Annotated in this window: 29 protein-coding genes and 1 pseudogene; 23 read left to right on the top strand and 7 right to left on the bottom strand. The window is 71.0% G+C overall.

The annotated features are described in order from the left end of the window. Window positions 1-120 precede the first annotated feature (120 nt). The 5 genes from ureA (at window position 121) to cimA (ending at window position 6,058) form a co-directional block, all read left to right on the top strand. Window positions 121-810, top strand: a complete 690-nt coding sequence (gene ureA, locus ACFWFI_RS10985) for an urease subunit gamma (protein WP_387387875.1) — start codon at window positions 121-123, stop codon at window positions 808-810. Beyond that, entirely contained in the window at window positions 810-2,492 is a 1,683-nt protein-coding gene (locus tag ACFWFI_RS10990) for an urease subunit alpha (RefSeq protein WP_387387876.1), read from the top strand. The genes ureA and ACFWFI_RS10990 overlap by 1 nt, the downstream gene beginning before the upstream one ends. Before the next feature lie 8 nt (window positions 2,493-2,500). Continuing rightward, window positions 2,501-3,523 (top strand): agmatine deiminase family protein, encoded by a 1,023-nt coding sequence (locus ACFWFI_RS10995; RefSeq protein ID WP_387387877.1) that lies wholly within the window; start codon window positions 2,501-2,503, stop codon window positions 3,521-3,523. Between the two features lie 4 nt (window positions 3,524-3,527). Further along, complete coding sequence (locus ACFWFI_RS11000; RefSeq protein WP_387387879.1) at window positions 3,528-4,172, top strand: TetR family transcriptional regulator C-terminal domain-containing protein; 645 nt, start codon at window positions 3,528-3,530, stop codon at window positions 4,170-4,172. Window positions 4,173-4,450: 278 nt separating this feature from the next. Continuing rightward, window positions 4,451-6,058, top strand: coding sequence for a citramalate synthase (gene cimA, locus ACFWFI_RS11005; protein WP_387387880.1), 1,608 nt, complete (start codon window positions 4,451-4,453; stop codon window positions 6,056-6,058). Window positions 6,059-6,067: 9 nt separating this feature from the next. On the opposite strand, the gene ACFWFI_RS11010 is transcribed toward cimA, so the two are convergent. Further along, window positions 6,068-7,936 (bottom strand): ricin-type beta-trefoil lectin domain protein, encoded by a 1,869-nt coding sequence (locus ACFWFI_RS11010; RefSeq protein WP_387387881.1) that lies wholly within the window; start codon window positions 7,934-7,936, stop codon window positions 6,068-6,070. A gap of 278 nt (window positions 7,937-8,214) precedes the next feature. On the opposite strand from ACFWFI_RS11010, the gene ACFWFI_RS11015 reads away from it, so the two are divergent. The 10 genes and pseudogenes from ACFWFI_RS11015 to ACFWFI_RS11060 all read left to right on the top strand — a co-directional run bounded on the left by ACFWFI_RS11015 (window position 8,215) and on the right by ACFWFI_RS11060 (window position 23,086). Further along, window positions 8,215-9,189 (top strand): LacI family DNA-binding transcriptional regulator, encoded by a 975-nt coding sequence (locus ACFWFI_RS11015; protein WP_387387883.1) that lies wholly within the window; start codon window positions 8,215-8,217, stop codon window positions 9,187-9,189. Window positions 9,190-9,323: 134 nt separating this feature from the next. Next, entirely contained in the window at window positions 9,324-11,003 is a 1,680-nt protein-coding gene (locus tag ACFWFI_RS11020; RefSeq protein ID WP_387387885.1) for an ABC transporter substrate-binding protein, read from the top strand. An 18-nt stretch (window positions 11,004-11,021) separates the two neighbouring features. Next, complete coding sequence (locus tag ACFWFI_RS11025) at window positions 11,022-12,077, top strand: ABC transporter ATP-binding protein (RefSeq protein WP_387387887.1); 1,056 nt, start codon at window positions 11,022-11,024, stop codon at window positions 12,075-12,077. Continuing rightward, window positions 12,074-13,054, top strand: coding sequence for an ABC transporter permease (locus tag ACFWFI_RS11030; RefSeq protein ID WP_387387888.1), 981 nt, complete (start codon window positions 12,074-12,076; stop codon window positions 13,052-13,054). Before ACFWFI_RS11025 ends, ACFWFI_RS11030 begins: the two co-directional genes overlap by 4 nt. 5 nt (window positions 13,055-13,059) lie before the next feature. Then, the gene (locus ACFWFI_RS11035) at window positions 13,060-14,154 is read left to right on the top strand and encodes an ABC transporter permease (protein WP_387387912.1); all 1,095 of its coding nucleotides are present in this window, start codon (window positions 13,060-13,062) and stop codon (window positions 14,152-14,154) included. After that, complete coding sequence (locus tag ACFWFI_RS11040) at window positions 14,151-15,137, top strand: ABC transporter ATP-binding protein (protein ID WP_387387889.1); 987 nt, start codon at window positions 14,151-14,153, stop codon at window positions 15,135-15,137. The genes ACFWFI_RS11035 and ACFWFI_RS11040 overlap by 4 nt, the downstream gene beginning before the upstream one ends. Before the next feature lie 52 nt (window positions 15,138-15,189). Then, window positions 15,190-16,602: a GH1 family beta-glucosidase gene (locus tag ACFWFI_RS11045; RefSeq protein ID WP_387387891.1), complete on the top strand. Its 1,413-nt coding sequence runs from the start codon at window positions 15,190-15,192 to the stop codon at window positions 16,600-16,602. A gap of 21 nt (window positions 16,603-16,623) precedes the next feature. Next, a pseudogene (locus tag ACFWFI_RS11050) lies at window positions 16,624-18,499 on the top strand (discoidin domain-containing protein). A 38-nt stretch (window positions 18,500-18,537) separates the two neighbouring features. After that, window positions 18,538-21,624 (top strand): glycoside hydrolase family 3 N-terminal domain-containing protein, encoded by a 3,087-nt coding sequence (locus ACFWFI_RS11055; RefSeq protein WP_387387892.1) that lies wholly within the window; start codon window positions 18,538-18,540, stop codon window positions 21,622-21,624. Window positions 21,625-21,685: 61 nt separating this feature from the next. Next, window positions 21,686-23,086 (top strand): hypothetical protein, encoded by a 1,401-nt coding sequence (locus ACFWFI_RS11060; protein ID WP_387387894.1) that lies wholly within the window; start codon window positions 21,686-21,688, stop codon window positions 23,084-23,086. 44 nt (window positions 23,087-23,130) lie between these two features. Here ACFWFI_RS11060 and ACFWFI_RS11065 read toward each other — a convergent pair whose 3' ends face one another. Then, window positions 23,131-23,718, bottom strand: coding sequence for an MSMEG_1061 family FMN-dependent PPOX-type flavoprotein (locus tag ACFWFI_RS11065; RefSeq protein ID WP_387387895.1), 588 nt, complete (start codon window positions 23,716-23,718; stop codon window positions 23,131-23,133). Window positions 23,719-24,002: 284 nt separating this feature from the next. Between ACFWFI_RS11065 and ppk2 the strand changes: the two genes are divergently transcribed. Next, window positions 24,003-24,953, top strand: a complete 951-nt coding sequence (ppk2, locus tag ACFWFI_RS11070) for a polyphosphate kinase 2 (protein ID WP_387387897.1) — start codon at window positions 24,003-24,005, stop codon at window positions 24,951-24,953. A 6-nt stretch (window positions 24,954-24,959) separates the two neighbouring features. On the opposite strand, the gene ACFWFI_RS11075 is transcribed toward ppk2, so the two are convergent. The 3 genes from ACFWFI_RS11075 to ACFWFI_RS11085 all read right to left on the bottom strand — a co-directional run bounded on the left by ACFWFI_RS11075 (window position 24,960) and on the right by ACFWFI_RS11085 (window position 31,242). Further along, window positions 24,960-25,724, bottom strand: coding sequence for a DUF4097 family beta strand repeat-containing protein (locus tag ACFWFI_RS11075; RefSeq protein ID WP_387387899.1), 765 nt, complete (start codon window positions 25,722-25,724; stop codon window positions 24,960-24,962). Between the two features lie 101 nt (window positions 25,725-25,825). Continuing rightward, window positions 25,826-28,066, bottom strand: a complete 2,241-nt coding sequence (locus ACFWFI_RS11080; protein WP_387387900.1) for an eCIS core domain-containing protein — start codon at window positions 28,064-28,066, stop codon at window positions 25,826-25,828. 200 nt (window positions 28,067-28,266) lie between these two features. Then, a complete protein-coding gene (locus ACFWFI_RS11085; RefSeq protein WP_387387902.1) occupies window positions 28,267-31,242 on the bottom strand; it encodes a helix-turn-helix transcriptional regulator in 2,976 nt (991 codons plus the stop codon). 129 nt (window positions 31,243-31,371) lie between these two features. Here ACFWFI_RS11085 and ACFWFI_RS11090 point away from each other — a divergent pair, with 129 nt between their 5' ends. The 3 genes from ACFWFI_RS11090 (at window position 31,372) to ACFWFI_RS11100 (ending at window position 35,105) form a co-directional block, all read left to right on the top strand. Beyond that, window positions 31,372-32,010, top strand: coding sequence for a helix-turn-helix transcriptional regulator (locus ACFWFI_RS11090; RefSeq protein ID WP_387387903.1), 639 nt, complete (start codon window positions 31,372-31,374; stop codon window positions 32,008-32,010). 279 nt (window positions 32,011-32,289) lie between these two features. Next, window positions 32,290-32,979 carry a Pvc16 family protein gene (locus ACFWFI_RS11095; RefSeq protein WP_387387904.1) on the top strand — a complete coding sequence of 230 codons (690 nt, stop codon included), beginning with the start codon at window positions 32,290-32,292 and terminating at the stop codon, window positions 32,977-32,979. Beyond that, window positions 32,976-35,105, top strand: a complete 2,130-nt coding sequence (locus tag ACFWFI_RS11100) for an ATP-binding protein (RefSeq protein WP_387387906.1) — start codon at window positions 32,976-32,978, stop codon at window positions 35,103-35,105. The genes ACFWFI_RS11095 and ACFWFI_RS11100 overlap by 4 nt, the downstream gene beginning before the upstream one ends. 77 nt (window positions 35,106-35,182) lie before the next feature. Here the strand turns inward: ACFWFI_RS11100 and ACFWFI_RS11105 are convergent, their stop codons facing one another. Continuing rightward, window positions 35,183-36,712, bottom strand: coding sequence for a COG1470 family protein (locus ACFWFI_RS11105; RefSeq protein WP_387387907.1), 1,530 nt, complete (start codon window positions 36,710-36,712; stop codon window positions 35,183-35,185). A 345-nt stretch (window positions 36,713-37,057) separates the two neighbouring features. Here ACFWFI_RS11105 and ACFWFI_RS11110 point away from each other — a divergent pair, with 345 nt between their 5' ends. The 4 genes from ACFWFI_RS11110 (at window position 37,058) to ACFWFI_RS11125 (ending at window position 39,843) form a co-directional block, all read left to right on the top strand. Continuing rightward, window positions 37,058-38,686 carry a phage tail sheath subtilisin-like domain-containing protein gene (locus tag ACFWFI_RS11110; protein ID WP_387387909.1) on the top strand — a complete coding sequence of 543 codons (1,629 nt, stop codon included), beginning with the start codon at window positions 37,058-37,060 and terminating at the stop codon, window positions 38,684-38,686. A 76-nt stretch (window positions 38,687-38,762) separates the two neighbouring features. Continuing rightward, a complete protein-coding gene (locus tag ACFWFI_RS11115) occupies window positions 38,763-39,206 on the top strand; it encodes a phage tail protein (protein WP_014153883.1) in 444 nt (147 codons plus the stop codon). Continuing rightward, complete coding sequence (locus ACFWFI_RS11120) at window positions 39,206-39,688, top strand: hypothetical protein (protein WP_387387910.1); 483 nt, start codon at window positions 39,206-39,208, stop codon at window positions 39,686-39,688. Before ACFWFI_RS11115 ends, ACFWFI_RS11120 begins: the two co-directional genes overlap by 1 nt. Further along, the gene (locus ACFWFI_RS11125) at window positions 39,685-39,843 is read left to right on the top strand and encodes a DUF6760 family protein (RefSeq protein WP_014153881.1); all 159 of its coding nucleotides are present in this window, start codon (window positions 39,685-39,687) and stop codon (window positions 39,841-39,843) included. Before ACFWFI_RS11120 ends, ACFWFI_RS11125 begins: the two co-directional genes overlap by 4 nt. 43 nt (window positions 39,844-39,886) lie before the next feature. On the opposite strand, the gene ACFWFI_RS11130 is transcribed toward ACFWFI_RS11125, so the two are convergent. Continuing rightward, window positions 39,887-40,159 carry a hypothetical protein gene (locus ACFWFI_RS11130; protein ID WP_387387911.1) on the bottom strand — a complete coding sequence of 91 codons (273 nt, stop codon included), beginning with the start codon at window positions 40,157-40,159 and terminating at the stop codon, window positions 39,887-39,889. Window positions 40,160-41,722 lie beyond the last annotated feature (1,563 nt).

Genomic DNA, 41,722 nt, shown 5'->3' on the forward strand with positions numbered 1-41,722 from the left:
CCCCTCACCGGGGGCGCGGCCTTCGTCGTTCCCGCGCGGCCTCCGTCGTGCGCGCGCCCCGAGTTTTGAGCGTCGCTCAAAACCTGGTTAGAGTGCTGCTCCAACCAGGAGGTGCGTGACGTGCGACTGACTCCGACCGAACGCGACCGGCTGCTGCTCTTCGGCGCCGCCGAGCTGGCCAGGGCCCGGCGCGCCCGTGGCCTGCGGCTCAACGTCCCCGAGGCGACCGCCCTGATCGCGGACACCGTCTGCGAGGCGGCCAGGGACGGACGCAGGCTGGCCGAGGCGATCGAGGCCGCCCGCGCCGTGCTGGGACCCGACGACGTGCTGCCGGGTGTGGCCGACGTGGTCACCGAGGTCCATGTGGAGGCCGTCTTCGACGACGGCTCCCGGCTCGCGGTCGTCAGCGGCCCCCTCGAAGGCGGCACGCTCGGAGCCGATGCCCCCGGCGCGATCCTCCCCGGCCCCGCGACGCCCGAGCCGGAGCCCGCCCTGCGGCTCACCGTCCGTAACACCGCGACGGTCCCGGTCAGCGTGACGTCCCACTTCCACTTCTTCGAGGCCAATCCCCGGCTCGACTTCGACCGCGCGGCGGCGTACGGGATGCGGCTGGGCGTGCCGGCCGGTTCCTCCGTCCGGTTCGGTCCGGGCGAGAGGGCCGAAGCGGCCCTCGTCCCCATCGGCGGAGACCGGATCGCGATCGGCTTCGCCGGGCTCGTCGACGGACCGCTGGACGCGCCGGGAGCGAAGGAGGAGGCGCTGCGCAGGGCGACGGCCTGCGGCTACCTCGGAGCGGGGGAGGGGAACTGATGGATCCGTACGAGTACGCGTCCGTGCACGGGCCGCGCGCCGGGGACAGGGTCAGGCTCGGCGACTCCGGGCTGACCGTCCGGGTGGAGTCCGACGCGCAGAAGCAGGGGGACGAGTTCCTCGCAGGCTTCGGCAAGACGGCCCGTGACGGCCTGCACCTCAAGGCCGCCGCCGTCCGGGAGACCTGCGACGTCGTCATCAGCAACGTCCTGGTCATCGATGCGGTGCTGGGCATCCGGAAGGTCTCGGTCGGCATCCGCGAGGGCCGCATCGCCTCGATCGGACGGGCCGGCAACCCGGATACCCTCGACGGTGTCGACGTGGTCGTCGGCACGGGCACGACCATCGTCTCCGGTGAGGGCCTGATCGCGACGGCGGGCGCCGTGGACCCCCATGTCCACCTGCTCTCCCCACGCATCATGGAGGCGTCCCTGGCCTCCGGCGTCACCACGATCATCGGCCAGGAGTTCGGCCCGGTCTGGGGCGTAGGCGTCAACTCCCCGTGGGCCCTGCGCCACGCCTTCAACGCCTTCGACGCCTGGCCCGTCAACATCGGCTTCCTGGGCCGCGGTTCGTCCTCGCACCAGGCGCCGCTGGTGGAGGCCCTCGCCGAGGGCGGCGCCTGCGGCTTCAAGGTCCACGAGGACATGGGCGCCCACACCCGCGCCCTGGACACCGCACTGCGGGTCGCCGAGGAACACGACGTGCAGGTCGCGCTGCACAGCGACGGGCTGAACGAGTGCCTGTCCGTCGAGGACACCTTGAGCGTCCTCGAAGGCCGTACGATCCACGCCTTCCACATAGAGGGGTGCGGCGGCGGACACGTGCCCAACGTGCTGAAGATGGCGGGAGTCCCCAACGTCATCGGATCATCCACCAACCCGACGCTCCCCTTCGGTCGCGACGCGGTAGCCGAGCACTACGGGATGATCGTCTCCGTCCACGACCTCAAGACGGACCTCCCCGGCGACGCCGCCATGGCGCGTGACCGGATCAGGGCCGGGACCATGGGCGCCGAGGACGTGCTGCACGACCTGGGCGCCATCGGCATCACCTCGTCCGACGCACAGGGCATGGGACGGGCCGGTGAGACCGTACGCCGCACCTTCGCCATGGCCGCGAAGATGAAGGCCGAGCTCGGCCCCATGGAGGGGGACGGCCCCGGGGACGACAACGCCCGAGTGCTGCGCTACATCGCGAAGCTCACCGTCAACCCCGCCATCGCCCACGGACTTGCCCACGAGATCGGCTCCATCGAGACCGGGAAGCTCGCCGACATCGTCCTCTGGCGCCCCGAGTTCTTCGGCGCGAAGCCCCAGCTGGTCCTGAAGTCCGGCTTTCCCGCCTACGGGGTCACGGGCGACCCCAACGCCGCCACGGACACCTGTGAACCCCTCGTCCTGGGGCCGCAGTTCGGTGCCTACGGGGCCACGGCCGCCGATCTCTCCGTCGCCTTCGTCGCGGAGGCCGCCACCCAGCTGGGGTCCGACCTCATGCCCACCCGCCGCCGCAGGGTCGCGGTCCGGGGAACGCGCGGTATCGGACCCGCCGACCTGCGCCTCAACTCCCGCACCGGGAAGGTCGGCGTCGACGGCGACACAGGCCTCGTCACCCTCGACGGCGACCCGCTGCGCTCACCCGCAGCCGAATCCGTCTCCCTCAACCGCCTCTACTTCCTCTAGGACCCGCCATGACCTTCCGCATGCCGCCCGAGTGGGCACCGCACGAGCGCACCTGGATGGCCTGGCCCGGCCCCAACCCCACCTTCGCCACGGACGCCGAACTCGACGAGGCCCGCACGGCCTGGGCCGCCGTCGCCCGCGCCGTACGGCACTTCGAGCCCGTCACCGTGATCGTCGGCCCCGGCCAGGAGGGCAGCGCCCGCGCGCTCCTCGGCCCGGACATCGAGACGGCCGTACGGCCCCTCGACGACGCCTGGATGCGGGACATCGGACCGACCTTCGTCGTCGACGACGAAGGCGGGCAACTCGCCGCCGTCGACTGGACGTTCAACGGCTGGGGCGCTCAGGGCTGGGCGCGCTGGGAGCACGACCGGCACATCGCGCGCGGTGTCGCCGAGCTGGCCGGAGTGCCCGTGCACAGCTCGCCGCTGGTCAACGAGGGCGGCGCGGTGCACGTGGACGGCGAGGGCACCGTGCTGCTCACCGAGACCGTCCAGCTGGGCAAGGAGCGCAACCCCGGCTGGACCCGGCAGGCCGTGGAGGACGAGGTCCACGCCCGCCTCGGTACCGAGAAGGCCGTGTGGCTGCCGCGCGGTCTGGCCGGCGACTACGGCACGTACGGCACCCTCGGCCACGTCGACATCGTCGCCGCCTTCGCCCGCCCCGGTGTCGTCGTCGCACACGTCCAGCCCGACGCCTCCCACCCGGACCACGAGATCACCCGTGAGACGGTCCGGATCCTGCGGGCCGCCACCGACGCCCGGGGCCGCCCGCTGGAGGTGGTGGAGATCCCGGCGCCCACGGTGCTGCGCGACGCCGACGGCGCATGGGCCGACTACTCCTACATCAACCACTACCTCTGCAACGACGGAGTGATCCTGTGCGCCTTCGACGACCCGAGGGACGAGGAGGCGGCGGCGGTGTTCGGTGACCTGTTCCCCGACCGTACGGTGACCCCCGTCGACGCCCGTACGATCTTTGCCGGTGGTGGAGGCATCCACTGCATCACGCAGCAACAGCCCAGGATCTGAAACCGTGCCCCGTAGCCCGCGCCGCCGCAACATCGCCCCGCCCAGGGAGGACGTGCTCGCCGCCGTCATGGCCACCGTCGCCGAGCGCGGACTCGAAGGGCTCACCATGGCGGGGCTCGGCCGTGAGGTCGGGATGAGCAGCGGGCACCTCCTCTACTACTTCCGCACCAAGGACGAGCTGCTGCTGCAGACCCTGGAGTGGAGCGAGGCACGGCTCGGCGCCGAACGCCGGGCCCTGCTCACCGGGCCCGGCAGCGCACGCGAGCGGCTCGACGCCTACATCGGGCTGTATGTCCCCGACGGCCACCGCGACCCGCACTGGACGCTCTGGCTGGAGGTGTGGAACCGCTCGCAGGACGCCGACGACGACGCCCGCGCCCGCCAGGCGGCCATCGAGGACGCCTGGCACCTCGACCTCGTGGAGCTGCTCGCCGACGGCATCGCGCGCGGCGAGTTCCGTGCCGTCGACACCGCCCGGGCCGCTACCCGCCTGCGGGCCCTGATGGACGGGTTCAGCGTCCATGTCACCGTGGGCATCCCCGGAACGGGACGGGAGCAGGTCCTGGACCAGATGCACAGGTATGCGGACGAGGCGCTCATGCCTCCCGGGTCCGACACCCGTGCGACGGAGGTCACGCCCGCATCCTGAGACGGGCCGAGACCCGGGCGTGCCGTTGTGCCAGACTGCGAGCGTGTCCTCGTTCGCCATGATTATCGGCAGCAGGCGCGCCGGTCCGCAGTGACCGTCCCGTATCACCATGTACGTGACGGACATCGTGCCCCAGACCCGCGCGCAGACCTCTCGCACCCGCGAGGGGTTTTTTCGTTTTCCGGCCCACACCACGGCCGGAGCGAGGCACGCGAGATGATGGGGGCAAGTGGAGCCGATTCGTCCGGATCCGCTCACCCGACAGGAGTCAGATCAGCATGACCACCAAGGCCACGGCCCCCGACGACACCTTCCATGTCTTCGACACCACCCTGCGCGACGGTGCGCAGCGTGAAGGCATCAACCTGACGGTCGCGGACAAGCTGACCATTGCCCGGCATCTGGACGACTTCGGCGTGGGCTTCATCGAGGGGGGCTGGCCCGGTGCCAACCCCCGCGACACCGAGTTCTTCGCCCGTGCCCAGCAGGAGATCGACTTCGAGCACGCCCAGCTCGTCGCGTTCGGCGCCACCCGCAGGGCCGGAGGCAAGGCCGCCGAGGACCCGCAGGTGCAGGCGCTCCTGGACTCGGGCGCCCCGGTGGTCACACTGGTCGCCAAGTCCCACGACCGCCACGTGGAACTGGCCCTGCGCACCACCCTGGACGAGAACCTGGAGATGGTCCGCGACACCGTCGCCCACCTCCGGGAGCAGGGCCGCCGGGTCTTCGTCGACTGCGAGCACTTCTTCGACGGCTACCGCGCCAACCCGGAGTACGCCAAGTCGGTCGTGCGCACCGCCCACGAGGCCGGGGCCGATGTCGTCATCCTCTGCGACACCAACGGCGGGATGCTTCCCGCCCAGGTCCAGGCCGTCGTCTCCACCGTCCTCGCCGACACCGGCGCCCGGATCGGCATCCACGCCCAGGACGACACGGGTTGCGCCGTCGCCAACACCCTTGCCGCCGTGGACGCCGGCGCCACGCATGTGCAGTGCACCGCCAACGGCTACGGAGAGCGGGTCGGCAACGCCAACCTCTTCCCCGTCGTCGCCGCGCTGGAACTCAAGTACGGCAAGACCGTCCTGCACGAGGGCGCGCTCGCCGACATGACCCGCATCTCCCACGCCATCGCCGAGGTCGTGAACCTCACGCCCTCCACCCACCAGCCGTACGTGGGCGTCTCCGCCTTCGCCCACAAGGCCGGACTGCACGCCTCGGCGATCAAGGTCGACCCGGACCTCTACCAGCACATCGACCCGGAGCGTGTCGGCAACACCATGCGGATGCTCGTGTCCGACATGGCGGGCCGAGCCTCCATCGAGCTCAAGGGCAAAGAGCTCGGCATCGACCTGGGAGACGACCGCGCGCTCGTCGGGAGGGTCGTCGAGCGGGTCAAGGAGCGTGAGCTCAAGGGCTACACCTACGAGGCGGCCGACGCCTCCTTCGAGCTACTGCTGCGCGCCGAGGTCGAGGGCAGGCCCCGCCGCTACTTCCGCGTCGAGTCCTGGCGGGCCATCGTCGAGGACCGCCCCGACGGCACCCACGCCAACGAGGCGACCGTGAAGCTCTGGGCCAAGGGGGAGCGGATCGTCGCCACCGCCGAGGGCAACGGCCCGGTCAACGCCCTGGACCGGGCGCTGCGCGTCGGCCTGGAGCGGATCTACCCGCAGCTCGCCAAGCTGGAGCTGATCGACTACAAGGTCCGCATCCTGGAAGGCCGCACCGGCACCGAATCCACCACCCGGGTACTGATCACCACGGGTGACGGATCCGGTGACTGGGCGACGGTCGGCGTGGCCGAGAACGTCATCGCGGCGTCCTGGCAGGCCCTGGAGGACGCGTACACCTACGGCCTGCTGCGTGCGGGCATCGAGCCCACCGACTGACGGTGCCCGCTACTGGAGCCGCCACTTCTGGTTGGCGGCTCCGGTGCAGGTCCAGATCTGGACGCGGGCGCCGTTCGCCGTGGACCTGTCGGCCACGTCCAGGCACTTGTCCGCCGCCGTGTTGACCACGTCCCCCGTCGCGGAGTTGTACGTCCAGCGTTGCGCGCCCGACCCGTTGCAGGTGTACAGCTGGACCTTTGCTCCGTCGGCCGTGGAGCCCGACGTGACGTCCAGGCAGGCGCCGAGCACCTTCACGGAGCCGTCGCCGGAGACCGTCCACTTCTGGTTGGCCGCGCCGGTGCAGTCCCAGATCTGGACCGGGGTCCCGTCCGAGCCGCTGTTGCCCGTGGCGTCCAGGCACTTGCCGTCGGCGCCGGCGAGGGCGCCACTGCTGCCCGAGGAACCCGACTGGGTGCCCGACCAGGTGAACGTCGCCGAGGTGCGGCCCGGCAGGGAGTAGGCGAACTTCTGCCCGCCCCAGTTGACGGTGACCTGCTGGGCGGACGCCGAACCGTTGTAGGCGATCAGGGCCTTCGAGCCGTCCGGGTTGCGCCACGCCACGTTGGGCACGGTGGAGCTGCCAGTGGAGGCGATGCGGGCGGCGCCGGGCCGGACGTACTTCGTCAGGTGGCCCATCGTGTAGTACTCGATCGTGTAGTCGACCTGGCCGTGCCTGCTGTCCCCGTTGTGCACGGTGACCAGCCCGTCGCAGGTGCCGCAACCGCCGTTGTGGGGGCCGCGGTTCTGGTCGACGGCGAGCGACCACTTGGTCACCGACTTCGCCCAGTTGCGGGTGTAGTCGATGATGTTGAGCATGTCCTCGCGCTGCTGGTCGGCGATCCAGGTGCCGCCCGAGTGCTCGGTCTGGAATGCGTCCATCTGCGGGTACCGGTCGTGCACGGCCGTCTGCTTCGCGATGTCACCGCCGTAGCCGTGCCAGGCGACCCCGCCGAAGTTCGGGTGGCTGCGCACCGCGGCGTCGTCGACCGTGGGGGCCGCGTACGCGTCGTAGCTGTCCCAGTTCCAGTCGTGCGCCAGCACCTTGGTGGCCAGGCCCGCGGACTGGAGCTTCGGCAGCAGCTCGCTCTTGGTGAAGTAGGCAAGCCCCGAGCCGTTCCAGCTCATCGACGGGTAGCCGGAGCAGCAGGTCGGCTCGTTCTGCGCGGTGACGTAGTCGACCGGGACGCCCTGGGCCTTCCACGCCTGGAGGTACTTCACGAAGTAGTCCGCGTAGGCGCCGTAGTTCTCGGCCTTCAGCCAGCCGCCGTTGAGCTGCCCGTTGTCCTTCATCCACGCCGGGGCCGTCCACGGGGAGGCGACCGTCGTGAGCGCCGGGTTGAGCTGCTCGGCCTGCTTGGTGAGCGGCAGCACGTCCTGCAGATCGTGTGCGATCGAGAAGTTGGCGAGATTCGGGTCCGTCTGGCCGGCCGGCATGTCGTCGTAGGTGTACCCGAATCGGGCCAGGTCGGATCCGCCCATCGGATTGCGTACGAATGACAGCCCGATGCCCTCCGTGGGGGAGAAGAGCTTCTTCATCGTCGCGTCGCGGGTCGCCTGACTCAGTGCCCCGCTGCCCTTCATCAGCCAGGCCGCCGTGTCCGTGAACGAGGCACCGCCGCCGGTGAAGGTCTGGTAGCGGGTGTTCTCGTCGACGGTGATGTTCGTGCCGGAACCGCCGTTGCCGGCGCCGAAGGCGATCGGTGTCTGTGCCTGGAGGCCGCGGGTGACATGACGGCCACCGGAGTCGTCCGTGGTGGTCAGCGCGATGTTCACGGTCTCGCCGGCGGCCTGCGCGGTGCCGGAGGAGAGCCCGGCCAGGCCCGCGGTCGCGAGCGCTGTCGCGACGAGGACTCTCGCCGTTCTGCTTGTCCGAATCATGGCTGCTGCCTTTCTCGGCAGGGGTGTGGGGGAAGTGCCGTCGAACGAGCCGTGAGTGAACTGCTCTTACGTGCCCACGTCAAGAGGTCCGTTCGTTCAATAAATGAACGGAAGCCTCACCGGAGCTGCTTCGATCATCGGTCCGGACCAATCTCGGTGTGAAGTATTGACGCCTCTGTTCCGGCGCGGTTAACTCCAGCCGCAACGCCGGTACCGGTTCCGGAACCGGTACCGAAGCCCGTCCGACCCTCTGTCCCGCCTTGTCCCTGGAGGCCCCGTTGCGTGTCACCATCGCCGATGTCGCCCGCGAGGCCGGCGTCAGCAAGACGACCGTGTCCCGGGTCATCAACCTCAAGGGCGAAGTGGACGGTTCGACGGCCGCCCGTGTTCGTGAAGTGATCGCAGGCCTCGGCTACGTACCCAGCTCCGGCGCCGTCGGGCTGGCGCGTGGCCGCAGTCGTACGGTGGGCCTGCTGGTGCCGTCGTTCACCTGGCCGTGGATGGGTGAGGTGCTCCAGGGGATCGTCGACACGGTCGAGGCCGCCGACTACGGGCTGCTGCTCTTCACCTGCACCCGGGGGGCGGAGTCCGTCAAGCGCTTCACCACCCAGGTGTCGGCGCGCGCCTTCGACGGGCTCGTCGTCGTCGAACCGGAGAACACGCTCGACCAGCTCACCGAACTGCACCGCTCCGGGCTGCCGATCGTCCTGATCGACGACCGGGGCCACCACCCCGAATTCCCCTCCGTCGTGACCACCAATCACGAGGGAGGTGCGTCCGCCGCCCGTCATCTGCGAGCGGCGGGGCGCACCAGGCCGCTGGTCGTCACCGGCCCGCAGCATTTCGGCTGCGTACGCGACCGGCTCGCGGGCTTCCGCTCGGTCCTGCCCACCGAGCTGGTCGTGGACGGGGACTTCACGGAACGCCGAGGGCGTCTCGTCGTGGAGGAACTCCTGGCCGCCGGGACGGAGTTCGACTCCGTCTTCGCCCTCAACGACATCAGCGCTGCCGGGGTCCTGCGGGCCCTGAGAGCCGCCGGCCGCCGCGTTCCCGACGACATCGCGGTGGTCGGCTTCGACGACATCCCGATGGCCGAACACACCGAACCGCCGCTGACCACCGTGCACCAGCCCACCCGGCAGATGGGTGTGGCGGCGGCCCGCCTGCTGCTCTCCCACCTCGGCGGCACCGCCGTACCGGACGGACCGGTCGTGCTGCCCACCGAACTGGTCGTGCGCCACTCGGCGCCGTAACGGACCCGGCCCCGCCGGTCATCCGTCCGCATCCCCGAACCAGCCGCACCCGGCACCCGCACCACCCGCCCCGGCGCGTCGAGCGCTGTCCACACCACCGGATCTCCCAGACCCGCAGTCCTCCTGGAGTCGCCATGTCCGTACGCCGTCGTCACACTCTGAGAGCGCTCTCAGTCGCCACCGCCGTGGTCGCGCTCGCCGCGGGCTGCTCGTCCGCCAACTCGGGCGCCAACAAGGGGGGCGGAGCCGGCGCCTCCGGCGTACTGAACCTCGGGAAGCCCGACGGGCCGCAGACGAACAACAGCAACCCGTTCCTCGCCACCTCCGCGAGCGCCACGCTCGGCTACCGGTACATGATCTACGAGCCGCTGGCGATGACCAACCAGATCCGCCCCACCGACAAGGCGGACCCCTGGCTCGCGACCGCGTGGGACTGGGAGTCCAACTTCACCAAGCTCACCTTCACCCTCGACGAGCGGGCCAAGTGGGCCGACGGGAAGCCGCTGACCGCCGAGGACGTCGCCTTCACCTTCGAACTGCTGAAGAAGCACCCGGCGCTCAACGGCAACGGCATCCCGTACGACGGCGTCGCGGTCGAGGGCAAGAAGGTCGTCCTGACCTTCAAGGACTCCCAGTTCGTCAACCAGAACAAGATCATCACGACCTACGTCGTGCCCAAGCACATCTGGGAGAAGGTCGAGAACCCGGAGACCTGGCCCAACCGCACCCCGGTCGGATCCGGCCCGTACAAGCTGAAGACCTTCACCCCGCAGACCACCACCCTGACCGCCACGCCCACCTACTGGAAGGGCAAGACCAAGGTCAAGGAGCTGCGCTACAGCACGTACAACGACAACAGCGCCGCGACCACGGCCCTGGCCAACGGCAAGCTCGAGTGGTCGTTCGTCTTCATGCCGAACTACAAGCAGCTGTACGTCGCCAAGGACACGAAGAACCACAAGCTCTGGTTCCCCTCGGGGCTCGGCATCCACGGCCTCTGGTTCAACACCGCCCGCAAGCCGTTCGACAACCCGGCGCTGCGCAAGGCGATGGCCATGGTCGTCGACCGCAACGCGATCCACGTGCAGGCACAGGCCACGCTCTACCCGGAGATCAGCAACCCGACCGGCATCCCCCTGCCCGCCGGTGACCCGTTCCTCGCCCCGGAGTACAAGAGCGCCACCACGAAGCCCGACGTGGACGGCGCCAAGGCGCTGCTCAAGGACGCCGGCTTCAAGCTCAGCGGTGGCGTCCTCAAGGACCCGAGCGGCAAGCCCGTCGAGCTGACCTTCACCGACCCGGCCGGCTGGAACGACTACATCACCGGGCTCTCGATCATCAAGGACAACATCAAGCAGCTGGGCATCGAGGCCAAGGTCAAGACCCAGACCGCCGAGGCCTGGACCAACGACGTCGCCGCCGGCAACTTCGACGCCACCCTGCACTGGACCAACAGTGGCGCCACGCCCTACGACATGTACCAGAACATCATGGACGGGGCGATCCTCCAGCCCATCGGCAAGCCCTCCCAGCTCGGCAACTTCGGCCGCTTCAAGAGCCCCGAGGCCACCGCCGCGCTGAAGGAGTACGCCAACGCCACGGACGACGCGACGCGCACCAAGGCCATGAACTCCCTCCAGAAGATCATGGTCGAGCAGGCGCCGGTCATCCCGACGGCCGCGGCCCCCATCGGTGCCGAGTACTCCACGAAGAACTGGGTGGGCTGGCCGACCGAGGAGGACCCCTACGCAGCCCCGCAGCACACCCAGCCGGACGCGCTGGAAGTCGTGCTGAACCTGAAGCCCGCCAAGTAAGCACGGGAAGAACCGGCCATGACCACCGAACAGTCCGAAGACGTGCGCACCACGACGGATGTGGTGCTCGAAGCACGCGGAGTCACCAAGCACTTCCCCGTACGGCGCACCGGCAAGGACCTCCTCGCCCGCAGCCGCCGTACCGTCCACGCCGTCGACGACGTCTCGCTGAAGCTCCGGCGCGGCACCGTCACGGCTCTGGTGGGGGAGTCCGGCTCGGGCAAATCCACCGTCGCACGGCTGCTCGCCCAGCTGTACCCGCTCACCGCGGGGGAGATCGAGCTGGGCGGCACGGCGGTGAAGGCCGGGCGTGGCCGGTCCTTCCGTAGATACGTCAAGCAGGTCCAGCTGATCTTCCAGGACCCCTTCGCCTCGCTCAACCCGGTGCACACCGTGCGCTACCACTTGACCCGCGCCCTGAAGATCCACGGCCGGGCGGGGAGCGGGGACGCGGAACTGGAGACCAACCTGGCGGCTCTGCTGGAACGCGTCCAGTTGACTCCTCCTCATCAGTACCTGGAGAAGTTCCCGCACGAGCTGTCGGGAGGGCAGCGCCAGCGCGTCGCGATCGCGCGCGCGCTCGGCGCCGACCCCCAGGTGCTGCTCGCCGACGAGCCGGTGTCGATGCTGGACGTGTCGATCCGGCTCGGGGTCCTCAACCTGCTCCGCGACCTCAAGGAGCGCCTGCACCTGGCGATCCTCTACATCACCCACGACATCGCGTCCGCCCGCTACTTCGCGGACACGACCCTGGTGATGTACGCCGGCCGGATCGTCGAGGGCGGTGACAGCGAGACCGTCACCCAGCACCCCGCGCACCCCTACACCCAGCTGCTCATCGCCTCCGCGCCGGACCCCGACCGGGTGGCGGACACCGAGGCGCAGGAGGAGACCGGGAGCGGCGAGCCGCCCTCCCTGATCGCCCCGCCGGCCGGCTGCCGCTTCCACCCCCGCTGCCCGAAGGCCATGGAGCGCTGCCGCACCGAGCTGCCGCCGCGCTTCGACCTGGCCGACGGCCAGTGGGCCGCCTGCTGGCTGTACGACGGCACCACCGCCGAGGGAGCAGCGAAGTGAAGTACATCCTCCAGCGGTTCGCCTTCTACGCGGTCACGGCGTGGGCCGCCATCACCATCAACTTCCTGATCCCGCGCATGATGCCGGGCGACCCCGTCGACGCCCTGATGAGCCGCTACCAGGGGCAGCTCGACACCACCGCCATCGCCTCGCTGAAGGCGCTGTTCGGACTCGACGAGAACCAGTCCATCTGGTCGCAGTACACCGACTACTGGTCGCACCTGCTCGACGGCGACCTCGGGCTCTCCTTCACCTTCTTCCCGACCCCGGTCGGCGAGGTGATCTCCCAGTCGCTGCCCTGGACGCTCGCCCTGGTCGGGATCACCACCATGATCAGCTTCCTGCTCGGCACCGGCATCGGCGTCTACAGCGGCTGGCGGCGCGGCTCCTGGCTGGACGGGCTGCTGCCCGTGACCACCTTCATCTCGGCCATCCCGTACTTCTGGCTGGGCCTCATCGCCATCGCGGTGTTCGCGGTGAAGTGGCAGATCTTCCCGGCCGCCGGAGGGTACGACAACTCCCTGGTCCCGGCCTTCGACTGGCCGTTCATCTCCAGCGCGCTCTACCACGGGGTGCTCCCCGGCGTGACGATCGTCCTGAGCGCAATCGCCGGGTGGATCCTCGGCATGCGCAACATGATGGTGACGGTCTCCTCGGAGGACTACGTCATGGTCGCGCAGGCCAAGGGGCTCTCCGAGCGGCGGGTGATGTTCTCCTACGCCGCACGCAACGCCGTCCTGCCGAACATCTCGGGCTTCGCCCTCTCGCTGGGCTTCATCGTCGGCGGCACCCTGCTGGTCGAGATGGTCTTCTCCTACCCGGGCATCGGCTACCAGCTCTTCCAGGCCGTCGGAGCCAAGGACTACCCGCTCATGCAGGGCGTCTTCCTGATCATCACGCTCTCCGTGCTCGCCGCGAACCTGCTGGCCGACATGGCCTACGCCCTCCTCGACCCCCGCACTCGTAAGGAGGCATGACGACTGTGTCCGTCACCGCCACCGACGTCGCCGTACTGGACGACCCGCCCACCCCCGCCGCGGCCGGCCGGGTCAGGTTCCGCTTCCTGCGCGGAGGGAAGACCCGCACCGGGCTGCTGATCCTCGCGTTCTTCTTGATCCTCGCCGTGGCCGGCCCCTGGCTCGCCCCGTACGACCCGGACGCGATGAGCGACCAGCTGCTGCAACCGCCGTCCTCCGACCACTGGTTCGGGACGACCCAGACCGGGCAGGACGTCCTCTCCCAGATCCTGGTCGGAACCCGCGGCGTGCTGCTCGTCGGATTCCTCGCCGGCATCCTGGCGACCGTGCTGTCCGTGCTCATCGGGGTCAGCGCGGGGTTCCTCGGCGGAGCCGCCGACGAGATCCTCTCGATGCTCTCCAACATCTTCCTCGTCATCCCGGGCCTGCCGCTGATCATCATCATCGCGAGCTTCGTCGAGGACACCGGGGACATGCTGATAGCCGTCGTCATCGCCCTCACCTCATGGGCCTGGGGGGCACGCGTGCTGCGCGCCCAGACCCTGTCGCTCCGGCGCCGCGACTACGTGGAGGCCGCCCGCGCCACCGGTGAGTCGACCTGGCGGATCATCCTGTTCGAGGTGATGCCGAACCTCACCGCCGTCATCGCGTCCGGATTCGTCGGCACCGTCATCTTCGCGGTCCTCTCGGAGATCACCCTCGCCTTCATCGGCGTGGCCGACATCTCCCACTGGAACTGGGGGACGGTGCTCTTCTGGGCACAGTCCAACCAGGCCCTGGCCCAGGGCGCCTGGTGGTGGTTCGTCCCGGCCGGCCTGTGCATCGCGCTGCTGGGCACGGCGCTCGCCCTCATCAACTTCGGCATCGACGAGTTCGTCAACCCGCGCCTGCGCACCGCGACGGGCTCCTCCCGGAAGGTCCGGATGCGGGTCGGCTTCACCCCCGTGGTCCGCACCGCCGGGACCCGGTCGCCCGGCGCGTCCGAGCCGCCCGCGTTCACCCCGGTGGTCCGCGACGGCGTGACCCGGCCGTCCGGTGTGCCGACACCGTCCGGCGCCCCCGAATCGCCCGGCAAGTCCAGCAAGGAGCACAGCGCATGACCGCCGAGCCGATCCTCACCATCAGCGGCCTGAACGTCGACTACGGCACCGGCGCGACCGGCGTCCGCGCGCTGCGGGACATCGACCTCACCCTGCACCGCGGTGAAGTCCTCGGTCTGGCGGGCGAGTCGGGCTCGGGCAAGTCCACGCTGGCGTACGCCGTCACCCGGCTGCTCTCCCCGCCCGGGGTGATCACCGGGGGCGACGTGCACTACCACCGGCCGGGCGGTGAGGCCGTCGACATCCTCGCCCTGAGCCCGGACGAGCTGCGAGCCTTCCGCTGGCAGGAGCTGTCGATCGTGTTCCAGGGAGCGATGAACTCGCTGAACCCGGTGCACACCGTCCACAGCCAGCTCACCGACGTGCTCACCGCGCACCGCCCCGGCATGCGGGCCGCCGAGCGGACCGCGCGGGCCGAGGAGCTGCTGAACCTCGTCGGCATCTCCGCCGACCGGCTCGTCGCCTACCCGCACCAGCTCTCGGGCGGCATGCGCCAGCGCGTGATGATCGCGATGGCGCTCGCCCTGGAACCCGAGATCGTCATCATGGACGAGCCCACCACCGCGCTGGACGTCGTCATGCAGCGGCAGATCCTGCGCAAGCTGGTGGAGCTGCGCGAGCGTCTCTCCTTCTCCGTCGTGTTCATCACCCACGACATCTCGCTGCTCATCGAGTTCTCCGACCGGATCGCCATCATGTACGGCGGGCGGATCGTGGAGCAGGCGGGAGCCGCCGAGATCTACCGCGACCCCCGCCACCCCTACAGCGAGGGCCTGCTGCACTCCTTCCCCGCGCTGCACGGCCCCCGGCGCGAGCTCACCGGCATCCCCGGCTCACCCCCGCACCTGTCCGCGATGCCCTCGGGCTGCGCCTTCCACCCCCGGTGCGGCAAGGCCTTCGAACCGTGCGCGCAGCGGGTCCCGGTCCTCGCCCCGCCGGACGCCGGCCAGGACCGCGAAGCCGCCTGCTGGCTGCACCACTGACCGACGCACCACCGCTCACCACCCCACAGCACACCCGGAGTTACGGAGACCCATGAATCTCGTCACGCCCCGCAGCAGCCTGCAGCCCGCCGCCGTCCAGGGACTCCCCGCGGACTTCCGCTGGGGCGTGGCCACCTCCTCGTACCAGATCGAGGGCGCCGCCTCCGAGGACGGCCGCACCCCCTCCATCTGGGACACCTTCTGCCGGGTCCCGGGCGCCGTGCACCACGCGGAGCACGGCGACGTGGCCTGCGACCACTACCACCGGATGCCGGAGGACGTGGAGCTGATCGCCGGCCTCGGTGTCGACACCTACCGCTTCTCGCTCGCCTGGCCGCGCATCCAGCCGGGCGGCCGGGGCCCCGCCAACGCCAAGGGCCTCGACTTCTACAAGCGGCTCGTCGACGAGCTCCAGGGCAGGGGCATCACCCCCTGGATCACGCTCTACCACTGGGACCTGCCGCAGGAGCTGGAGGACGCGGGCGGCTGGCCCGTCCGGGACACCGCCCTGCGGTTCGCCGAGTACGCCATGCTCGCCTACGAGGCGCTCGGCGACCGGGTCGAACACTGGACGACGCTGAACGAGCCGTGGTGCTCGGCGATGCTCGGATACGCCTACGGGGCGCACGCCCCGGGCCGCAGCGACATGGGCGACGCCATGGGCGCCGTCCACCACCTGCTCCTGGGCCACGGCCTCGCCGCCCGGCAGATGCGCGAGGCGGCGGGGACCCGCCCGCTCGAACTCGGCATCACCCTCAACCTCGGCACCGCCACCCCGGAGACCGGCAGCGAGGCCGACCGGGAGGCCTGCCGCCGCGCCGACGGCATGGGCACCCGCCTCTACCTCGACCCGATCGTCCACGGGAGCTACCCGCAGGACGTCGTCGACGACCTCGCGGCCCAGGGCATCGAGCTGCGCGTGCGGGACGGCGACCTGGAAGCCATCGCCACCCCCCTCGACGTCCTCGGCGTCAACTTCTACCGGGGCGCCCTGTTCTCCGGAGTCACCGAGGACGGATCGCCGACCGACGCCGACGGCCTCCCCGTCGTCCGCGGGGTCGAGCGCGACCTGCCGCGCACCGCCATGGACTGGGAGATCACCCCCACCGAGCTCACCCACCTGCTGACGCGTCTCCAGCGCGACTACGCGCTGCCGACCGTCATCACGGAGAACGGCGCCGCCTTCGACGACACCGTCGCCGCGGACGGCTCCGTGCCCGACACCGACCGCACCGCCTATCTCGCCGACCACATCGAGGCCGTGGCCGAGGCACGCCGGCAGGGCGCCGACGTCCGGGGCTACTTCGCCTGGTCCCTCATGGACAACTTCGAGTGGGCCTACGGCTACGACAAGCGGTTCGGCATCGTCCGCGTCGACTACGACACGCAGGTGCGGACGCTCAAGGACAGCGCCAAGTGGTACCGCGACACGATCCGCCTCACCCGTGAATCCCGCACCGACTGACCCGTATCGGAGCACCCCCACATGCCCTCTCGTACGACGTTGTTCGCCACGACCGCCGCCCTGATCGCCCTCGCCACGCCCATGGCCCTCGCGGCCCCCGCCCCCGACCCCGCGGTGAGAGCCGCCGCGGCGGCCTGGGACACCGACAGAGCGGCGTCCGCCTACACCGCGGACCCCGGCGCGGTCACCGCGTCCGGCAGCGAGAACGCCGGAGTCGCCCCGGGGGCCGCGGCCGACGGCGACGCCGCCACCCGCTGGTCCAGCGACTTCGCCGACGACGCCTGGATACGGATCGACCTGGGCGCCACGATCCGCATCAACCAGGTGAAGCTGGAGTGGGAGGCCGCCTACGGCAAGCAATACGTCCTGGAGGTCTCCGAGGAACGGCACGAACTGGACGCCCTTCTACACCGAGACGGAGGGCACCGGCGGCACCGTCACCGCCCACACCTACCCGCAGGAGGTCACCGGCCGCTACGTCCGGATGCGCGGGGTGGAGCGAGCCACCGCCTGGGGCTACTCCCTCTTCTCCTTCCAGGTGTACGGCGGCGAGCCGGCGCCCGCGTCGACGACCCGCGCCAACCTCGCCCTGAACCACCCCGCCCTCGGCAACCTCTACCAGCACGCGGGCAACTCACCCGCCTACATCACCGACGGCGGCTGGCCCGCCGACCTCAAGGCCGACCGGTCCCGCTGGTCCTCCGACTGGAACGCGAGCCGCTGGGTCGGCGTCGACCTCGGCGCCACCTCCACCATCAGCAGCCTCGACCTGTACTGGGAGGCCGCCTACGCCGTCGACTACGAGATCCAGGTCTCCGACGACAACAGGACCTGGCGCACGGTGCACCGCCCGTCCGCCTCCGAGGTCGCCGCCAGACGCGCCGACGTGAAGTCGCCGGGCGACGCCGTGGGCCGCCACGACACGATCACCCTGTCCGCACCCGCCACCGGCCGCTACGTCCGGATGCTCGGCAAGGAGCGCCGCTCCTTCTACAACCCGGCGCCCTCCACCGCCCAGTTCGGCTACTCCCTCTACGAGTTCCAGGTGTGGGGCACCGGCGGCAGCGCGAACGCCGCCTACCCGGCCCTGCCCAAGAACCCCGGCGGCGCGTACACCACGAAGTTCTTCGACGACTTCACCGGATCGGGCCTCGACCGCTCCAAGTGGCGTGTCGTGCGCACCGGTACGGAGATGGGCCCGGTCAACGGCGAGTCCCAGGCGTACGTCGACTCGCCCGCCAACATCCGGACCGAGAACGGCGCCCTGGTCCTGGAGTCGAAGTACTGCAAGGGCTGCACCTCCACGCCCAACGGCACGTTCGACTTCACCTCGGGCCGCGTCGACACCAACACGAAGTTCGACTTCACCTACGGCAAGGTCAGCGCCCGTATGAAGCTGCCCGTCGGCGACGGGTACTGGCCGGCCTTCTGGATGCTGGGCAGCGACGTCGACGACCCGGCGGTCTCCTGGCCCGGCTCCGGCGAGACGGACATCATGGAGAACATCGGCTACGGCGACTGGACCAGCTCCGCCCTGCACGGCCCCGGGTACTCCGCCGACGGCAACATCGGCAGGCAGCAGACGTACCCGAACGGCGGCCGTGCCGACCAGTGGCACACCTACGGCGTCGAGTGGACGCCCGAGGGCATGACCTTCACCGTCGACGACCGCGTCGTCCAGCAGACCTCCCGCCAGAAGCTGGAGTCGACCCGCGGCAAGTGGGTCTTCGACCACAACCAGTACGTGATCCTCAACCTTGCCCTCGGCGGCGCCTATCCCGCCGGCTGGAACAAGGTCACCCAGCCCTACTGGGGTCTCCCGCAGTCCAGCGTCGACCGCGTCGCCCAGGGCGGCATCAAGGCGGAGATCGACTGGGTGCGGGTCGAGCAGAAGTAACCCCGACCACCGGCCACCGGAGCAGAGAAGAGCCGCACATGCCCCGTACACCGCACGCCCGCGCACGCCACCGCGCGAGACCGGCGACCGCCGCGCTCGCCGCAGCCACCGTCCTCGCCTCACTCCTCGCCGGGGCCGTCCCCAGCGCGGCGGCCGACGCCGAGGACCCCGCACCCGTCCTCGTCGACCGCTTCGAGGGCGAGGTCCCCTTCGGCAACCCGCCCGCCGACTCCCTGTTCACCTGGGGCGGCGACGCGGACGACCACCCCGCCCTGAAGTTCGAGGAGCGCGCGGACGCCCCCGAAGGCGACAAGGTGCTCCAGGGCACCTACGACATCAGCGCCTGGGGCGGACTCAGCCATGAGTTCGCCGTCGACCAGCCCCCGAAGGACTGGACGGCCCACAAGGGCATCCGCTTCTGGTGGTATGGCCAGAACACCGCGCCCCTGCCGCCCGGTTCGGGCAAGCGGATCAACTTCGAGATCAAGGACGGCGGAGCCAACGGCGGCGCCTCCGAGCTGTGGACCACCTCCTTCACCGACGACTGGGAGGGCTGGCACCAGGTCGAGATCCCCTTCGCGGACTTCGTCTACCGGGCCGACTACCAGCCCGTCGGCGGCATCGACCAGGTCCTCGGCCTGAACGAGATGTGGGGCTACGCGCTGACCCTCCCGACCGGCGCCCCCGGCTCCTTCGCCATGGACGCCGTCGAGCTGTACGGCAAGGCCGACCCGGCCCTGAAGTCGAGTGTCGTCGTCGACTCCGCCGTGCACCCGGTCAAGGAGGGCGGCACGGCGGACATCAAGATCTCCGTCGCCACCACCGGCTCCGTCCCCATCGAGGAGCCCGTCACGGTCGCGTACACGACCAAGGGCGGCAGCGCCGACTCCGGCAAGGACTACACACCGGTCACCGGCACCCACACCTTCCCCGCGGGCACCGCCTCCGGGACCACGCACACCGTCTCCGTGGCCACAGCCAAGGACAAGGGGGCGGAGTCGGCGGAGACGATCCCGCTGGAGCTCACCGTCACCGGTGCCAAGGCGCCCAAGGAGAACCCCCAGGTCGTCATCGACGCCCACGGGCTGCCCTACCAGAACGCGAAGCTCCCGGTGAAGAAGCGCGTCGCCGACCTGCTGGCGCGCATGTCCCCGGCCGAGAAGGCCGGCCAGATGACGCAGGCCGAGCGCAACGCGCTGAAGTCGCAGGGCGACATCGCCACGTACGACCTCGGCTCACTGCTCTCCGGCGGGGGTTCCGTACCCACGCCGAACACGCCCGAGGCGTGGGCGAAGATGGTGGACGCCTACCAGCTGCGCGCACAGGCCACCCGCTTCCAGATCCCGCTGATCTACGGCGTGGACGCGGTGCACGGCCACAACAATGTGATCGGTTCGACGATCCTGCCGCACAACATCGGCATCGGCGCGGGCCGTGACCCGAAGCTGGCCGAGAAGACGGGCGCCGTCACCGCGAACGAGGTCCGCGCCACGGGCATCCCGTGGGACTTCGCCCCCTGTGTCTGTGTCACCCGTGACGAGCGCTGGGGCCGTTCCTACGAGGCGTACGGCGAGGACCCCGCCCTGGTCGAGGCCATGGAGACGGTCATCACCGGCATGCAGGGCAGTCCGTCGGGCAAGGACCTAGACCGCAACGACAAGGTGCTGGCCAGCGCCAAGCACTTCGTCGGCGACGGCGGCACGGAGTTCGGCTCCTCCACCACGGGCTCGTACACCATCGACCAGGGCGTCACGAAGGTCACGCGCCAGGAGCTCGAAGCCGTCCACCTCGCACCGTTCGCCGAGTCCGTGAAGCGGGGCGTCGGCACGGTCATGCCGTCGTACTCCTCGCTGGACATCCTCGGCGACGACGCCGGTCCGGTGAAGATGCACGCCAACGCTGAAATGATCAACGGTGTGCTCAAGGACCGGATGGGCTTCGAGGGCTTCGTCATCAGCGACTGGCAGGCCATCGACCAGATCCCCGGTGACTACGCCAGCGACGTCCGTACGTCGGTCAACGCCGGGCTCGACATGATCATGGTCCCGACCGCGTACCAGGACTTCACGAAGACGCTCCAGGACGAGGTCACCGCGGGCCGGATCAGCCAGGCCCGGACAGACGACGCGGTGTCCCGGATCCTCACCCAGAAGTTCCGCCTCGGCCTCTTCGAGAAGCCGTACGCCGACACGTCGAACCTGGACGACGTCGGCTCGGCGCAGCACCGCGCGGTCGCCCGTGAGGCAGCCGCCAAGTCCCAGGTGCTGCTGAAGAACGACGGCTCGGTGCTTCCGCTCAAGGCGTCGCAGAAGGTCTACGTCGCCGGCTCCAACGCGGACGACCTCGGCAACCAGGCCGGCGGCTGGACCGTCAGCTGGCAGGGTGCCTCCGGTGCCACCACCACGGGTACGACGATCCTGAAGGGCATCGAGAAGAACACCTCCTCGGCCACCTTCTCCAAGGACGCCTCCGCCCCGACCGAGGGGTACGACGTCGGAGTCGTGGTCGTCGGCGAGAAGCCGTACGCCGAGGGCATCGGAGACGTCGGCAACGGCCACGACCTGGAGCTCACCGACGCCGACAAGGCGGCCGTCGACACGGTCTGCGCCGCCATGAAGTGCGCGGTCCTCGTCGTCTCCGGCCGCCCCCAGCTCATCGGGGACCGCCTCGGCGACATCGACGCCCTGGTCGCCTCCTGGCTGCCGGGCACCGAGGGCGACGGCGTCGCCGACGTCCTCTACGGGAAGCGGGCCTTCACCGGACAGCTCCCGGTGACCTGGCCGAAGTCCGAGTCGCAGCTGCCGATCAACGTCGGCGACGCGACGTACGACCCGCAGTTCCCGTACGGCTGGGGACTGACCACCCTGAAGAAGGCCCCGTCGGGCGGCGAAGCCGCTCTCACCGGTCTGGCCGTCGCCGCGCAGCTCGCCGAGCGGGCGGGCCTCGGGAAGACCGCGGCGGGCAAGGAGATCGTGGACCGGGCGAGGCTCCTGGTCCAGCAGAGGACCGGCGGAAAGCTGACCGCGGCGGTGTCCAAGCCGTTCGCCGAGGCCGACCATCTGTTGCTCACCGGTGATCTGACCGGTGCGGTGGCGAAGCTGCGCACGGCGTACCGCGCCGCGTAACAACAGAAACGGAACCCGGGCGGGCGACGCATTTGTCGCCCGTTCGGGTTACTTTCGGAGTATGCGGAAGAGGCTGTTCGCTCCCCTGTGGGCCTGCCTGCTGCTGATACTTTCGGCGGCTGTGCTGGCGATGACCCCCGCTGCCCAGGCCGCCCCCTCCACGATCGACGACGCGGCGAGCGCCCTGCGCCAGGGCCCCGTGTACGTCGACCCGGCGGCGTCCGGTCAGCTCTCGGCGTCCCAGGAGGCCGCCCTGGAGAAGAAGATCAAGGACGCCGACAAGCCGGTCTTCGTGGCCGTGCTGCCCGCGACGTCCCAGTACCCGCCCGAGAACCTCCTGCAGAATCTGCGCACCGACACCGGAGTCACCGGTGTCTACGCGGTCCGCCTCGGCGACGGCTTCGACGCGGGCGCCGACCCGCAGGTGATGCCGACCCGGGCCGTCGAGAACCTCACCACCGCCGTGAAGGCACCCGGCACGGACACCGATGCCGCTACCCAGCTCAACGCCTTCGTCGACCGGGCCGTCGACCAGGCCAAGGGAAGCGCCCCGGCATCCTGGTCCGGCGGCGGCGGCGCCGACGACGGCGCCGTGAACGGCGCACCGGTAACCGGCCTGGTCGTCCTCGGAGGGCTGGTCCTTGTGGGCGGAGGCACCGCGTTCGCGGTCGCCCGCCGCAACAGGAAGCGCAAGGAGGAGGAAGAGCAGGCGGCTCTGGAGAAGCTCCGGGTCGTCGTCGACGAGGACATCACCGCCTACGGCGAAACCCTGGACCGGCTGGACTTCCATCCCGGCGAGAAGGGAGCCGACGACGCGATGCGCATCGACTACGAGCGCGCGCTCGACTCCTACGAGGACGCCAAATCCCGCATGGGCAACGCCCACCACCCCTCCGACGTACGCGGGGTCACCAAGGCCCTGGAGGACGGCCGCTTCTCCCTCGCCGTCCTGGAGGCCCGCCGCAAGCGCCGCGCACTTCCGGCGCGCCGCCCACCCTGCTTCTTCGACCCGCGCCACGGGCCCTCGGTCGCGGACGTCCGGTGGACGCCGTCCGGCGGCGCGGCCCGCGAGGTCCCGGTCTGCGGCGCCGACGAGGTCCGGCTGCGCGAGGGCGAGGACCCCATGAGCCGCACGGTCGACGTCGGCGACGGGCGACGCCGCCCCTACTGGGAGGCGGGCCCGGCCTACGGCCCCTGGGCCGGCGGCTACTTCGGCGGCGGCCTGCTCCCGGGCCTGCTGGTCGGCACCGTGCTGGGCTCGATGCTCTCCACCCCGGCCTACGCGGCGGAGTACGGCGGCGGTGACTTCGGCGGAGGCGGGGGAGGCGACTGGGGCGGCGGCGACGTCTCCGGCTCCGACTTCGACTCCTCCGGCTTCGGAGGCGGCGGCTTCGGCGACGGCGGTGGCTTCGGAGGCGGCGGCTTCGGGGGCGGCGGAGGCTTCGACGGCGGCGGGTTCTAGATCCTCCGTTCTCCGGCCGGGACGGGTTCTCCGGCCGGGAAGGGCTAGGCCTTCCCGGCCGCGCCCTCCCAGGTCTGCGGCGCCCACACGCCCGAGCGCTTGAGCGAGGCCGGGCAGTGCAGATAGATCTCGTCGATCTCCACGACCAGGGCCAGGTCCGGGCGCCGTCCCTTCACCGTCATCTCTTCGAAGAAGGGCGCGTCCGTGAGGATGCGGGCGCGGCCGTTGATCCGCAGGACGGTCATCACGCCGGGTATCAGGTAGAGCAGGCCGACGTGCGGGTTGGACAGGATGTTGTGGAAGCTGTCGCCGCGGCGGTTGCCCGGCAGGTCGGGCAGGGCGAGCGTGCGCGAGTCCAGGACCCGCGTGAAGCCCGGCTCGCCGCCGCGAGGAGAGGTGTCGCAGTTGCCGTCGGCGTCGGAGGTCGACACCGCGCAGAACGGCGCACGGGCCAGGAGGCCCAGGTCGTCCTCGGTGAGCTCGTCGTGGACCTTGTCGATGACGAGCGGCCACGGCGTACCGAGGATCTCGCGCAGCTGCTCCGCCGACCGCAGGGGTACCGCCCCGGCCAGGGGGTCGCCGCCGGAAACGGGCGCGTCGGCGGTGGCTGCCACGGGCGCGGCGTTCGACAAGGGATTCTCCGTACCTCGCGGGGGCACAGCAGCGGACCGCTGACCTGGCACTGTTAGGCTCACCTTACTTATGCTCGCCGGCGCGTCCCGTCCCGGGGGCGACAAGCAGGGGCCCGGCACCGGGCGGGTCGACTTCGTCGAGCGCCTCGGCTTCAAGAACATCAGGTCGAGGCCAAGGCCGGCGAGGGCCGGCCACCGACATCAGCGACGACCCGCTGTACAAGGCGGCCCCGCCCTGCGCCACCTGTTGGCGCGGGGCGCGAGCTGGTGACAGGCTTGGTTCCGTGGACCGTGACCGGCTGGAGAAGCAGCTGCTGCACGGCCTGACCGTCGACACCAGCAGGCCGGAGCAGCCGATCCTGCTGGACGAAGCGGGCAGGCCGATCAAGACTTGGCGCGAGAACTACCCGTACGACCGCAAGATCCGGCGCAAGGAGTACGAACGGATCAAGCGCATCCTGCAGATCGAGATGCTCAAGCTGCAGCGGTGGACGAAGGACACCGGCGCGCGGGTCGTCGTGGTCTGCGAGGGTCGGGACGCGGCCGGCAAGGGCGGCACCATCCAGCGCTTCACCGAGCGCCTCAACCCCCGTGGCGCGCGCATCGTGGCCCTGGACAAGCCCACGGACCGCGAGCGGGGCCAGTGGTACTTCCAGCGCTATGTGGCCCACCTGCCGGCGCCCGGCGAGCTCGTCTTCTTCGACCGTTCCTGGTACAACCGGGCCGGAGTCGAACGAGTCATGGGCTTCTGCACCCAGTCCGAGTACGAACTCTTCCTCAGGCAGTGCCCGGACTTCGAGCGGATGCTCGTCGACGACGGGATCATCGTGGTGAAGTTCTGGTTCTCCGTATCCCGCGCCGAACAGCGCACGCGCTTCGCCATCCGCCAGGTGGACCCGGTGCGCCAGTGGAAGCTCTCGCCCACGGACATCGACTCGCTCGACCGCTGGGACGACTACACCACGGCGAAGATCCACATGTTCCGTGCCACCGACACCGGTCACGCGCCGTGGACCGTCGTGAAGAGCAACGACAAGCGCAGGGCGCGCCTGGAAGCGATGCGCAGTCTCCTCGCGCGCATCGACTACGCGGCGAAGGACGCCGACGCCGTCGGCGAACCGGACCGTCTCATCGTCGGCGCCGCCGCCACCCTGCTGGAGCCGGGCGAGGAGGACACCGCTCTCTCGCCCACCCGTTTCGCCTCGAACGCCGAGGGGCCGGGGGAGCACCCGTAGGAAAGGTCATCCGCGCGTGGCGGTGACGTCACCGTTGACGGTGGACAGCGTCATGTCGTGCCCGTTCGCCTCCGTGGCGGAGGGGACGGCGACCGAGGTCCTGCCGTTCCGCGTCGCGGCGTCGACGTCGTAGGCGGGTGCGCCGTGCGGCAGCGCCACCCGTACCGAACCGTTGGTCGTGGAGGCGGTGAGACGGGACGGTGAGGTGGCGCTGCCGAGCGTCACGTCCCCGTTGACGGTCTCGGCGTGCAGGTCCGCCGAACGCAGGGTCCCGGCGCGCACGGAGCCGTTCCGCGTCGCCAGGCGGACGGTGGCGTCGCTCAGGCCCGACCGGGTGACCGACACGTCCCCGTTGACGGTGGTCAGGTCCAGCCCCGCCGAGAGGCCCGCCACGTCGATGCCCGCGTTCCTGGCGGTGACCGTGACGAAGACGCCCGCCGGGACGCCGATCGCGGGCATGCGGGGGCACGGTCCGTCGTCGTGCCCCTCGCGCTGCGGGCAGGACAGGTCGAGGACCCAGATGTCGTCACGGTTGTCGTCACGGTGGGACCAACGGCTGTCGGTCTGTGAACCGGTGACCGCCCGGTCGCCGTCGGCCGGCCGCAGGCGCACGCCGTTCCCGGTCGTGATCACCAGGTGCGCTCCCTGCCCCAGGGCGGGGGGTGCTCCGTCCGGTCGCGCGCCGGGGTCCCCGCCGCACGCCGCGACCAGGGGGGCGACCGCCAGCAGTGCGGCCCATCGCCGTCCATGCGTGAACGCCGTGATGTCCATACCTGCTCGCCTTCCCCGAGCCGGGCCGTCCAAGGGCGCGGCTTCGAACGGCCCTCGTTCCGGGGCGTGTTGGCGAGCAAGGACTGCCGGCAGACGGTCGGTCACCTACGCCGGCGGCTGTGGTCCCGGAAAGGCGCGGGAGCGAACGGATCGGCGTCGTACGGGAAGTCCTCCTCCCATTCGGGTTCGGCATAGCTGGTGGGGGCGAAGGTGCTACGGCCGCTGTCCGTGATGAAAGGCGTCCGGGAGGACGAGGGCCGACGACTACGTCCTCGCTCCCGCCGGGGTTCGAGGTCGATCGGTCCGGCTCCGTACGAGACGTCGTCGTCGAGGATGACGGGGCGATCGCTCGTCCTGCCGGAAGGTGCCCGGCTCGGCCTGCGCCTGCGGCTGCGGCTGCGTTCCCGCCGGGGCTCGGCGTCGATCGGTCCGGCGCCGTAGGAGACGGCGTCGCCGATGTCGACGGGACGGCTGCTGCTCATGCCGGAAGGTGCCCGGCTCGGTCTGCGACGCCGGCTGCGGCTGCGTTCCCGCTCGGGTTCGGGCTCGAAGGCCCCCACGTCGGCGGAGCGACGGCTCCTCCTGCGGGACGTCGTCCCCTCGTCCGCGGAGTCGATGACGTAGCTGGGGGCGACACTGCCGCGGCGGCGCCGGTGACTGCTGATCTCGGGCTGACTGCCGATGTAGTCGTCCTCGTCCTCCACCGCGGCATAGTTGACGGGGGCGGTGGCGTGAGGGCGGCGGCCCGTCGTGCTCAGGGGCGGCCTGCTCGACCTGCGCCGACGGGTGGGGGCCGGAGCCTGGCTCGTGCGGCTCCTGCTCCTGCGGCGGTACGAAGGGTCCGGATCCTCCTCGGGGCTGTTGCTGCGCCGGTCGGACTCCATCCGGTAGGTCTTGCGGCGTTCGGCCACGGCGGCACCCTCGTCCTTCGTGGACTGCCGGTGACCGTAGCCGTACTCCTCGAGGTCCGCGTCGTCGTCGGAGTGCTCGCCGGCGAGCCTCATGCCCTCCGGCACGCCCTTTCGGTTCTCCATGCCGTAGAAGCCGTTGTGCGTTCCGGACTTCGGGTACTTGGACGGGTGGGGCGTGGTGACGCTCACCGTCACGTCGTCGCGGCCGGCGCGCCCGGGCAGCCGGCCGGTGTCCCTGATGAGCTTCTGGGTGGAGTAACCGGGAGTTCCCCGTGGCACGCGCGGCATCTGGAAGTGCATGTTGGCGTTCGGGCCGACCCCGCTGAGGCGGCCGGCGGCCTCGGGCCGGCTGAGGTCGACGTCGTTGAGTACGGGGACACCCAGTCGCCGCAGGTCCTCGCGGTTGTTCTCGTACTCCTGGTAGTCGGGCCGCTCCTCGAACGTGGTGGCGGCCATCCTGCCCGCCTGGCTGGGATCTCTGCGCACCCGCGCCCGCGCCGCGGACAGGTCGGCCTCGGACAGGAAGATCTGGTCCCGGTCGTGCAGATTCTCCTCGGGCGGGCGGGTCCGGCCCTCCGGGTGAAGGCCGCCCACCGTGGCACGGGGGCCCAGGATCTGTTCGGGGTTCACCTGGATGCGCCCCTGTGTGGTGTCGAAGATCTCCGTGCCGTCCGACGCGGACCTGACGTACCTGCCGACGATCGGGCCGCGCCGGCCAGTGATCTCGAACATCTGGCCGCGGTCCTTCTTGTGCATTCTCCGGCCCCCGCCGGCCATCATTCGGGCCACCGTGATTCCGCCACCGTTCCCAGCGGGCGTGGCCGTTCCGGCGGAGGCGCCGGATCCGGGGCCGGACAGGTCGGGCATGGCCCCCTGGGCCATCCTCCTGCCGTTCGCCGTGGCATGGCGCTCGAACGGATCGTCCTGGTGGGAGACCGCCACTCCCGCCCCGTTGTCGGTCCCCGCCACGGGTCCCAGGGACTGCTGGCGGACGTGGTCGAGCTCGTGGAACATCGTCTCGTCGTCCGCGCCCTGCGGGCCGACGACGATGTCATGGCCTGTGGTGTAGGCACGGGCGCCGAGTTCCGTCGCCGAGCGCTGCGCGGCCGGGTCGCTGTGTACGCGCACATGGCGGAAGGACATGCCGTAGCCCTGCTCCGCTTTTTCCATGAGGTGAGCGTCCAGCGGACGGCCCGGGGAGCGAACGGCGCCGACCACGGACGACGCGTCGGCGGGCGGCTGCTCGGCGGTCTCATGGCCGCATGCGGCGCCGTGCTCGTGCCGGTCTTCCTCGACGGCGCGGGCCACAACCGCGTTTCCCGCCGTGCGCTGGAGAGCCCGAACGCGTTGCGCGAACGTGGCCGGCGCCTCCGCGCGGCGACTGCTCTCCCGGCCACCGGCCTGCTCGGCCTGTGCTTTGTATGCGCGCACGGTACTCCTCGCCATTCAACGCCTGATCAGGAATGGTCGCCCGCCCCACGTGGGGAACGGGAGGGCCGCGAGGGCAGGATCCCGGGTGTGAGCGGGTGAGCGGGAGGGCCGCGAGGGCAACGTCCGCGGTTGAGACGGTTCCGGACGGGCAGGCCGTCGGCCGCTCGGGCTCCCGCTCCACGCGCAGATCGCGGGACCGGTCAAGTGGCCTCTTGCGTATCGCCGTTCAGGGCGGCCGGAAGGTCTCCCCTCCGTCGTATGCCGAGTTTGCGGTAGGTGCTGGTCAGATGGGTTTCCACGGTACGCCGCGCCAGGTGCAGCAGTTCCGAGATCTCGGCATTCGTCCGTCCGCCGGCGGCCAGTGCGGCGATACGGCGTTCGCTGGCGGTCAGCGAGCCGCGGCCCGTGAGGGATGCGTTGCTGCGGCGGGCCCCGCTGGCGCGCAGGGCCAGTTCCGCGCGGCCCGACAGCCGGACGGCGCCCAGCCGTTCGGCCGCCGTCGCGGCCTCCCTGAGCAGCGGGCGGGCGCTGCGGGGCTGTCCGGCGGCCGTGAGCTGGAGGCCGTGGGTGATGAGCGCGGGGATCAGCTCGACGTCGAGCGATGTGCCGCGCAGGATGCCGACGGCCTCGGCGGTGAGTTCGAGACCGCGTCGGCCCCCGGTGGCCGCGCCGAGCACGCGCAGGGCACGGCCGCGGACCCGGGGCGTGTCCCATACGGCGGCGTACCGGTTCTCCTCCTCGGCGAGCGTGAGGGCCTCCGGCGTTTCCCCCAGAAGGAGATGGCACTCGGCGGCGGCCGAGCGCCACGGTGTGACGACGGGGCTCTCCACGTCGCGGCCGAGCTGGCGCCTGCCGCACTCCTGGAAGTCGTCCAGGGCGCCCGCCGGATCGCCGACGGACGCACGCAGTACACCACGCGCGTAGAGGAATCGATTCTGCTCCCAACTGTCCTGTGACTCCTTGACATCGATACCGGCGATGAGCCGTTCGGCCTCGGTGGGACGGCCGCACTCGACGAGCGCGATGACGCGTTGGGCCAGGAAGTTGCTCGCAAGGGTGCGGGGCGAGTCACCCGGAGCCCGTAATCTGTCGGCGGTCTCCTCCAGCACCCATCGGTAATGGCCGCGTGCGGCAGCGGTGTCCACCCGCGCGTTGAGCAGCGACCGGTGGACGGGGTGCAGAGGCGACAGCCAGTGCTCGGTCAGCCCGGTCCTGATGATGCGTTCGGCGTCGTCCGGCGCGTCGGCCCACTGCGCCACGGCGGCGGCCGTACCCAGCAGGTAGGGCACCAGAAGCGGATCCTCCGGGGCCGTCAGCAGCCGCCGGATCTGCCGCATGGCCGACTCGGCGGACAGCAGCCCGGCCGTCGCCTCGTACCGGATCAGCAGGGCACGCAGGGCCGGGCTGATCCATTCCGGGGAGCGCTCGGCGCGCTCGCGGAGCCGGGTGTAGACGGCCCGCCGGATCTCCGGGTCGTGGTCGGAGAAGAACGCCGACGCCGTCTGGATCGTACGGGCGAGGACGGGGTCCCCGTCCAAGGGGCCCAGATCGCGCATGACGTCGAGCGCGGCGTGCGGCTTGCCCCGGTGGGCCAGGGCGTTGCCCAGGTTGACCGCGGCCAGCACCCGGCCCCTGGGCTGTTCCTGGAGGCGCAGTGCCTCGGTCAGCCGGGGTATCCCGCCGGTCCGCAAGGTGGCGAACTCCAGTTCGCCGAGCTCCGTGAGTACGGCGGCCCGGCGTTCGCGCGGCATCGGTTCGTCCAGCGCGCGGCGCAGGTAGTGCGCGGCGGCGCCGGTCCTGCCGGCCCTGGACGCCTTGGCTGCCGCGTCGAGAAGGGCCTTGGCGATGCGCTCCGTACCGCCGGGGGTGGTATGCAGCAGATGCCCGGCCACCGCTTCGACCCCGTCGCCCCGGCGTTGGCGCAATTCGGCCGCGCGGAGGTGCAGGGCCTGCCGGTGCGAGCGGGGCCAGCCGTCGAGGACCGCTCCGCGCAGCAGGGGGTGCGCGAAGCGTGGGACGCCGGTGCCGGGGTCGCGGCGCAGCAGTCCGAGCCGGATCATCGCGGTGACCCAGCCGCCGACGCGGTCGGGGTCGGCACGAGTGAGGTCGGAGAGGAAGTCGCCGAAGTCGTGGCCGGGTTCGTGGCCCGGGCCGAGGTCGTCGTGCACGGCGGGTCCCGGGCGGGCGCCGGGCAGACCGGGACCGCCGGGGAACCCGTGTTCCCCCTCTTCGTGCCGCGCGGAGTCCTCCAGTTCCGCGAGCGCGCGGGCCACCAGGGTGCTTTCGAGGCCCGTGCTCCTCAGCCACCACGAGACCGCCGCCACGAACGCCCCCGGGTACAGCTCGGCGCAGTTCTCGGGCAGTGCCGGCTCCGGGCCGCCGTCGGCCGCGGTGCCGGCCAGGCCGCGGTGCGGGAAGACCGCCCGTAGATCGTCGAGCAGCGCGCGCAGCAGCAGCGGGTTGCCGGCTCCCGCCCGGACGCAGCCGTCCACCCAGGCGTCGCTGGTGTCCGGGCCCAGGGCACCGCGCACCAGATCCTCGGCGGCGGGACGGCTGAGCGGCGCGACCGCGTGCATCCGGACCACGCCGGGTGGCAGGGAGTACGCGAGGCCCGGTGCCGGCGGGGTGATGTCGTACTGCCCGCGCTCGGTCACCACCATCAGGACCGGCATCCCCGTCAGCCGTCGGGCGCCCTCGGCCAGCCAGCGCCGGGAGGCCTGGTCGGCGAGGTGCGCGTCGTCGACGGCGACCAGCAGGGGCGACTCGGCCGCGTGCTCGCACAGCAACCGCCACAGGCGGGACGGGTAGCCGAGGTGGTGCGGGGTGTCCGGGGTGTCGTCGTGGAGGCTGCCGAGATCGTGCGGTGGGTCGAGGAGCTGAGTGATCAGGGCGAGGGGGATGCCGGAGCTCTCGGCGGAAGCATGGGCCCGCAGGACCCGCATGCCGAGCCTCGCGCCCAGTTCGGCGGCGGCCTCCAGCAGCGCGCTGCGGCCCGTACCGGTGGGCGCGCGGAACAGGACCAGCCGCCCGGATCCGTCCATGGCCCGGCCGGCCTCCGCTGCGAGCAGGTCCAGCGCGGACTCGCGTTCGAGCAGGCCGGCGGAGGCGGTGCCCAGGTCCGACGGCGGGTCCGGGACCGGCGGACAGGGTCGTGGCTGACTCGATAACGCTGTCATGGGGACGTGCCGCCGATCTCGTGGTCGGTCTCGTGGTGGGCCACGTTGTTGTCGTCCTGTCGGCGAAGGAAGGATGGGAGGAGCACGAACGGTTTGTTCTGTTGAGGCAAGATGCGAGGACATACAGGCATGGTTCTTCGAGCCCCGGTGAGAATCCCCGTGGAGGTCCATGCGTCCGACCCGCTGTCCCTGGACGGAGCGGTCAGCCAGCTTCGCCGGCACTCCGAGGTGGAACTGATCGAGGAGGGCGCGGGCAGGCCGGGCACGGTCGCGGTCCTGCTCGCCGAGGGGCTGGACGAACCCACGCTGTCGCGGCTGAGGCGGCTGACGCGCGCGGACGGCACCAAGGCCGTCCTCGTCACGAGTCTGATCCGCGAGGCGGAGCTGCTCCAGGTGATCGAGTACGGCGTCGGCGCGATCGTCTGGCGGCGCGAGGCCACCGGCCACCGCCTTCTCCGGGCGGTCCTCGCGGCCTCCCGGGGCGACGGGGATCTGCCGTCGGACCTGCTGGGGCGGCTGATCGCCCAGGTCGGCACGTTGCAGCGCGGCACGACCAGCGCGTCGGGCGCCACGGCGTCCGGCCTGGCACCACGCGAGGTCGATGTGCTCCGGCTGGTGGCCGAGGGAATGGATACCGGGGAGATTGCCAGCAAACTGTCGTACTCCGAACGCACGGTCAAGAACGTGATGCACGGTCTGACGACCCGGCTGCAGCTCCGCAACCGTGCCCATGCCGTGGCCTATGCCTTGCGGGAAGGCTACATCTGATGGTCCGTGCGCCGATTCAAGGGCCTTGAGGACAGGAGAAGGGCAACACGGGGGCAGCGGGGTTGCCCCGTGATCGTCCCCCGGGTGCCTCCCGGGGCGGGCGTCCTGACGGCGACGATGGGCTGGGGCGCTCCGTGCCGAGGAGCCCAGGACCGGCCGGACCGCGCACGGTCCGGCCGACCGCAGTGACAGATCGATACATGACAGGTCGTTCCATGACGGTGCGTTCGGCGACGAGCGGTTCCGTGACGGGCAGCGACGGTGAAGGGCAGGCCGACCGTGATCCACGAGGTGGATGACATCCTGAGAGGGCTGCTCGTCCGCGGCGCCTTCGCCGGTTCCGACGTCGAGGTCACCTTCGACGCCCCGACGCGCGACTGGGCGGCCCGGCGCAATGCCCCGACCATCGACGCGTATCTGTACGACATCCGCGAGGACACCAAGCGGCGCCAGCGCGGCAAGATGTCGCTCCGCGACGAGCAGGGGATCGTCCTCAAGCAGCACCAGCCGCCACGCTGGTTCCGGCTCTCGTATCTCGTCACGGCCTGGACCAAGCGCCCGCAGGACGAACACCGGATGCTCTCCGCCGTACTGCACACGCTGCTGCCCAAGGAGATCCTCCCGCCGGAGGACCTGACCGGCACACTCGCCGGACTCGGCCTCTCCGTCCCGCTGACCGTCGCGGGGCTGCACACCGAGGCGCGCTCGCTCGCGGACATCTGGTCCGCGCTCGGCGGCGAACTCAAGCCCTCGCTCGACGTGGTGATCACCGCGCCCTTCCTGGGGTCCCCCGAATACAGGGTCGGCCCGCCCGTCACGGAAGGGCTCGGCGTTCAGGTACGTGGGACGGACGGCCGGCCCGACGACAGCCCCGCGCGCTACCACAGTGCGGAGAGCGTCGACGCCGCCAAGGAGGACTTCGCGAAGAAGCACGGCACGACGGGACCGCGTCAGGAGCAGCGGCAGTGAGCGACTCCTCCTCTCCGCTGCTCGAACGACTCGCAGGACTGCGCGAGCGGGTGGCTCTCCTCGTCGAGCGTCGCAGCGCCACCGACCCGACGGCCACCGATCCGATGCGCGGGATGTATCTGACGGACGACGCGGTACGTCACCTGCTGTTCGGGAGTGCGGGGGATGCGTATCCCCCTGGCCCGGACGAGCCGGACGGGCCGGGGGCGCCGGACACGGCGGCTGAGCCGGACGAGCCCGAGCCCTCCGAGCCGCCGGACGACGACCGCCTCCACTGGCTCGCCCACTGGCTGCGCCTCAGCCCGCTCGACACCCAGATCCTGCTGATCGCGCTGGCCCCCGACCTGGACCGCACGTTCGAGTCGCTGTACGGCTACCTCAACGACGACGTCACACGCCGCCGGGCGACCGTCGCGCTCGCTCTCGACCTGTGCGGGGTGCCCACGCACTCCGCCGCGGGACGGTCCCGGTTCCATCCGGCCGCGCGGCTGCTCGCGCGCGGGCTGATCGAGGTGGACGATCCCGAACGCCCCTTCCTCAGCCGCTCCTTGCGCGTTCCCGACCGGGTCGTGGCCCACCTGCTCGGCGACGACACCCCGGACCCGGCGCTGGACGGGACCGTACGACCGCTTCCGTACCTGCCCGTGGAAGCGGACGTGGAGAGCCCGGAGGGCGCGGAGGGCACCGGCACGGCGTACGCCGTCGACCCGCAGGTACGGAGGCTGGCCGAGCAGCTCTCGGCGCGCCCGCTCACGGTCTACCTGCGTGAGCACCGCGACGGCGACGGGCTCGCCTTCGCCACCGCGGCCCTGGGCGCGGCCGGTATCCCGGCCCTGCATCTCGTCCCGGGGGAACGCCCGGGGGACCACCGCCCCGAGGAGCACGCGCCGGTGGAACGCGCGGCGGGCGAGCGCCTCCCGTACCGGGAGCTGCTCCGCGAGGCGCGGCTGACGGGCCGCGCGGTCGTGGTGACCTCGCTGCCCGAGAAGCCCGATGAGCTGATCCGCGCGCTTGCGGTGAACGACGTCCCGGTCCTGCTCGCGGACCCGCGCCCGTACGACCCGCAGTGGTGCGACGGGGGGCGCGACCCGATCGTGCTGGAAGCGCCCCGGCAGCGTGCCGGTGATCTCGACGCCTGGCGGACGGCGCTCGGTCCCGAGGAGCCGGAGTTCGACCTGGCGCCGGTCGTCGCCGCGTACCGGCTCGGACCTGTCGGGATCGGCCGCGCGTCCCGCGCGGCGCTGGAACTCGCCGCGTTCGACGGTACGGAGCTGTCCGCAGCGCATCTGCGGCTCGCGGCCCGGCAGCAGTCCGCTTCGGGCCTCGAGCGGCACGCCCGTCGTATCCGGCCCGACGTCGGCTGGAGCGACCTCGTCCTGCCCGAGGGCCCGCTGGCGCAGCTACGGGAACTCGTCCTTCGTGCCCAGCACCGCGACCGGGTGCTCGGCGACTGGCGGCTGAGCGCGGGCGGCGGGCGCGGGCGGGGCGTGGTGGGGCTGTTCGCGGGCGACTCCGGTACCGGGAAGACGCTCTCCGCCGAGGTGGTCGCGGGTGAACTCGGCCTCGATCTCTACGTCGTGCAGCTGCCGTCCGTCGTGGACAAGTACGTCGGTGAGACGGAGAAGAACCTGGAGCGGATCTTCACCGAGGCCGACCGTACGGACGCGGTGCTGCTCTTCGACGAGGCGGACGCCGTCTTCGGCAAGCGCTCCGAGGTCAGCAGCTCCAACGACCGCCACGCGAACATGGAGAGCGCCTATCTCCTCCAGCGTCTGGAGTCGTTCGACGGCATCGCTCTGCTGACCACCAACCTGCGCTCGAACATCGACGACGCCTTCACCCGCCGGCTGGACCTGGTGGTCGACTTCCCGTTCCCCGACGAGGAGCAGCGCCTGGCGCTCTGGCGGCACAGCCTCGCCCATGTCCCGTGCGCCGACGGCATCGATCCGGCCTCCTGCGCGGCGGACTTCGAGCTGGCGGGCGGCTCGATCCGCAGTGCGGTCGTCACGGCCGCGTACGCGGCGGCGGGCCGCGGCGACGGCGTGTCGACGGCGGATCTGCTGGCGGGGGCACAACGCGAATACCGCAAGGCGGGCCGGCTGGTCCTGGACGACGCGTCCTGGTAGTCCCCGGTCGCGCCGCGGGCCCGTGACCCACCAGGACGGTGGAGCTACGGGCCCGCGGGGCGCCGGACGAGGCGTCTCTACTCCATCGGTGCCGGGAGCCAGTCCTTCGCGGTCACCGTTCCCGGCTCGTCCTGCCCGTTGATCCAGCCCAGCTTCAGCTTGTTGAGCGTCAGCTCGTCGAGGACGCCGGTCTGCTCGGCCTGGAACAGGCGCTGATACTCCTTGATCCTGTCGAAGAGGCCCTGCGAAGGCTTCTCCTTGGGTTGTATGCCCTTGCGCAGATAGTCGATGTTGGCCTTCGTGGCGTTGACCGCCAGGTCCATGTCCCCGTCGTCGATCTCGGCCTGCGTGCCCCAGAGCAGCATGTTGCGCGCCCACAGCACCTCCGGGCTGGCCTCGTCCGCCTTCAGCTGCACCGTCTTCACGGCGGCGAAGTGCGACGCGAGGAGCGCCGTCATCGTGGAGCGGCCCAGGTTTCCGGCCCCGTCGTTCTTCACGAGCTGGCTGAAGGCGCCGTATTTCGAGTCGTTGGACTCCTGGAAGCACTTCACGGCCTTCTGAGTCGCGTCGTCCAGCCTGCCCACCGTGTGCGTGGCGGTCAGCTTGCAGCCGCCCGCCCCCTCGACGAGGCGTACCTGCGCGAACTGCACGAAGAGGTTCGGCTTGTCCTCCGACGTGATGGGGAGCGGGCTCCGCTCGACCTTCTCCTCTTCGGGCTTCTCCTCCTCGCCTCCGCCGCCGCCCGACGAGTCCGGCTTCTCGGAGGGCGCGGACTCCTGCGTGGGCTTCTGGGTCGGCTGCTCCGGCGGTTCCTCCGGCAGCGCGGTGGCCGCGGCCTGTTCGAGCTTCGGCTGCGCGAGGGTGCGGACCGGCGCCTTGTAGGTGAACCAGAGGACGAGGCCGGTGATGGTGAGAGCGAGCAACAGACTCAGCGTCGTCATCATCCAGAGCGGCAGCAGGCTGCGCTGTACGTACGTCCCGTTCACCGGCAGGGGATCGAACCCCGAGCGGCGCACGGACAGTTCGTAGGGCCGCTCCTGCTTCTGCCCCACCCAGGTGATCTGCCGGGGCTTGAGCGTCGCGTCGACGAAGGCGGCACGGCCGGGCTGGATCTGGACGTTGGCCGGGACGATCTCGTACGAGAGGTCGTCGCTGGCCTTGTCGCCGCCGCCGATCGACGCCGTGAGCACGGTGTTGCCGAGGTTGTCGACGGCCAGCTTGGGACGCCCCCTGAAGCGTCCCTTGACGGTCTGCGGGACGAGCTCGGCCCGCACCTCCATGAACGTGGTGAAGGTGACGTTCCCCTCGGCGACCGTGGTGGCCTCGGGGTGCTCGGTGGGCAGGATGCGTACACCGTAGGGGTGCGGCCCCGCCGTCGCGTCCGGGGTGCGGGGCGGGGCGAACGTCAGCTCCACGGTTCCGGTGGTTCCTGGAAAGAGCCTGATGGACGGCGGTTCCACCGAGACGTACGGTGCGACGTCGCCGACCGCTTCGAAGCGGTACTCATCGACGACGTCGCCGGTGTTGCGCAGACGTAGTCGTACGGTGGTGCTGCTGCCCGGGTCGACCGTGGTCGAGGCGGGCTCCAGGGATGTCCAGGTGGTCACCCGACGGACGCTACTGCCCACGCGAGAGGCGACGTCAGAGGCCGCAGGGTAGTACCGCTGCCCTAAAGGTATCGCTCGCTGCCCTCGAATCCCTTCGCCTGCGACTTCGGTTGAAGGACGTGGGGCCCCGCCCGTGGCCGCACTCCACGGTGCGGCGACCGGTGCCGCTCCGGTGCGTCCCGTCAGGAGCCCTGGTGACGGGAGAAGGCATCGAAGCCCTCTCCCTGTTGCCCCTGGGGGCATGTTCGGTGCCCTCGACAAGGCACCGGAGGACGTTTACGCGCTCGCGTGTTGCCCGCGAGGGTGAGTCTGGACCTTGTATCAGTACCCCGAGGAGAGCAGAGCATGCCGTCTTACCTGTCGCCGGGCGTCTACGTGGAAGAGGTGGCCAGCGGCTCTCGTCCGATCGAGGGGGTCGGCACCTCGGTGGCCGCATTCGTCGGGCTGGCGCCCGACGGTCCTCTGAACGAGCCGACGCTGGTCACCAACTGGACCCAGTACGTCGCTTCCTTCGGCGAGTTCACCGACGGCTACTTCCTGGCGCACTCGGTGTACGGCTTCTTCAACAACGGCGGGTCCGCCGCCTATGTGGTCCGGGTGGGCGGGGCGCCCGGCGGAGTGACCGGCGCGCCGGGCGAGGGCACCGTCCCGGCCGGCGGACAGCGCGGCCGGTCGGCCGTCACCGGCGGCGCCGGTGCGCCCGCCGCACTGACGGCCGGGGAACCCGCTGCTCTGGGGACGTTCAAGGTGGCGGCCGTCGCGCCCGGCGAGAGCGGCACGCTCAGCGTCGAGGTCACGGACGCCGAGGGCGAGGGCCCCGCCGAGCGTTTCCGGCTGGTCGTCAAGGACGGCGCGAAGCCCGTCGAGACCTTCGACGTCTCGGCGAAGAAGAGTGCCCGCAACTACGTGGTCACCCAGGTCAAGGAACGCTCCAAGCTGATCTCCGTGCAGGAAGGGGCCGCGGCGTCGCAACTCGCCCGCCCCGACAACCAGACGGTCGCACTCGACGCGCCCGCAGCCGCTTCGCAGACCCCCGCGGTCCCGGACGAGGCGGAGGCCGAGTCGGTCGGCATCGCCGAGTACCTGGGCGACTCCTCGGACCGTACGGGCTTCGGCGGCCTCGAAGCGGTGGACGAGATCTCGATGGTCGCCGTCCCCGACCTGATGGCCGCCTACCAGCGCGGCGCGATCGACCTGGAGGCCGTGAAGGCCGTACAGCTCGGTCTGATCGCCCACTGCGAACTGATGGGTGACCGGCTGGCGATCATCGACCCGCCGCCCGGCCTCAACGCCAGGCAGATCCGGGTATGGCGTCAGGAGACGTCCAACTACGACTCCAAGTACGCGGCGCTCTACTACCCGTGGATCAAGGTCTTCGACCCGGCCGGCGGCCAGACACGGCTGATCCCGCCGAGCGGCCACATCGCCGGCATCTGGGCGCGCAACGACTCCGAGCGCGGCGTGCACAAGGCCCCCGCCAACGAGGTCGTACGCGGCGCCGTCGACCTGGAGATGCAGATCACCCGGGGCGAGCAGGACCTGCTCAACCCGATCGGCGTCAACTGCATCCGCACCTTCCCCGGCCGCGGCATCCGCGTCTGGGGTGCGCGCACCCTCTCCTCCGACCCGGCCTGGCGCTACCTCAACGTCCGCAGGTACTTCAACTACCTGGAGGAGTCCATCCTCAACGGCACGCAGTGGGTGGTGTTCGAGCCCAACGACCAGGCGCTGTGGGCCCGGATCAGGCGGAACATCTCCGCGTTCCTGGTGACGGAGTGGCGCAGCGGCGCGCTGTTCGGTGCCACGCCGGAGGACGCCTACTACGTGAAGTGCGACGCCGAGACCAACCCGCCGGAGTCGGTGGACCTTGGACGGGTCATCTGCCAGATCGGAGTCTCGCCGGTCAAGCCCGCCGAGTTCGTGATCTTCCGGCTGGCGCAGTTCTCCGGCGGCAGCGGCGAGCTGGAGGAATAGACGTCACACACCTCCGACCCCCGATTGATTTCGCGTACGGCCACAGGTCCCGGCACCAGCAGAAGGAACGGCTTTCATGAGTCTCTCTCAGGGTGATGCCCTCACTACCCACAACTTCGGCCTCCAGATCGACGGAGTCATGGTCGAGTACCTCCACGCCGTGGGCGAGGTGGGGATGGAGCAGGACGTCATCGAGTACCAGCAGGTCTCGGCGAACGGCCAGCCGATCACCAAGAAGATGCCCGGCGTGAAGAAGGCCGGCGAGACCACCGTCACGCGCGGCATGGAGCAGTCCACCGCCTTCAACGAGTGGATCAACGCCTCGCTGCGCGGGGACATGGGCTCGGCCCGTAAGAACGCGAGCATCATCTACATGGACTACCAGTACAACCCGGTCAGGCGTCAGCACCTGCGCAACGCCTGGTGCACCAAGGTGATGGGCGCGGCGGCGACGGCGGGCGAGGCCTCCGTGATGACCGAGACCGTCACGATCGTCTACGAAGAGCTGGTCACCGAGTAATGCGCCGCGGACCTGCCAGGCCCGCCACCGACGCCGCTGCCGCCACGTCCGCCCTCGCGGACGCGGCGGCCCCGGCCGTCGCCCCGGCGGAAGCACCGCCCGTACGGCAGCAGTTGCGGACCGAGTTCGCGTTCGAGTTGCCGCGCGGGTACGTGGACGACATGGGAACCGTGCATCGCGAGGGTGTCATGCGACTGGCGACCGCCCGGGACGAGCTGATCCCGCTGCGGGACATGCGGGTGCAGGAGAACCCCGCGTATCTCTCGGTGGTACTGCTCGGCCGGGTCATCACCCAGCTGGGCACCGTGGCACACATGCACGACGGCGTGGTGGAGAACATGTTCGCCTCCGACCTCGCCTTCCTGCAGGACTTCTACCGTCAGGTCAACGCCGAGGGCCACACCAGGGCCGGCGTGTCCTGCCCGCACTGCGAGCAGCCGTTCGAGGTCGAGCTCGGCGGGAGCCGCCTGGGGGAATCGTGACGTACGCGACCGACCGTATCCATGAGGAGATCGCGTACATCGCCTACCACTTCCACTGGAACCTGGACGACATTCTGGACCTGGAACACCGTGAGCGGCGGCGATACGCCGAGCAGATCGCCACGTTGGTGACGCGTGCTGCAACGGAGCGGTGATGGGCATATTCGACCGGCTCAAGGGCCGGGGCCGAGGCGGGGATCAGAGCCAGGGCCACGGCCGGGAGCGGAGTGTGGGCGGGGACGGTACGGTGCCGGGCCCCGCCCCCGAGGCGCCCGCCGGCGACAGTGCCGGTGCTTCCGGCCGGGGCCGCAGCTGGGCCGGTCTGCCGCCGATCCAGCGCGCGATGATGGCGCCGGCGAGGCAGACGGTCGCGTCCGCGGACTTCGGCGGCTCGCTGACCGCCTGGCAGAACCCTTCCTTCTCCGGGACGCTCTCGCACGCCGTCCTGGACGATGCTCCGACCGGTCTCATCAAGGACGCGCTGTCGTTCACCCTGGGGTCCGGGCCGGCAGCCCTCGGCGAGGCCAGGCTCTCCCCGTCCCTCCCTGTCGCCGACGACGGTGACAGGGAGGGCGGCGATCCGGGTGGCCGTGGCCATTGGCAGGGGCCTTCGGTCCAGCGCGCCCTGGGCCCGCGGGTCGCTCCCGTACGGCCCCGGCCGGGGCCCGTTCCCTCGGCGCTGACACGCGCTTCCGCCCCGAGCACGGTCCAGCGCAGGGTGCTTCCCGCGGTGAAGCCGAGCAGGGCCACGCCTGCCCCGGCGGCAGCCGGGGCAGGCGCGCGGGTGTCTGCGCCGACGTCCGCTCCGACGGCTCCTCCCTCCGCTCCCCGCTCTCCTCTCGCTCCTGCCTCCGTGTCTCCGGCTTCCACTGCCCGTGTCCAGCGCTCGGAGGGGGACCAGGAGGGCCCCCGCGGCGGCTCCGCGCGGATCGAGCCGCCGGGCCCCCGGCCGTCGGGTCCGACAGGGGTGCCCAAGGCGGCGCCCCCGTCGGACCGGACTCCTCCGGCTCACACCTCCTCACTGCCCGTACGGCGACGTGAGGCGAAGCTCCCTGTACAACGGAGTGAGGCGAGCGCTCCCGGCCGGGCGACCGGGCCTGCGGGTTCCGCGCCACCCCGCCGCCCGCTGCTCGGGCCCCCGTTGTCAGGACCGGCGGTTGCGCCGGCTCCACCGACATCTGGGACCTCACAGGCGCAGCAGCGTCATGGCATCGCCGGTCCCGTCGTGCGACCGTCCCCGCAAGGGCCGAAATCGCCCGCAGTTCCGCCCCCGGGCATCTCCGGGGGCGCAGTGCCGTCGGGGCGGGCGGGGGCGTCCGGCGGTGGCGGCAACGGCGGAACGCCGCCGGCGCGGACGACACCGGTGGCCGGGCCGGAAGCTGTTGCGCGCCCGGCCGGCACGTCGGGAACAGGCGCGTCCGGATCCAGCACGCCCGGAACGGGTACGGGTACGCCCGGGCCCCGTCCGGCCGTCCGGCCGAGGCTGGGCGCTCCGTCGAGCGGGCCTGTCGGCGCTCGTGCGGCGAAACCGGCGGCTGCCCCGGCGGCGCGCCGGCGGACCGGTGACCCGGCTCCCGGCGGCACACCCCGCGTACAGCGTTCACCGGCGGTCGGCGGGCCGTCGACGAACCCGGCGCCGCGGCCCGTGCGGCCGGGGCCTTCGGCGTCCGCCGATCCCGCACCGGCACCGCCCGTGCAGCGGCGCGACGCCGTCGCTGACGGCACGTCACCGGGTGGGCGCCGGCCCGCGAGTACCGGGGCCGGTCCGGATTCCGGGCGCGGCTTCTCCAGGTCCACCGACTCCTCCGCCCCAGCCGGTTCCGGCAGGCCTGCGAGCGGCGGTGTACCGGGGCCCGGCACCGTCGCCGGGCAACCCGTCGTTCCGACGCGTACGAACTCCACGGTGGAAGCCGATTCGGCTGCCTGGAGGACCGGCGATCCGCCCCCGGGGGGGCGGATAGCCCCCCCGGGGGCAGCCCACCGTGGGGCCCGGGCTCGTATAAACATCTGTCGCGGCCGCCCATAGTCGGGGTG

This window comes from Streptomyces sp. NPDC060209, from assembly GCF_042728155.1.
In the GTDB taxonomy this organism is placed as follows: domain Bacteria; phylum Actinomycetota; class Actinomycetes; order Streptomycetales; family Streptomycetaceae; genus Streptomyces.

What these genes read in the sequence shown, in the direction of transcription:
- ACFWFI_RS10990 (WP_387387876.1), top strand. Translation starts at nt 810, where the DNA reads ATGGATCCGTACGAGTACGCGTCCGTGCACGGGCCGCGCGCCGGGGAC.
- ACFWFI_RS10995 (WP_387387877.1), top strand. Translation starts at nt 2,501, where the DNA reads ATGACCTTCCGCATGCCGCCCGAGTGGGCACCGCACGAGCGCACCTGG.
- cimA (WP_387387880.1), top strand. Translation starts at nt 4,451, where the DNA reads ATGACCACCAAGGCCACGGCCCCCGACGACACCTTCCATGTCTTCGAC.
- ACFWFI_RS11010 (WP_387387881.1), bottom strand. Translation starts at nt 7,936, where the DNA reads ATGATTCGGACAAGCAGAACGGCGAGAGTCCTCGTCGCGACAGCGCTC.
- ACFWFI_RS11020 (WP_387387885.1), top strand. Translation starts at nt 9,324, where the DNA reads ATGTCCGTACGCCGTCGTCACACTCTGAGAGCGCTCTCAGTCGCCACC.
- ACFWFI_RS11025 (WP_387387887.1), top strand. Translation starts at nt 11,022, where the DNA reads ATGACCACCGAACAGTCCGAAGACGTGCGCACCACGACGGATGTGGTG.
- ACFWFI_RS11040 (WP_387387889.1), top strand. Translation starts at nt 14,151, where the DNA reads ATGACCGCCGAGCCGATCCTCACCATCAGCGGCCTGAACGTCGACTAC.
- ACFWFI_RS11045 (WP_387387891.1), top strand. Translation starts at nt 15,190, where the DNA reads ATGAATCTCGTCACGCCCCGCAGCAGCCTGCAGCCCGCCGCCGTCCAG.
- ACFWFI_RS11055 (WP_387387892.1), top strand. Translation starts at nt 18,538, where the DNA reads ATGCCCCGTACACCGCACGCCCGCGCACGCCACCGCGCGAGACCGGCG.
- ACFWFI_RS11060 (WP_387387894.1), top strand. Translation starts at nt 21,686, where the DNA reads ATGCGGAAGAGGCTGTTCGCTCCCCTGTGGGCCTGCCTGCTGCTGATA.
- ACFWFI_RS11075 (WP_387387899.1), bottom strand. Translation starts at nt 25,724, where the DNA reads ATGGACATCACGGCGTTCACGCATGGACGGCGATGGGCCGCACTGCTG.
- ACFWFI_RS11085 (WP_387387902.1), bottom strand. Translation starts at nt 31,242, where the DNA reads ATGACAGCGTTATCGAGTCAGCCACGACCCTGTCCGCCGGTCCCGGAC.
- ACFWFI_RS11090 (WP_387387903.1), top strand. Translation starts at nt 31,372, where the DNA reads ATGGTTCTTCGAGCCCCGGTGAGAATCCCCGTGGAGGTCCATGCGTCC.
- ACFWFI_RS11110 (WP_387387909.1), top strand. Translation starts at nt 37,058, where the DNA reads ATGCCGTCTTACCTGTCGCCGGGCGTCTACGTGGAAGAGGTGGCCAGC.
- ACFWFI_RS11115 (WP_014153883.1), top strand. Translation starts at nt 38,763, where the DNA reads ATGAGTCTCTCTCAGGGTGATGCCCTCACTACCCACAACTTCGGCCTC.
- ACFWFI_RS11120 (WP_387387910.1), top strand. Translation starts at nt 39,206, where the DNA reads ATGCGCCGCGGACCTGCCAGGCCCGCCACCGACGCCGCTGCCGCCACG.
- ACFWFI_RS11130 (WP_387387911.1), bottom strand. Translation starts at nt 40,159, where the DNA reads ATGAGACCGGTCGGAGCATCGTCCAGGACGGCGTGCGAGAGCGTCCCG.